We start from the raw sequence: 55,289 nt of genomic DNA, 5'->3' as shown, positions 1-55,289 counted from the left end.
GCCGCATCTTTACCGAGATCGCTTTTACCACCGTGTTCTAAATCAAATTGAAGGAAACTTTTAGATGGTGCTTCTGTTTCTCTATGCCATACTTCCATATATTCATTATGGATGTCTTCATCCCCCTCTTTTTCCCGATCGACTTTTATATCCTCACTTAATTTAGGCTTTCTTTTGAGGTCATGGAAAAGCGGTTCTTTTGCCGCTTTTTCATAGTCCAATTCTGGGAAGAAGAAGTATGTATTCAGCATATCCTTTTCAAGGAGCTCATCGAAGCCTTCTGTCAATTCCTTCACAATGATGGCGATATCAGATGTCGAGCGTGCGTCATATACACGTTCAAGACTTGACTCAATAAACGGAATCATTGGATCTATCCGCTCATGAAGGGGTGGAATTTCTTCAAGCGGAGATTCGGCTGTCAGCTTCACGTATATCGCACAAAAGAGTGCATCTGTTAAAATACTGCGCTCTTGGTTAATCGTTAATTGTGTTTTAAAGTGACGTCTGTAAAGCTCTCTTCTCCGTTTAAATACCTTTTTTGTTCCTGGGCGGTCACGTTTAATCCGCTCTTCAATGCGGATATCTTCAAACAGCATAAACAATTGTTTGCACACATCAGGAATGGATAATGTGTGGGCATAGGAAATGATGTCTTCAAATACTGTAAGATCGCTATACACTGTCCCTACTGCTCGCAGGAACACATCACTTTTTAGGCCTGCCATCATATCCTCTTGATGACGATCATCCCAAAAATGGCTGATGAAAATTTTCTTTTCAAACGGTTCATAGTACGATTGAACACCGTATTCAAGCTCCACATCATCACTTTTGGCAAGTGTTTTGGCTAAATCCGTTAATTCCATAAATAGAAATGAATCGATTCTGCTGTCATTAAATTTGATGAATTTCAAAAGTCAGAACCTCACTCGAATAATGTTTGAGCGATATTTCTTACCGCTGCTTTTTCCCGGTCATCTTCTAGCTTCTCTACAATTCCTCGTTCAATTGCACGAAGCGGCGGGATATATTGCGCAAGATCACATGTATCTAACAGTGCGCGAATGGATGCGGCTTCTTCACTGACCTGTCCATTGTGTGCTTGGACGATGAGATCTGATGAGAGCTGTACGAATTGATCGATTAACCGCTCATCCTTTAATACGGATTGAGTGTGCAGTACTTCTTTTAAAATGCCACCGCCAATGTAAGGAACTTCAATGACGACAAAACGGTTTTTCAGTGCTTCATTGAGCGGCACTGTCCCCACATATCCCTCATTGATTGCTGCAATCACGCCAAAACCTTCTTCTGCTCTAACGACTTCACCTGTAAATGGGTTTGTCATCATTTTTCTGTAATCAAGCACACCGTTTAAAATAGGCAGTGTTTCTGGTTTTGCCATGTTGATTTCATCAATATATAAAAGGTGTCCTTTTTTCATTGCTTTTGTAACGGGTCCTTCAATGAATTCTATAGAAGCAACTTGTCCTTCATTATGGATGGTTTTATAGCCAATAAGACTTTCTGCATCAAGGTCAACTGAGCAGTTTACACTGTGCATCGGCTGTTGAAAGAACGCAGATAAAGTTTCTGCTAGTTTGGTTTTACCTGAGCCCGTCGGTCCTTTTAACAGAACATTTTTTCCTAGGGCAAGTGCAATCATGGCATCTTGAATAATAGACGTATCTTGTGATTCATAGCCGCCTGTTCCGATAAGCGGACGAAATTCTTCTTCGAGAACTTTTCCTTTTGCTTCGATCTTTGCTTGAATTTCTTCTGGGAGTGCTGGTTGGTTAAACATATATGATTAATTCCTCTCTTCGATCATTTTCCTCACCAAGTATACTAAAAAAACCTTTATGCACTCAATACATAAAGGTTCGTCTTCTGTTATTTTACCATTTCTTTTGTGATGGCTCCGCAAGCAATGCGTTTCCCTGAGTTGCCAGAAGGGTTGCTTAAGTAATCATCTGCTTCTGCATGGATGATGAAACTTCGCCCGTTTTGATCGATTAATTGATTTGGGCCTCCCTTTAACGTCACATCTGGTACATTCACGACAACATCAATTTGTCCATCTGCCCCTACCTCTAAATTAGGCATATCTCCAGCATGATGCCCTTTTGGGTTGTCGAAGCCATGCTCTCTATGGGTCGGATTAAAATGTGCACCTGCTGTTTCAAAATCTGGCGTTTCACATATTCCTGTTTCATGAATATGAAAGCCGTGAGGACCTGGTGGCAGTCCTTTCGCTTTCACATGCAGATCCAGCCCATTTTCTGAGGACTCTCTTATTTCAATGCTCCCTATTTTTTGCCCGCTTTCGTTTATGAGTGACGTTGTGACTGGTGCTTGTTTAGGTGCGGCAACTTCTCTTGTTTCTTCTGTCGTTTCTTTTTTCGGCGGTGCATGACATGCTGATGCGGTAAAGATCAAACATATCATGATCATCCACACTGACTTTTTCATTTATGACTGCCCCCTTTTGATATCAGTATGGACAATCACAGCAACGGGCAAACAAAAAAAGCCGAAAATCGGCTTTTTTAGAAGAAACGTTTTGCGCCTAGGTAGGCTTTTTTCCAATAAGGATTGCTTAAGTTTGAAATTCCTACTCCGCTGTCACTTGCATGAAGGAAATCTCCTCCACCTAGGTATAGTCCCATATGAGAAGGACCTGCTTTGTACGTTGTGAAATAAACAAAATCTCCAACTTGTGGTGTGCTGACAGGCGTCATCATATTCCAGTATCCTGCTGTACTCAATCTAGATACTGATGAAACCTTATTAATGAGATAGTAAACAAAGCCGCTGCAATCAAATCCAGCTGGTGTATTGCCGCCCCATCTGTAAGGTATGCCTGTGAGCTTTTTACCTTCTTGAATCATTGTCGTGATTTTTGCATTCATTGGAACGTCATTTTTATTATTGTTGACCGGTGTTGTTGAACCGTTTGACGTAGAACCATTAGATCCAGTTGAACCGGAAGCTGTTCGGTTGATTTTTAATACTTGTCCAATTCTCAGCACATCACTTTTCAAGCTGTTTGCTGTGCGGATTGATTGAACCTGCACCTTAAACTGATTCGCAATTTTCCATAATGAATCACCTGATTTAACCGTATAAGATGTGGTTTTACTACTTGAAGACTGATTGCTGTTTGAAGGCGTGCTAGATTGAGCAGGTGCTTTCGGCTGACTTGGTTTTGACGTCACCGTTCCTTTTACCTTCAATACTTGATTTGGATAAATCATATCAGATTTTAGCGAGTTCAATGTTTTAATTTCACCAATCGACATGTTTAACGAATTGGCAATTTTCCAAAGTGAATCGCCTAATTTTACTTTATATGTACTAGATGCTGATGACGAACTATTAGAATTCGTTGATTTGTTACTTGAGCTGGAATTAGATGTTGAGTTTGAATTTGAGGACTGGCTGCCGCTCGTTTTCGTCGTTCCAGACACTTTCAGCTTTTGTCCAGGACGAATAAGGTCACTGTTTAAGCTGTTCAAACTTTTCAAACTTGCAACTGACATTTTGTGATTCTTCGCAATCAGCCATAATGAATCCCCAAGCTTGACTGTATAGCTAGATGTTGTTGAAGCACTTGATTTCGTTGCTTTTGAACTTGTTGATGAGCTGGATTTTGAACTTTTTGCACCAGGAATCTTTAAGCTTTGTCCTGCAAAAATCATCGTCGTTTTTAATTGATTAAGAGATTGAAGTTCCGAAATACTTGTGTTGTACTGTTCGGCAATCTTCCAAAGTGAGTCACCGCTTTTCACCTTGATCGTCTGTGCTTCTGCCGGTGCAGCAATAACAGCTGAGCCCGCGATCGCTGAAACTGTGAGGCCGGTTACTACTTTTTTCTTCATAGATAAATCTCCGCCTTTCATGATTTCGTTCCATAAGACTTATGTACTAGTTTTGAGTTTAGCATTTAATGGTTCTGCTTCTCTTGCACTATTTTATCTTTATTTCTATTATATTACTCGACATGAAGACGTTGGGCAATACTAAATAGGTTAGAGCAACAAACTCAAAATGCTAAAACAAAGCCATATCGTTTCTATCGGCTGTTTGCTGTATTTATAAACAATTTTTAAGGAATTTTTAAGTTGACGTTTAGAAATTTGTCAAAACAAGCACGTTGCTAGTTTCATAGTTCTATTCTACATGACAAATTTTTCTGTATCAAATGACTTTTTACTTAATTGCCTGTTTTTTCTCCTCAATAAAAAAAGCACCCTTCCCAATGAAGAATGCTGTGTTCATGTTTACTTTCTGATTTCTTGGTCTTTTACAGTTAACGGATAGAGGACGCCTTCTTTCGCAAACGACATTTTCCCTGTTTCTTCTGATACAACAAGAACAAGGGCATCAGTCATGCCAGAAAGTCCAATGGCTGCCCGGTGTCTTGTGCCTAGAGAAGGGCTGACTTTTTTTGAGGTGAGCGGCAGGACATTTGCAGCGGAAACAAGCGTGTTTTCTTTTACTAAAAGGGCGCCATCATGGAGTGGGTTTCCAGGATAGAAAATGCTTTCTATTAATGATGCGCTAATTTTCGCATGGAGGTTTGTCCCTTTTTGTATATAATCCTCCACCTCATCTCTCCTTTGAATCACAATCAGTGCGCCATGCTTTTGTTTTGATAAGTTCTCAATGGCTAAAGAAAATTGAGCAAAACCTGGTGTGAATTCTTCCATATATGCTTGTAAATAAAACGAGGAAGCCTCTGCATGCATTTCATTAAACTGATCATGCAATGATTCGAGTTCACAAAGAAGGCATTGTTCCGTCTGGTCAAGCGAATCGACGATTTTCCTTGCATCCATCATAATTTGCGTTAAATGAGATTTCATTTCTAACTTAAACATCGCTTCTTCATTTGTGCGATTGATCATCTCACCATGTCCCTCCTTCTTTCGCTTGTGTCATAAAATAACAAATTGTGCACATTCTATTTGTATGGAGGTGAATTCAATATGACCATTCAAAAAGTGATTCAATATGCTTGCAGCATTTTAGGTGTTGTCAGTCTTTCTTTTATTTATGCCCAAATGTTCAAAAAAACGAAGCCCTCAAAGAAAAATAATCCGACGGAGAATTGATTTTTTTACATAGCGTGATATAATTCCTCTCGTTATTTCTGTTCAGAGAGGAACTTATGATGAGAGAAACGAATAGTATTCGAGCAAAGTTGGCACAATTTTTAACCATATTGATTCCGATTTTAATTACACAAGCAGGTCTTTCGCTCATCACATTTTTAGACACGGTGATGTCTGGAAAAGTGAGTGCAGAAGACCTAGCAGGTGTAGCGATCGGTTCGAGCATTTGGACACCTGTTTATACTGGTCTCGCTGGCATTTTAATGGCTGTTACCCCTATTGTGGCTCAGCTGATGGGCGGCGGCCGCAGGGAAGATGTTCCTCGTGCGGTCTTCCAGGCCATTTATTTATCTTTTCTTTTAAGTATCGTGGTGATTGTCATTGGATCGATGTGTGTTCCTTTTATTTTAGGGCGACTTGGGCTTGAACCATCCGTAGAAACCATTGCCCGTCATTTTCTCAGCTTCCTTGCTATTGGAATCATCCCGCTTTTTGGTTATTCAGTCATGAGATCGTTCATTGATGCATTAGGAAAAACACGTGTAACGATGTTCATTACGTTAACCGCACTTCCTATTAATTTTGTTTTAAATTATCTCTTTATTTTTGGAAACTTTGGGTTTCCAAAGCTTGGCGGTGCAGGGGCAGGTCTTGCATCTGCGCTGACGTATTGGGCGATTTTCATCATGAGTATTTGTATTGTCATCAAAGCCGAACCGTTTGCATCCTTTCGGTTGTTTCAGACATTACCTCGTTTTAACGTCTCCCGAATGGGTCAAATACTGAAAATCGGTATCCCTATTGGGTTTGCGATCTTTTTTGAAACAAGTATTTTTGCAGCTGTCACGCTCTTAATGGGTCACTTTGATACCGTGACAATCGCCAGTCACCAAGCAGCGATGAACTTTGCTTCTATTTTATATATCCTGCCGCTTAGTATCTCAATGGCTTTAACGATTGTTGTAGGTTTTGAAGCCGGTGCCATGCGGTATAAAGACGCAAAAAGCTACAGCTATATTGGCATTGCAACAGCTGTTTTGTTCTCATTATGTACTGCAGCACTCATCTTGTTATTTAGACCTGAGATCGCTGGTTTATATACAACTGAATCAGCTGTTTTACAAATGACACAGCACTTTTTGATGTATGCGATCTTTTTCCAGCTGTCTGATGCGATCGCTGCACCCATTCAAGGGGCTCTGCGCGGCTATAAAGATGTGAATTACACACTGATTGCTGCGTTTGTCTCTTACTGGGTCATCGGCCTTCCAGCTGGCTACTTGATTGGCACGTATACCTCATTTGGAGCGTTTGGTTATTGGGTTGGGCTGATTACTGGGCTTGCCGCAGGTGCCATCGTCCTATTTGTTCGTCTCAGGTTGATTGAAAGACGTATGCATTCTGATACAACAGGAAAAGGCAGCTGACTTCAGTCAGCTGCCTTTCATTTAGTCATTCCATTGATACGTCCAGAAAATTTCTTCATCAAACCATTTTTGAACGACTGGTTCTTTGTTTTTCAGCTTTTGTTCAAGCTCTCTTAGCATGCCTTCTGTTTGTGTTCTATGCGCTCTTAGTGCATTTAATTTGATATCGGCTACATCCGTAATATCAATCACAATATCGGCATTTCCTAGCACTTCTTCTCGATTTTTCGTAATGGCCATGCAGTATGTGACAGGACGGTCTTCTTTTTTCTTGCGGTATAGAGCACGAATGACCGCTTCACCTGTCGCATCATGATCAGGGTGTACGCCATGACCTGGATAAAACGTGACAATAAGAGTTGGTTTCACTTCATCAATTATGCGTTCCATCACATCCGCTAAATACTCATCATCTTCAAATTCCAACGTTTTATCTCGAAGACCAAGCATTCGCAAGTCTGTGACATCCATTTCTTTACATGCATTGATTAATTCCTGTTTTCTTAATTCAGGAAGTGTCTCACGGTTAGCATAAGTTGGACTTCCCATATTTCTTCCCATTTCTCCAAGTGTCCCGCATGCATACGTCACTGGAATTCCACGTTTTCTGCTTTGCGCGATGAGCCCTGCGACCCCGAAGGATTCATCGTCGGGGTGAGGCAGCATCACAAGTACATGTTCGTTCATCACTGTTCCCCTCTCTCCTACACCTGAAATGGTGTTTCACTAATTTGTAATGAGATCGCTAGTTTTCCGTCTGGCAGGTGTCCTGCTAACAGCAGGCGACCTTGTTCATCAAACACGTAATCGGTTAAACCTTCTGCGTAAATCCAGCCATCTTCTGTTTTCATTCCGACACGGTATGGACCTTGTCCTTTTATTTTTGCCTGTGAATAGACAACTTTTGCGTTGCGGATATACGCCACGACCGTCATATTTTGCTCATTCACATGAGCTGAATAAGAACCAGTTGTCGTTTCAAGATGAACGAAGACTGGCCGATTTAAAAACGATTCAAGATGTGCTGTGACATCTTCCGTTTGAATTGGTTTCATGAGTGGTTCCTTCCTTCATTTTGAATTAGTTCTCGCAGCTTTTTCGTATGTAAGCTGATCAGCTGTAGTTGATGACCCTGTTCAATCGTGCTTTCTAAAATTCTTTCCACAGCGAGTACATACTTTTGATGTAATGACTTTCTTGCGCGAGGATGGGTGCGTGCATCAAGCAAATCATCTCGTATCGCCTCGTGTATTGAAGTCATATCCACTACATCAAGCTGCCGATTTTTCCATAAAGATTGATAAGCGTGTGCAAGCTCATCGACTGATGACATGTGATCACCTCTACAGTTTTGGTAACAACTTATTATGACATGATCCGCCTGCAAAAAAAAGCAAACTGCTTCGTCTCTTTAATGAGAATTCGCTGTTTTTTTCATTCGGAGTTGAGAGGTTGTAAATAGTAAAATCGCCACCCAAATACAGAGGAATGTCACGATTTTTGCTGCAGATAAGTGTTCGTGATACACAAACAGCCCCAAAAAGAGTGTAATGGTCGGTGCAATATACTGCAAAATACCAACTTGGTATAAAGGAATTCTTTTGGCCCCTTCAGAAAATAAAAGAAGCGGTACAGCTGTAAAGACACCTGCAAAAAATAATAGCCCAAGAGAGCCGAAGCTGCTCGGATTCATCGTGACAACAGGTTCTTTTAAGAAGAAGAATAAGTAAACAAGCGCAGCTGGTGCAAGAAGCAGTGTTTCAATGGTTAATCCAATGGCACTCGTAAAACTCATTCTTTTTTTAATCAGTCCATAAAACCCAAAACTAAAAGCCAATACGAAAGCCACGACAGGAAATGAGCCGTACTGAACAGTTGAGATGATGACACCAGCTGCAGCAATGAGAATGGCGGTGGTTTGCATTTTATTCAGTCGTTCTTTTAAGAAAATGATGCCTAGTAAAACTGATACAAGCGGATTAATATAATACCCTAAACTCGCTTCCAGCATCAGATCGTGATTTACAGCCCAAATGTATACATACCAGTTGACCGAAATTAAAATAGCCGATAAAAGTAATGAAAAAAGTGCTTTTCCATCTATCATCAGACCTTTCACAGTCTGCATCGCTGGACGGACTTGCTTTAAATATAAAAGAATACCGCACATAAAAATAAAGGACCATACGATTCTGTGCGCTAAAATTTCGCCTGACGAAATATGCTCCATCAGTTTCCAATATAATGGGAACAACCCCCATAATGTAAAAGATGCAGCCGTATATAAGACACCTTTTGATTGTTGTTCGTTCAATCTAACCATTCCTTTCTAAACCTATCGTATATTATAGCACGCACATCACATTATGGGCATATACTAATTCAGGGCATTTAGAAAGGATGATTTGCATGTTTGACTGGAACCGATTATTCCCTTTTCAAAAGCAATTTTCAAAAGAAGCGTTAAAAAATTCAGACCCTAAAGACGTTGAGCAATATGTCAATCAAGTCATGGAAAGTGTTTTCGGCTCCAATTATTCTGCTCAATTCCCCTTTCAGGATCCGCTGTCTCAGAAGCAGAAAGCAAGAGAGACAGACGATAAAAAAAAGAAAGAGCCGAATGTTGAAGTATTTGAGACGACAGATCACGTGTTTGTCAAAATAGAGCTCGATCGTCCGAACACTGAAAAAGTAAAAATCAAACATACAGCCAATCTGCTGTTTATTGATCATTTTCCTGAAGAGAATAAACAAAAGAAGGTTGTCCTGCCTGCTGCTGTGAAAAGAAAAGGAACGAAGGCTTCGTATCAAGATGGTATTTTAGAAATTATGTTTTTAAAGCATGATGATCCAGGCATCTCTGAAATTGATATTCCATTATAAAAAGCCTGCTTTGAAATGGAAGCAGGCTTACTCTTTTTTCTTAATAATATGGTGGATATCCGCCGCCATAAGGTGGTGGAACAGGCGGTGGTGGTGGCGGGTAATATGGACGAGGATAATTAAAAATCGCACTTCCTAGAAATCCGCCAAGCAGTCCGCCGACTAAAGGAGCGCCAAAACCAAAAAACAAAGGGACTCTAGATTCATATGGCGGAATGCCAGGGGCACCGCCTCGAAAATACGGAGTATGAGGGTACATGCTTTTCTCCTCCTTTGTCATGTGCCTAACATCAGCATATTCATTAGGAGACAAAACGTTTGGGCAAACCTAAAACTAGGCTTGCTCCTTTTTTACATGAGATCCAGCATACTCCCCTGCCCAGCGCGATACTTCTCCGAACACACCATGTAATGCACTTCCTTTTTCGGTTAGACAATAGATGACTTTGACTGGCGTTTCAGGAAGTACAGTGCGCTTTATGATTCCTTCTTGCTCAAGCTCTTTTAAGCGTTCTGCGAGCATTTTTTGACTGATGGATGGAATAATGTCCGTCAGGTCTTTAAACCGCTTCGGACCATCAAGCAATACATGAATGATGAGACCATTCCATCTTTTGCCAAGAAGCAAAAAAGCTTGCTGAATGTTTGGACATAATTGAAATTCCATATATTTCAGCCTTTCTTTTCATAATCGTTTGACAAACTAACGGTGTACAATTTAAAATATATCTCTAGTTACAATAAGTAAGTTTCTCACTTTTTTATTTATTGTACCATACTATTTGCAAAAACGGGAGGAAATATCCATATGGCGAGCGATCAAAAAACGATTGACATTTTAAAAGAAAGAGCTTCAGTAAAAGAGTATGATACAACTCATGAAATGACAAAAGAAGAGTTAACAGAGCTTCTTGATATCACAACAAAAGCACCATCTGCTTGGAACCTTCAGCATTGGCATTTCACTGTTTTCCATAGTGCTGAATCAAAAGCAAAACTTCTTCCAATTGCTTATAATCAAAAACAAGTCTCACAAGCATCAGCTGTGATTGCAGTGCTTGGTGACCTTGAAGCCAATCTAAATGGTGAAAAAATCTACAGTGAGCTAGCAGAACAAGGTTTCATCACAGAAGATATTAAAGAAACACTGATGACACAAATCAATGGTGCTTACCAAAGCGAGCAATATGCACGTGAAGCTGCGTATTCTAACGCTTCGTTAGCTGCTATGCAATTAATGATTGCGGCGAAAGCAATGGGATATGATACATGTGCAATGGGCGGTTTCAGCAAAGAAGCGTACGTGAAAGAATTCAATGTGAGCGGTCGATACGAACCAGTGATGTTGATTTCTGTCGGCAAAGCAGCAAAAGAAGCTCATAAAAGCAATCGTTTTGACATCGAAGAAGTATCTGATTTCCTATAAAAAACGGCACAGTCTCAGCTTCATGCTGGGGCTTTTTTATTTGCTCTAAATATTATCTTTCCATACTTATTTTCAAGTCTTCCTTTCTCTCTATTCACTATTTACCTCTTTTTAAAAATGAAAGCGTTATATTAGTATGATATTCATAAAAATGATTGTTTTTTCTGAAAATGGTCTTGTGATCTAATCTGACAACTGCTATTATTATGAAATTACAAAATATTAGAGGAGGAAAACATGAACAAAAAACTGATACTGACACTACTCATCGCGATTCCATTCATTGGGCAGCTTGCACTGCTCCCCTTTGTGAATCGTATTCATCCATTTGTCATCGGGCTGCCTTTTTTCCACTTCTGGCTCTTACTATGGATTGTACTCACACCCGTTTGCACATTTATCATTTACAGGATGCAACATTCAAATGGAGGAACTGACGAATGCAAGGAAACTTAACAGCTTTATTGATTACTGCAAGTATTATTTTCATCGTCGTGGTCATCGGTTTTGCCGCTGGTCGTGATAAATCATCAAGACAATCAGTAGAAGAATGGTCTGTTGGCGGGAGAAAATTTGGCGGGCTTCTCGTCTGGTTCCTTGTTGGCGCAGACTTATATACTGCTTATACCTTTTTAGGGCTCACAAGTACAGCTTATACAGCGGGAAGTGTTGCTTTTTTCGCTATCCCCTATTCAGTTCTTGCTTATTTTATTGCGTATTTCTTCTTACCAAAACTTTGGACGGTTGCAAAAAATCACAAGCTGACAACACTTGCTGATTATGCACGTGAGCGATTTGACAGTAAACTGTTATCCAGTTTGATTGCCATTGTCGGTGTACTCATGCTCATTCCATACATTTGTCTTCAGCTCAGCGGGATTCAAGATACGTTAACTGTCGCTGGAACGGGTTATATTAATGTGAATGCAGTTGTTATGATTTCATTTATTTTAGTTGCACTTTATACATTTTTCAGTGGTATTAAAGGTCCTACATATACAGCTATTATTAAAGATATTCTTGTTTGGGTGATCATGCTCTTTATGGTGGTTTCCCTCCCGATTATTCATTTTAACGGCTGGACGCCGATGATGAATACGTTAGCTAAGGAGGCCCCACAGCTTCTGACGATACCTGAAGGAGGCCCTAAAGGCATTTTGTGGTTTATTACCGCATCAGGTGTTTCTGCACTCGCATTATTTATGTGGGCTCATGCAGCAACTGGTGTTTTCACAGCCAAAAGCGCAGATGCCATCCGTAAAAACAGTATGTTTTTACCTCTTTACAACATTGTATTGATTTTGGTCATCTTCCTTGGCTTCATTGCCTTTTTAGTCTTACCGGAAGATACAAATCCAAGATTTGCTCTTCTTCATTTAATTCAGACGTCATATGGCGGCGTGATGCAGGGGCTTGCGTATTCAACGATTGCACTTGCTTCTCTCATTCCATGCTCGATCATGGCCATTGGGGCGTCGAATTTATTTGCCAATAATTTGTACCGTGATTTAATCCATCCAAATGTGTCACCTAAACGTTTAACGATCATTACACGTTCGATGGTATTTATCGTGATCGGGCTTGCTCTTTTATTCGGTATGTTGTTCCCGACTGCGCTTGTCACGCTTCAGCTGATCGGTGTTTCTGGAATGGTTCAAATTTTCCCAGCCATCGCCATCAGCTTATTCTGGAAAAAACAATCGAGAGAAGCAACGATCGCAGGGCTCATCGTAGGAATTATCGTTACCTTTACAGCGAATATGACACAAATGACATTCGGCCTTTATGAAGGCTTTCTCGGCTTACTAGCAAACGTTGTGGTCATCTTGATATTGAATCCATTCTTCCAGAAGAATGTCGCATCTAATTCTGTGACAAGTGATTTGTTTGAAAAGAATGGGAAAACAACGGAACCTGTGGCTAACAAAGCGTAACACAAGAAAAAAGCAGTCCCCTGATAAGGACTGCTTCAGCGTGTAGACAAACCCTCGCATTCTTTGTCAGTCCTGCGTGCTGGTGCTCACGAATGTCAAATTCGCTCCGCTCCAGTACTCGTCCTTCCTAGACTTCAAAGGTTTTCTATCACGCTGAGCTGAAAAGAAGACAAAGGGCTAAAATAAAGTTCATTTTAGCCCTTTGTCAACAATTTGAAGCAGTCCCCTGATGAGGACTGCTTTTTCTATTTCATTTCTTTTTTCAACACTTCAATGGCTTTTTTCATTTGCGTGTCATTTTTCTTGAGCTTATCTTGGATGTTTGTCATCAGTACCGTCGTTGTGTCCCCTGTCAGAATACCATCAGCCTTTAGATCGTGATCTGATTGGAAACTTTTTACGATCGACTGGAATGCTTGATCATATTCTCCATTGGCTTTTGCTTTGTAGCCAAGCGCTTGGAACATTTTTTGAGCCGCTTTGACTTCATCTCCATCATCATTCAGTTGATACGTCTTTTTCGGACTTAAGTATGGCAGCTTCGCATAACTCGGCAGAGATGCTTTCACCTGTGGCTCAATTCCTTTTTTGTGAATCCAAGACCCGTCTGGTGTCAGCCACTTGGCAATGGTTAATTTCACACTAGAGCCATCATTGTAGCTTTGCGCATTTTGAACAGTCCCTTTACCAAATGTCTTTTCTCCAACCAGTTGAATGCTAGAGGATTGGTGCAGAGCTGCCGCCATAATTTCAGCAGCACTCGCTGAACCGCCGTTTACAAGAACAACTGTCGGCTGATGAACTTTGCGTTCTTTTTCCGCTTTGTACACTTGTTTCTTTCCTTTTTCCTCAACCTGCATAATGACTTTTCCTTTATCGATAAAGTCATTGCTCATTTCAATTGCTTCTGTCATAATGCCGCCTGGATTATCTCTCAGATCAATGACAAAACCTTTTGCCCCTTTTTTCTCGAGGTCATCAATCGCTTTATCTAACTCTTTAGACGTGGTTTCAGCAAAAGAAGTGATTTGGATTTCACCTATTTTATCTTTTGTTAGTTTTGCATACACCGTTTCAAGTGGAATCGTATCTCTTGTGATCGTCACATCCACATTTCCAACACCTTGTCGGTTCAAATGCAGTTTGACATCCGTTCCTTTTTTCCCTCTGATAAGAGAAACGGCTTTATTTACTGACATGCCTTTTGTACTTTTACTATCCACTTTTAAAATACGATCATGAGGTTTCAAACCAGCTTTTTCAGCAGGAGAGCCTTTAATCGGTGCGACAATTAAAATTTGTCCATCCTTCTCTTCTACTTGTGCACCAATTCCTTCAAATGAAGATGAAATGGTGTTGTTAAACCCTTCGGCTTCCTCCTGATCCATATATGTAGAGTATGGATCATCAAGTGATGCAATCATTCCTTGAATCGCACCGTCTACTAGTTTTTGATCATCCGTTTTTTCGTAATACTCGTTTTTTACCTTCGTATATGCAGCCATGAGTTTACTAAACTTCTCATCTCCTGAAACGCTGACAGCACCTTGTTTTGTGATCACAAATGTAATCGCTGAGGAAAGCGCTGCTGTTACCAGAATGGCTATCACGAACTTGAATTGTTTTTTCAAAAAAACACCACCTTTATCTCCTTTCATTATTATCAAGGACGATTCTTCATCCGTCAACCAAAGGATCAAACTTCTATTTGAAAAGATAAGCCATTTCGCCTTGCAATGCATAATCTTTAGAGAGAAACATGATAAAGAAAGAAGGGATTCCATGAGTGACTATGTAGAAATGCTTGCCTATTTTGGTGTATCAGGTGCCCATCCTGGTGGAATTGAGCTAACAAAAACGATGATTGAGCATCTTCACTTGGCGTCTGACGATCGTATACTGGATGTCGGATGCGGCACAGGACAAACAGCCGCCTATCTAGGACATTTAGGTTATGAAGTAGAGGCGATTGATACACACCCTTTGATGATTGAAAAAGCCAATCTGCGATTCGAGCGGGAACAACTACCTTTCCGTGCACAGCAAGCATCGATCGAACACCTGCCATTTGCGGATGACTCGTTCTCTCTACTGATCAGTGAATCTGTTTTAAGTTTCACCCATTTACCTGCTGCGCTTGCTGAGGTCAAACGGGTGCTTGCTCCTGGAAAACAATTGATCGCAAATGAGGCTGTGTTAAAAGTGCCGCTTCCCTCAAAAGAACAGGCAACCATTCGGGAGTTTTATGGGTTTCACTCCCTCTTTTCATTTTCTGAATGGAAAAGGCAGTTAGCGTCCGCAGGATTCCGTGACATTCAGATTCTCTCATTCGATGAGCACATGGTGCAGGAAGAGCCGACCGAAATGGAATTATCAGATCAAATACCACCTTCTCTTTATGATACATTACAGACACACTATGACCTGATTCAAACACACCGAGAACACCTGAGTCACCTTGTATTTGAATGTACAGTATAAAATGAGCGAATCTCCTATATGTTTTGTCCAAACTCTATGAAGTCTTTCGCATAGGATAAGAGTGAAAAGAGTTTGTCATAAGGAGGAAAAACATGGAGCGCTACTATAAACTTTGTCAGCAGCATATGGGGAAAGTAGCTAGAATTACTGATCGAAATGGCAGAGTACATGTTGGACGTATTGAGCGGGTGTCAAACCGCAAAGTTTATATCCGACCAGTCGGCGGGTCCCGCAGGGGCTTAGGCTTTGGCTATTACGGAGGTTATTACGGAGGCTATTATGGCTGGGGTCCAGCTTATGGCATCGGTCTCGGTTTTATTACCGGCTTCGCATTAGCAGGTTTGCTCTTTTTTTAAAACGGCGTATAAAAGAAGGCCTCCCAGCTTCGGGAGGCCTTTTATTTGTTTATATTTTCTTCACTTTGTTCATATACTCTTCGAATGTTAAATCATGATCGTGCATCGCTTTTGCAGCTTCTTTCCCTACATAGCGCAAGTGCCACGGCTCATATTCATATTTCGTGATGTCTTCTTTCCCTTTTGGATAACGGATGATAAAGCCATATTTATAAGCGTTTTTGGCTACCCATTTACCATCAGGTGTTTCACCAAATTTTTCAGAGATTTCAAAGCCGGCACTTTTTGAGGAAATATCCATAGCTAAACCTGTTTGATGTTCACTTTCGCCTGGTAAGGCTACGGCTTCTTGGGCTTTTTCTTTCCCTTTTAGTTTCACTTCACTATCAAAAATGACTTTTTGACGATCATAGGAACGATAGCCCGATACTGCAGCAAGCTCAAAGTTTTCCTTTTTAGCACCTTTGAATAACTTCGCAAGTGCCTCCGCTGCTTCTTTTCGAATATATCGTTTTTCAATATCCTCTGAAAAAGAGAATTCCACTTTTGGTACAACGAGATCAGAAGGTTTATAGGTTCCTGGCAGTGCATATTCTTTGTTCACTAAAGCAAGCACATTTTCAGGGTTTTGAATGGTCTTCAGTCCGCTCACTACCTTGATGTCATTGAAATATTCACTCTTTAACGTCAGCTCTTGATTAGATGAATCTGCCGTATCGTTTGAGTTTTGCTGGGGTGATGAACTTGCTGCGTTCTTTTGTTCGTTTGTTTTGTTAGATTCAGTGGTACCGCTTTTCTGATCCAGCAACTGGCAGCCTGATAATGCGGCCGTCAAACCAAGAATCGATGCGATTGAGAGTATTTTATAGCTTTTCTTCATGACATACCTTCCTTTTGCTCTACTAAAAAAATAAAGATGCGCTACATCGTAGCACACCCTTTATACTATTATAAAACAGAATCTAGTGCAATTAAGATCATTTCGTCAAATGTCGTTTGACGCTCTTCAGCAGTTGTTTCTTCTCCTGTTAGCACATGATCACTCACTGTCAGGATCGACAACGCTTTTCTGCCAAATTTTGCAGCAAGCGTATAAAGAGCCGTTGTCTCCATTTCAATCGCTAGAATTCCATATTGGTCCATCAGCTCAAGTGGTTTTTCATTATAAAATTGGTCTGCTGTAAATACATTCCCAACACGCACAGCTACATTTTTCGCTTCTGCTGTGTCGTAGGCTTTTTTCAGTAAACCAAAATCAGCACATGGTGCGTAATCAATAGGTCCAAATGCCACACGGTTCATTTGAGAATCTGTTGATGATGTTTGAGCTAAGATGACGTCACGTACATTGACATCCTTTTTGATCGCTCCGCAAGAACCGACACGGATTAAGTTTTGAACATCATAGCTTTGGATCAGCTCATTCACATAGATCGAAATAGACGGTACGCCCATTCCAGTACCTTGTACAGAAATGCGTTTTCCTTTATATGTCCCAGTATAACCATACATGCCGCGCACTTCGTTATAGCACACTACATCTTCTAAATATGTATCTGCAATATATTTCGCACGAAGCGGATCGCCTGGAAGCAATACCGTTTCTGCAATTTGTCCTTTTTCTGCTCCAATATGTACACTCATTTTTTAGCCTCCACTTACGTTTAACATGTGTTTAGTCCCATTTATTATAAACGATTGAGATCAAAAAAGAAAATACCAGCTGAAAGTAAAGCTGGCATCGTCGTTTATATTTAACTCATCGTCATTAGGCGTTCACTGCGTTTCCATCCTGCCGGAAAGAGCTGGTAGTAGCACTTCCCTTTTTTCTGGTCATCGATCACAACGATATCCCCTGTTGTGATAAACCGTGCATTGTAATCATTAGGGACTGTATCTTGTACATTAAATGTCGAGAATGCTTTTTCCAGTACATCATGGTGTGTCCTGCCGCCAATCTTTGTCCGGTACACAGGCTGATGTCCGCTTGCAGCACCATATTCAGGTGTTTGGTAGATGGTTAAGTGATAAGCTGAAGGTTTCTTTTGAAAAAATCTCAACGTCAATTGCATTCAAATCCCTCCCCTTTTATATAAAATTGGCTGGGATCTATGAATTTCCTTCTTCTATTTTTGTCGAATGACGGACAATTTTTCGTCAATCTTTTTACATATGAGAAATAAAGCTAGTCCTATCGCAAAGCCTCCTGCTACATCAGTGACATAATGAACACCGATATACATCCTGCTGATGCCGATCATCAGCACACAACATCCTGTCACCATATAGACTGCTTTTTGTCTCTTTTTCAGCCACGGAATCATTTCAATGAATAGATAGGCGATAAATGGATAGATCGTTGCTGCATTCATAGAATGTCCGCTCGGAAAGCTGTAATAGGTCTCATTCACTAGATGATCAAAGGCTGGACGCTCTCTAGCAAACAGTCCTTTCAGTTCATGATTGACCGTTTTTTCTGCTATATATAGTAGAAAAAGCAGCATAATAGAGTGGTAGCGTTTATACATAAACAGCACCACGCTAAAGATGAGCATGATTGGGACAAGCAGCGCACTGATACCAAAGTCAGTCAAAGTCAGCATGACATCATTTAAAAAAGGAAGTCTGATGTTTTCAAACGATAAGATGATCTGGTTGTCCAACTCCTGGAACATGCCAGACACCATAAGCGCTGCGATGGCGCCAAACAAAAGGAAAAAAATGATGACATACACGCGAAACAATTCCCCTCCCTTTCTACTCAGAATCTCTTCAAAGTATAGTGCCTACCACGCCTCTTCTTCAACTATCATTGCTTTCCTCAGCATATATTCAAATGTAATATCGGCAAGCTCAAACGTTTCCAGCTCAGATGGTATGTACCCTCTTTTGACCAGCTCCGTGTAGAAGAATTCTGCAATTTCCTCTGTATCAATCACCAAATCTGCTTCTTTCATTGCTTTCCGCCTCCTTTTTTATGATGTATGAACGTCGCCTTATTTTTATTACAGTTTGTCATAATGGCTCATTCCATACATATAAATGCAGTAAACGAAAAGAAAAGGGGCATGAGGCAATGAAATGGTTAAGCATTTTAGATGGACATACTTTTGATCAGGTGATGGGCCGTATCTTGAGGGGATGGTTTTATGTGATTGCTTTTTTCTGTGTTCCTTACTTTTTATTCGTGTTAGGACAAGTCTTCTTTTAACCAAAATGCTCGTTTAAACTTTCCAAAATAAAGTCCATCATATCCTTATATTCTGGGTCTTTGAAAAATTCATAGAGAATTTTATAATCATTGTAAATATCAAGAAGCTCATCCACTATAGATACAGCGAGAAATTCTAGTGATGCTTCGCTTTCTTGTTTCTCTTCTAACTGTAATAGAGCGGTTTGCACCATATCTTCCTCTATTTCTTTTGAGGTTTCTCCAACATAATGCACAAAAAGAAGCTGATGAACAAACTGATCCATCTCATATTTCCTTAGAACAAGCGTCAAGTCTTCTTCTTCTGTTTCCAACCATTCTCCGTCTTTTAACCTTGTCAGTTCATAAATGACATCTTCCCAGCCATCTTCAAGGTAACGCCATATTTCAGTCCGATGACCAATGATTTTAAATAGCTCTTTCCCGTAATCCTTTACATATACAACATCGCCAATGAGGAACTCATATTCAATGTCCAGCTTTTCTGTATCCACTATCACCCCGTCGTACTCATCGTAAAGCTGGAGTGATGTTTCAAAATAAAGCACCTCATTATGATTGACCTCATATAAATAATGCTGGTCAATTTGATGGACTTTTGTTATCGTTCCAACTGTGCCGTACATGACAACGACGACAATATCCCCTACTTTATATTTTGGTGCTTTCGCCTTCATTCTGTCTCCCCCTTGCCCGACTTTTGGTCTTAACGTATCGTATGCCGGCGCAAGGAATTCTGCATGGGCAACCACACCATGCAAAACGCCATTTTATTTCTTCATGAAAAAACCGCTTCTTCCATACGGAACAAGCGGTTGTGTGTGTTATTTTTTTTTGACTTCTACTTCGTATTGCTCAAAAGCCTCGTCAAATGTCGTCATGGAGCTTAAATAGTCCCCATTTAACTCTAAATAGGCACATAGCTCATGATAATCAGTGGATGCTTTAGGAAAGCTGTGATCTTCATAAGCAGCATTTGCAAAATGACTGATTTCATCCTTCGGTTTTGGATGTCTATACTTCATTAAATAATGGTAAAACGACTTCACCTGTTTTTCCCTCCGCGACACTCTATTTTGTTGTTATATTATACAGGAATTTGATGACTTGTATAGGCGGAGGTACAACTTATGAAGAAAAATCAAAGTAATTACGCTTTAATAACCGCTCCATGCTCATTAATTCTGCATATGAGATTTTTTCTGGAAGTTTTGTTTGATCGACTAAAATTAATTGATCTTCTATCTCTTTTACTGTCTCATCCTTCTGATACGTCATCCCGCAATGCGTGCAAGAAATCGAAGGCGTTTCCAAAATCTCAATCGATTGTGTGCCCGTGATGAGTTCCCAATAGACTGTGGTCTGTCCTGCGTTCGCTTTCTTCTCCTCACACCAATCACATGTCAGCAACGTTATTTCTCCTCCTTTACGGTTTGTTCTTTTTTGAGCTGGGCTTGATATTTCTTCTCTTTTAATTCATCTCGTTTTTCACGTTTGTTTTTGAGCGTATCATGTTCAGGATTCGTTTCATAAGACTCTCTTCGTTTCATTCGGCTTAAATTTTCAGGCGTAAAGGATCTTGCTTCATCTTCAAATAGAGCAGTTATGCCAATGGCGGGTTCTTTCTTTTCTTCATAGATTTCATTAAAATACGCATCTGCTTGGCCTGCGACGTAATGTTCTGGCTCCGGATAAGAGGTGATCACACCTTCAAAGTTACGCAGGACCACTTTCTCAGGGCTTTGAGATAATAAATAATTTGGCTGTAAGGTGATCTTACCTCCGCCGCCTGGCGCATCTACAACAAAGCTTGGCACGGCATAACCACTCGTATGTCCTCTTAAGCCTTCAATGATTTCAAGGCCTTTTGAAACTGGTGTTCTAAAGTGGCCGATCCCCTCTGATAAATCACATTGATAAATATAATAAGGTCTGACGCGAATCATGACGAGATCATGCATCAGCTTCTTCATAATTGGAACACTGTCGTTAATTCCTGCTAGGATCACCGCCTGATTACCAACAGGGACGCCAGCATTGACAAGTCGCTCACACGCTTCTTTTGCTTCTTTTGTGATTTCAATGCTTGTATTAAAGTGAGTGTTCAGCCAAACAGGATGATATTTTTTTAAAATCTCACACAATTCATCTGTAATTCGCTGCGGAAACACGACCGGTGCACGTGTTCCAATTCGAATGATTTCAACGTGAGGAATGTCTCGTAAGTTTTTCAAAATGTATTCAAGCACTTGATCATTAATTAACAGCCCGTCACCGCCTGAAATTAACACATCCCGCACTTCAGGGGTTTCTCTAATATATCCAATGGCGGCATCTAATTGCTTTTTCGGCACGCCCATCCCGATCTGACCGGAAAAGCGCCTTCTCGTACAATAGCGGCAGTACATGGAGCACTGATTTGTGACAAGAAACAGCACACGATCTGGGTAGCGGTGCGTTAAACCCGGAACAGGTGAATCCTCATCTTCATGGAGCGGATCTTCGAGGTCATATTTTGTTTTATGAAGCTCTTCTGCAATCGGTACAGACTGCATACGGATTGGGCATCTTGGATCGTCTGGATTCATCAGTGAGGCATAGTAGGGTGTTATGTTGAGTGGAATGGTTTTCGTGGAAATCTTCACCCCTTCTTTTTCCTCTTCTGTTAAGTTCACGACTTTTTCTAAATCTTCAAGCGTTTTGACCGTATGCGTCAGCTGCCAAATCCAGTCGTTCCACTTTTCCTCGGGTACGTCCTTCCAAAGTTCAATGTCCTTCCAATGTCGCGCAGGTTGATACAGTTTTTGATTCATATCCATTCCCCCTATCAGCATTCACTTTATACTATGCAAGTTATGTGCCAACATGGGAAAATGCCCCTATTCTTTACAAAAGGAGCTTTTCCGTCACATTCACCTGTTTGAAGTGCCTACTTTTCGGCATCTGTATATTTTTTTAGTTTATACTGCAATGTTTGTCGAGGAATCTTTAAAGCGGCTGCTGTTTGCTTAATATTCCCTGCGTGCTGTCTTAAAGCTTCTTGAATCAGCGTTTGTTCAAATGACGTCACTTGACTTTTTAATGAGGACTCTGGTGGATGACTTTCTATCTGATGCGTCCGCAAATGGGCAGGGAGATATGCTGGGGTGATTTCTTCTGCTTCCTTTGGCATCATCAAGACGGCATGCTCGATCGTATGTTTTAATTCTCTGACATTCCCTGGCCACTGATGGGCCATAAATACTTGGACAGTTTCTTCTGAAAGGCGGTTGACGTTTTTTGAAAATTGCTGATGATACATTTGAATAAAGTGGCGGGATAACAGCTGGATATCATGCTTCCTGGTGCGAAGCGGCGGGATATGAAATGATGACACATGCAGTCTATAAAATAAGTCTTCTCTTAACATTTGTTTTTTAACGGCTTCAAATGGGTCGATATTGAGGGCAGTAATCACTCTGACATTTACTTGAACCGCCTTTGCATCACCTATCCGGCGGACAACACCATCCTCTAACACACGCAGTAATTTTGTTTGAAGCGTAAGCGGCATCGCTTGCAGCTCATCAAGAAAAAGCGTACCGCCATCTGCTAATTCAAACAGCCCCTTGCGATCTATTGCGCCCGTATAACTTCCTTTGACAGACCCGAATAAAAGACTTTCAAGCAGCGATTCTGGAAGAGCAGCGCAGTTTTGCGGGATAAAGACTTGATCTTTCCGATCAGATGCATGAACAATCGCTTGTACGAGTACCTCTTTTCCTGTCCCAGTTTCCCCGAAGACCATAACCGACGAAGGATATGCAGCAGCTTTTTTCGCTTTCTCCAGCATCTCTTTTAAGTGTGGATCATTTGTTAAAAATGAAGAAAAATCGAGCATTTGAGTGGTCTCCGCGGCACCATCCGTTCGTTTTTTTTGATCTAAACGATTCGAAAGCGCCGACAGCTTCGACACATCCTTCGCTACTTCTACCGCCCCAATTAACTTACTGCCTTCCATAATGGGCAGTGTGGTGTTGACGGTCTCAATTTTTTCTCCATTTTTGTTCAAATAGGTTTGCAACGAATGATAAATGGGTTTTCCTGTTCTAAGTACATGCATGAGTGTACTTGTCTTTTCAGTTAATGAAGGATACACATCCAGTATGTACTTGCCAATCACCTCTTCTTTCGCTAAACAGTCGAACTTCGCTGCATTATGATTATAAAAGATGGTGACCCCTTGATCGTCTACAACGTGAATCGCTTCATCGATGGCTTCTAAAATTAATTCAAACCAATCCGCTCTTTCGACAACCTTCCCCACTATTTCCCCCTCACTTTCTATGCCGAAAATTCGGCACTGTATTGCCCAATTTTCAGCGGCTTGATGATGTTCAACGTGTTCCTCTATCCTTTTCACGATTCGCTTTTTCCTGTCGATCTCCTGCTTTTTTCATCTATTCTAAAAAAAGCACCCCTCTTAGGAGGAGTGCTTTCGCCCTGACGTTTGATAAAGAGACAAGTCAAATTCCTGAAGAGACTCCATATACAGCGGCACAATTGGCTTTCCTTCTTGAAAAAATGCAAATTGAGAAGGCTGTAGTTTGATTGGCTGATGGTAAAATGCAAATATTTTCACTACCTCAGGGACAATGCGGCAAAAGGTATCATGCACAAATAAATAGACATCTTGTTTCCATTTGAACAGCCGTCTATTTGGCGGGCTGAATATTGGAGATACTTGAATGATGCTGCCTTCCTCAAACGTCTCCAGCTGCTCTTTTGTTACCGTGTATATCTCCTTTTGGTGAAACTGAAAATATTGCACATCACGTTTTGAAGCAAACCGTCTTTTTGTCTGATGTTCAATATAATAAAATGTTCTGCCGTTATCTGCGGTGACGACTGTATAATTTGGGACTGTCAGCGGCTCGTTCATTTCATATTTCATCGCACATAACGAGGGAACACGAATCGCACGCCTGTTTTTTTCATTCACCCAGCGCCTGTCAATACGATGAAGATATCCGTGAGCGATTTGATAATAAGCGCCTTCTCTTTCAATCACAGCTCCGTCAATTAAATCGTAGGGCATACTCGCAAACATATGATGGAATGATTGTGGCGTTTTATATGTGGTATCAAGTACTTCTTGTAATGGAAAGAACGCAGCAAAATGATTCAGTCTCATCCAAAACACAGAGTCAGCATGATGCCAATGTTTTGGTTCGTCAGCCCAGTATTGTCCATATTTTTCATGAATAAGCGAAAGCAGCCGGCTTCTATGCATAACAGAGCAATGGTCGACTTGAAAGGATGCATGCTCCAACACTTGATCTGCTTCTCGAACGAAGCTCGCCGTTTCCACCAAATGCTGATTCACATGCACGACACGTTGCGAGGAATAGACGATATCTATGTGAGGCTTCGATTGAAAAACCTCGACCATTTTCTCTAAACGATCTTTTCTGTAGACTGTATCATCAGTTACATAACAAACCAGCTCACCTGTTATACGTGTTAATGCTTCATTAATTAGCGTTGCATAACGTACAGTCTTCAGCCGGTTTGCAGGATGAATTTGATGAGAATACAATTGAATGCGCTTATCCACTAAATAAGGCTGCATCTTTTGGATCGTTTCTTGTTCAGAGCCATCATCCATGATCAAAAGCTCCCAATGCTGATACGTTTGTTCTACCACACTCTTTAACACACGTTCAATGAAATCAGGTTTGTTGTAGCTTGTTAATATCACTGATACTTTCATGACCATTATCCTTTTTTAAATAGATTAAAAAGCCCCCCAGCTGACAATGTTCACATAAGGAACACTTACTCTTAGCTGATTTGTCGCATTTTTAAAGACTGCTACTGAGTCAAACAATTGTACGACAACCACGTTTTGCAACACATCTCCATTGACTAAATGAACACGCGGCAGCGGAATACCGAGCTCAAGCCACGGGCGCAGCAATTCTTTAATCTCTGACGCACTCCCTTCCTCACTTTCCTCTAAAAGATGAAGAAGAAGTATAATCAACACAACTTCAAGTATTCCTTCTGTTTCTAGTAATTCTTCGTTCCAGCCATTTAATAGTTGTTCAAATTCCATTCAGATTCCCTCTTTCTTCTCGTTTGATCTTTACTAGAGTATGAGGATCACTTCATTTAGCATCAGCATTTGAAAACATTTTTCAAAAATGTGTGAAGTCATTAAATGAAAAAAAGAACAAGGAATGAGCATTCTGCTTATACCAAAAAAAGAGAACGGCATATACATAGTAGTGTGTTTGAATGGATGAAGAAAGGATGGGGAAAACATGAGCGAAAAGCGTGCCGAATTAAAAAAAGAGCTGTTAAAGCTGTTTTTCAAACCGCTTAGTCATGCGTTAACAGTTAATCTCGAAGAAGGAGGAGTTCAAGTGGAAGAAAAATTGAACGATTTATTTAGTGAGGTAGCAGCTGAAGCATCACCTTCAGATTCTGCTACAACACTCGACGTATCTCAACCAGCAAGATGGATTTTTGCAAGACTTGCACCTGGAACAGTCATTAGCATTGTCATGGACTCAGGTGACTTAATCGGACCCGTTCAATTCGTATCATTCGATGCTTCAACAGGTGTTGTTTTCGTCACACAAGAAAGCTCTGTGACACCTACGGGCTCTGCAACGACTCTATTAGATGTAGATAAAGTAGAAAGTGTTACGTTCACATCTTAATGTGAGAGGGCCATCATGAAGCTTCTTTATATCAGCTCTGGCTACGGTGGAATCTATCGGATGTTTGATCAATGGATAGAAGATAGCTTCATTGATTCCCCCTTTTCATGCATCAAGGTGGAAAGGGAAACTCTACCCGCTTATATGCACAAAATCCGGACATTTTCTCCGGATTTTGTTTTCATGATGATCGGTGATCATATTCCAACAGAACTGCTTCATCAATTCAAACAAGAAAAGATCCCCGTTGTACTGTGGATGACAGAAGACCCTTTTTATATAGATGTGTCAGCTGCATGCGTAAGTGATGCACAGCTGATCTTAACGATTGACGAAGGTGCTTTGTCATTTTACAAACAAATGGGGGCTGATCACACGCACTACTTTCCCATTCCAACCAATACACACGTATTTCAGAAAAAAGAATCACCACATGAGTCGTGCATTTATGACATTGCACTCATTGGCTACCCTTATCCAAACCGCATCAAAGCCATCAATACACTCTTACATCAAAACAAATGGCGCATTCTCGTAGCAGGAAAAGAGTGGCATCGCGTGTTGAATAAATCACGCAAACGATATCGTGATCTCTCACTGATGACCCACTGGCTGAGTCCCGAGCAGATGGCAGACATCTATCAAACATCAGCCATTGTTCTGAATCCGCACAGGCCCGCGCAATTTGCCTATAATCAAAACAAAGCCATTGTTCAAAATATGAGTCTCAACAACAGAGCATTTGATATCGCTGCAAGCGGAGGCTTTCAGTTGACAGATCTACAACCGTCACAGGCATTTTCAAGCTTCGCTTTTTACACACACGAAAACGATTTGATTAAGCAGGTCGAGCACTATGTAAAAAATCCTCAACAAAGACAATCGGTTGCAGAGAACAATTACGAGCAAGTCGTTCGCTGGAACACATTTGATACGCTGCCTTACAGACTTTATGAAATAGTCAAAAGCGCCCTATGACCGGGCGCTTTTTCTAATTGTCATCATCTTATGCCGTTCCTTCTGCATCTTGTCGAGCCAATAAAATCTTCTCTGCCTTTTTTCGATCCTCCTCACTTTTCACAACAAGCGATTGCGCATGATCCATCATATATGCACCAACAGAACCTTCTAAAAAGGAATGAATGCATTCTTTTGCATATGGAACATGAAACGCATAGACAGCTCCATTTAAACGCCCATACGTATAAGGGTGCTCCTGAGTTGGTACAAAAAAATAATGATTGTCCTTATACAGGCTGGCTTCATTGGTGTCATGAAGTGTCCAAGTTTCATTTGGATTTTCTAATGCCTCTGTAAAAGAAGCCGCACAATCATATCCCCCCTCTACTAGAAGCTGCAAGCAGTTCTCAATATCTGCCGTCTGCCTTAGTGGTGATGATGGATGCAAATACAAAACAATATCAAATGTCTTTCCCTCTCGTTCTAAATAAGCAAGCGCATGCTTCACAGCTACTAAAGAAGGTGTTTGTTCCGTCACATGTGTGCTTGGCAGTTCAATGACATTTGCTCCATAGTGGGACGAAATGATTTGAGTATTCACATCCTCTGAAGATACGATGACTTCATCTAATTCAATCATTTGTAATAATGGCTGAATGGTCCAATAGATTAGCGGCCGCTCCGCCAATACGCGAATGTGTTCAGCATGATGCCCCTGCTTGCTGCTAAAAGCTGGTATCATGGCTAAAATACGATTTCCCCTATACATGTATGATCTTCTCCCCTCGCGCAGCTCAGTATCAGTGAATATATTCTGAGAGCTGAACTGATCGCCGTACTGAAGTCTTCAGGTGCCTCGCTATTCTACTTAATCTTCTATCTCTACATATTCTATTAAGTCGTCAAGCAGATGGTTATAATTGGTTCACCTAATTTATGCATGAAGTGGTTCTTTTCCTCAAACGTCTTCCACTCTTTCACATATGATGCAAAGTAGAGAAATGAGAGTTGGGGGATTAGATATGTCCAAACAAATAGAAACGAGTTTGAAGACCTTTTTTCGTGACAAAATCATCTTGGTCACAGGCGGTACGGGTTCGATTGGCCGGCAGATTGTGAAAAAATTAACAGCCTGCTCTCCTAAAAAGGTCATTGTCTTCAGTAAAGATGACAGTAAACAATACATGATGAAAAATGAATATGCGGCAAATCCAGAGGTTGTATTTGCACTTGGAGATGTGAGGGATGCAAGCCGCGTCAGGCAGCTTGTCAAAGGAGTAGATATCATCTTCCATGCAGCTGCACTCAAACAAGTACCCACCTGCGAAGATAATCCGTTTGAAGCTGTCCAAACCAACATCATCGGCGGACAGCATGTCATCGAAGCAGCACTTGAACATGAAGTCAGTCATGTTGTCAACATTTCAACCGACAAAGCGGTTTCTCCGACAAATGCCATGGGAGCTACAAAATTAATTTCAGAAAAATTGTTTTTTCAAGCGAATGAAAGTATTTCAAATCAGAAAACGAGATTTTGCTCTGTCCGGTTTGGCAATGTGCTTGGATCAAGGGGTTCCGTCATCCCCATCATGCTTCAACAGTTGTTAAATGAACAACCTCTAACTGTAACTGATCCTAAAATGACACGCTTTTTTATGTCTATCGAAGAAGCTGTATCCCTCACGCTTGAAGCAGCTATCATGATGAAAGGCGGCGAAACATTCATTCTCAAGATGGAGTCATTACAGCTGGCTGATCTATTGAAAGCATTTCATGAATATGCCGGTCAGATCAACGTTCCTTCTCCTGATATTCTTGTTGTCGGAAAAAGACCTGGAGAAAAACTTCACGAGGAACTCACATTCCCTCACGAGGCAGATGCACTGTTTGAACATGAACAATTTTATGCCATTTTACCAAGACCACATCTTCACCCTCATTTTCAAAAAGTCCATTTGACCCATTACACATCAAACGAAGCACCGCTCATTACAAAAGAGAAACTGTTTCACATCATTGAACAATTACATCATACCCACCATAAAAAATAAAAAAATCGTCACACGGAAGCAGCTGACTTCCATGTGACGATTTTTAAATCAATTATTGAAAGATGTGTTTCAAATGACCATAGCCTTCTTTTTCAAGATCATCCTTCGGGATAAACTTTAAAGCGGCAGAATTAATACAATACCGAAGACCGTTTGGCCCTGGGCCGTCTGGGAATACATGACCAAGGTGAGAGTCGGCCGTCTTACTGCGAACTTCAGTCCGCACCATGCCATGGCTCGTATCTACTTTCTCTTCTACCTCTTGATCTTCAATCGGTTTTGTAAAACTTGGCCAGCCGCAATGGGCATCAAATTTATCTAAAGAAGAAAACAATGGTTTGCCTGAAATGATATCTACATAAATGCCCTCTTCCTTATGGTCCCAAAATTCATTTTGAAATGGCGGCTCAGTGCCATTATTTTGCGTCACTTCGTACTGCATACGGTTTAATTCTTTGATGCGCTGCTCTTTTTCGTTAGCCATTATTTATCACTCCAATGAGATTGAATAAAACCTGCTCTGCCCGAACCGACATGGTATCGTTCGTAGTGCATTTTGTTCTTTTTATAATAATGCTGATGATATTCCTCAGCAGGATAAAAAGGACTAGCCTCTAAAATTTCTGTCACGACTGGCTTTTGGAAAATTCCACTTTGGCTCAGCTGCTCTTTTGATGTTTCTGCAAGTTGCCTTTGTTTTTCATTGTGGACATAAATCCCTGTACGGTAGGACTCTCCTCTATCACCAAATTGTCCTCCATCATCTGTTGGGTCTATTTGCTGCCAATATAGTTCTAATAGCTTCTCATACGGAAAAACGTCTGGATCAAAGGTAATTTGAACGGCTTCTCTATGGCCTGTCGTATTTGTACATACTTCCTCATAGGTTGGATTCACTGTATGTCCGCCAGTATACCCTGATTCAACTTTGATAATGCCTGGCTGTTCATCAAAAGGTTTAACCATACACCAGAAACAGCCTCCAGCAAATGTGGCTAATTCTTGTTTTTCAGACATATTAGTGCCCCCTTCATTTAAAAAATGGTATCATCATATTATAACATGATAAAAAATAATGAAAATGATACGACTTGTATACCTAAAAACAAAAGAAAGCATTCTGTCGTATCTTAAAATATAATGGGGGTTTAATGATTGGAACAAAGAAAACAAATGATGTATGAAATGGATACTTTACTGAGAACCGTATTTAAGCAAATACGTTATGAAATTAACAGCCTGCTTGAAAACGAATTATCTCGGAATGAATTTCTCATTTTAAATCTGCTGCGTGAACAAGGCGCAAAAAAAGTAACGGAATTCGCCTCAATTCTCGGTGTATCAGCAAGCCATATTACAGCTGTAACCGACACACTTGTAGAAAAAGGCTGGATCACTCGTATCCGTTCAAAAGAGGATCGACGCATCATCAAAATCCACTTAACCGATAAGGGTAAGGAAATTACTGAGCATTTTGAGAAAAAGAAAACAGAATACTTCATGGAACGATTTGAATCATTTGATGATGAAGAACTGAAAACGATGATCAAATTATTTAAAAAGCTGGATAAAAGTCAAAAGGATTAAGCATAGATTTTAGCGTGGAGGACATGCTACGGATAAAAAGGTGGAATGAACCATGACAAGTCCATATCTTTGTCCGAACTGCAAAACCAACAGAACGCGTTTTAATCTCATCGAGCAGCATTCAGAACCTGTGAAACTTGATCCAGCAACTGGAGCGATTGTCGAAACATATGAAGGAGATCAGCTTTCTCCTTTTCACATGAACTATCAAGGACCGAAAATCAAAGTCCAGTGTGGCGTTTGCGGATTAATTGAGGATGAAAAAACGTTCATTAAGTTGGCTGAATATCATCAATATTCATCTCCTTCTTAATACGAGAGCCTGACACTTTTTGTCAGGCTTTTTTCTATGTTTCTTTTGCCTATACAGATCGTCCCTTTCTTGCATACGCTACAAAAAACACATTGCAGAGAAAGAAGGGATAAAGACGTGCAGCAGCTCTACGAGATGAATCAATTTCTATATCGTCCATTAGCTACCTTTCCCCCATACCATCCGAGACACACCATTTCCAAAGCTGTTATTCGATTATTTCACGCTGCACCGGATTTAAGTGAGCTTGCTGTATTTGTAAATCAGCAGCCAATCCAAAAAAAGCTGCCATACGGTCAGCTGTCTGCTTATATGGAATGGGATGAGGGTGTTTATGAGATAGAAGTATTCAAGCTGGCTACAAAAGAAAGAATTCTTTCTTCTCGTATGATGATTAATGGAAACGAGACTTACACGCTATGTATCACAGGAGCTCGTACCGGCTTTGCGCTGCTCACAGAAAAGCAAGACTCGCTGATTAAGCAAGAAGAGCTATCAGCACTCACGTTTATCCAGCTGTCACCAGACCTCCCTTTCATTGATATATATGAACGAGATCAAGGCATGTTATCAAAGGAGCTCGGATATGTGAACGGCACCCAAACCCACCACTTCTCTCCGAATAAGTATCACTTTGAATTAAAAGCTGCCGGTACTCAAAGTGTACTGCTAGATATTCCGAAAGTTCACCTGCAAACAAAGCGGGCCTATCTTATTTTACTTCATGGATTTGCAAACGGAGAGCCAGAGCTAATGGCAAAAGTCGTCTTGTCTCACCAAATGTAAAAAGAGCCTTTCCAAATGGAAAAGGCTCTCAGTGTGTAGACAAACCCTCTCATTCGGTGTCAGTCCTGCGTGCCGGTGCTCACGAATGTCACATTCACTCCGCGCCGGTACTCGTGCTTCCTAGAATGCAAAGGTTTTCAATCACGCTGAAAAGAAGACAAATAGCCTTTCCAAATGGAAAAGGCTATTTACGAGACATCTTCAGCTTTTTCTTGTTTTTGAAAATCAAAAGCAAGAATCATGGTACCTAAAAATAATGCACAATAGGCGATATTTAAGTAAAACTGGTCGATATTTTCTGCTTTTAAATGAGAGGCAGCTGTCATGCCAAAGTATGCAGCAAATAAGAGCGACAGTAAACTAAAATATTGATAGACTCGCTTCATCGTTTCACTCCTGACTTACACGTTCTATTGCTTTGGATGATAATATGAGAATTCAATTTCATCATTCTCAAGATCAATTTTGTTCGCTTTGACATACATATCATTCGTCAGCGGCATTTCTGAAAGGCGCACTTCCACCGTTTTTTGGTCTGGTTTCACATGAACGAAATCAGGCAGTTCATAGAATTGACCCATGTAACTTAAAACAAAACTGATTGGGATGCTTAATTGTCCAATTGAAAAGTCATCTACTTTCAGCAGAACATCCCCATTATCTTCAACAGATGGTGTAAATGATACATTTGCATTAATCGTTGAAGAAAAAGCTTTGATTGCACCTGTTACTTTCACATCTTGGTCAATCGCAACATGAAAGTCGGGCATATCGCTTGATCCTTGGTTTTTCAAATAATCATTGACAAAGCTGGTGAGTGATTCTTTTGAACTAGAAATGTTAAAAGCATACTCGCTGTTCACTTCTTTTTTCGAAGCGGATTGATCGCTCGGCAGCAGCATAAAAATACCGCATACAAGAACAATCAATAGATTAATTGACAGTAAAATAAAAAATAAACTCTTCCATTTTTTCATCTTTTCACCCTATTCCTTCGGCAGTCCTTCTTTTTTCACTTCTGAGAATAAACGATTTGCCATAAGAGAGTACCCCTTTTGGTTTGGGTGGAAATCATCATCTGCCAGTAATTTTTCATCTTGATCATCTTCAAATAAATCTGCTACATCGATCATATCAGCATTGCCGTCTTTTTTTAGTTCTTTTTCGGCAGCAGCATTCCAGTCTTTGACGACCTCATCAATGTCTCTCAGCTCAGACAAGCTGAACTTAAAAGGATTGTACATACTGACATACATGATCTTTGCATGGTCATTATGCTCTCTTAATTGAGCAAGAATGGTCTTAAAACGCTCTTCAAAAGGACCTTGCTCTTTTTGAAAAGGAGCAAATGTCAAGTTGAGCACATTTTGACGGACGACATGCATTAAGTCATTTCCGCCGATCGTAAAGAAAATATAATCAGCGTCTTTCAGTCCATCCTGCACTTTTTTTTCTTTTAATCTTTTTAATAAATCTACCGTTCTACTGCCTTTAATGGCATAGTTTTTTAATGTAACAGACTGTACACCGTCCACCGCTTCTATCTTGTCACGGGTGATGCCGGCATACCCTTTTTTATTTTGATCTCCGATTCCTTCTGTTAAGGAATCTCCAACCGCTGCGATCGTAATATGTTCTTTTACGTTTTGTGTGTCTTCTAGTTTATCCTTTATGCCAGCCTCTTGTGCGGAACATGCAGAAAGAACAAAAGCTAGAGACATCACAATCAAAATCAAACGAGCCTTCAAACGATGATGTCCCTCCTTTTTCTGATTAAAAAAGTGTATCATGTTTTCGCTCATTTGAACATCCTTATGCTAGCTTCGATTCAGTGTTTTGATGTCCTTGATGATTTCATCATATGGCGTATTTTGAACACCATCATAGTTTTTCATCACTTTTCCTTCTTGATCAACGAGGAAAAACAGAGATTGGTGTATCACTTGGTCTTCGTCTTCAGGTTTTTTCACAATCGTCTTAAAGCTTTTCATTGCAAATTTTTCAATCGCTGACTGCGAGTAACCAGTGAGAAAATCCCAATTTTTAAAGGATAATGGATATGCTTTTGCAAATTCCTTTAGCTTTTTCGGTGAATCCACCTCTGGATCGACGCTAAATGAAATAATGTGCGCATCCAATTTTTCTTCTTTTAACCGTTTTTGTAGCTCTGTCATATGTGCGGTCATCGGCGGGCAAATCGTTTCACAGCTTGTGAAAATAAAATCTGCCACCCAGACTTTCCCCTTTAAATCGTCGAGAGACACCTTTTGACCATCCTGGTTTTGATACTCAAACGGCTGGATTTGATAATTTAATGCATCCTTGATTTGTCCATTTGAACATGAGACTAAAAGAAGCACGCTTATAATCGTAAGCGCACCAAATAAGGCTCCCCTTTTTGTATACATGACCATTACATCCCCTTTTCAATCAATCGGTATAAAAAGTAAAGCCTATAGCGCCCTTACCAGTATGACAGGAAATAATCGGTGTTGTATAAGCGATGTCAACTAGTGCATCAGGTGTGTGATCAAGCAGTGCTGCTTTAAGCTTTTCTGCAAGTTCTAATGCGTCTGCATGTGCAATCCCAATGGCCTGAACGGTTTTCCCTTTCACCGCCTGTACATACTGTTTTGTCAAATAGCGGACAAGAGCGGAGTAACTTCTCACATTCGCTTCTGGTGTGTATATGCCGTCTGTTAAGCTGGCAATTGGTTTAATATGAAGAAGTGAACCGATCAGCGCCTTTCCTCTTCCAATTCGTCCACCTTTCACGAGATTTTCTAATGTATCGATTGTGACAAATAGCTTTGTTTTAAGACGAATTTTGTCCATTTCTTTGAGGATGTCATCACGGCTTGCCCCTTTTTTTGCAAGCTCTGCTGCTTTGGTGACTTGAAACCCTAAACCATAGGAAATAAAATTCGAATCAATGACAGTGATATTCCCGTCTACCATTTTAGAAGCGCTTTCAGCAGTTTGAACCGTACCACTCATCCCACCAGTTAAATGGATACTAATGACTTCGCTTCCATCTGCCGTCAGTTTTTCATATAATTCGACGAATTGACCGATCGCAGGTTGAGACGTTTTCGGCAGTTCCTCAGCGGCCTCCATTTTTTCAATAAATTCATCTGGCTGTATGTTCACTCGGTCAATATAATCAACCCCAGAAATGGAGATATTGAGCGGAATGACATGAATGGAAAGATCACTGATTTTTTCTTGCGGAAGGTCCACAGTTGAATCTGTTACAATTTTAATTTGTTTCACTATCGTCTCATCCTTGCTGTCTTAGTCTTTACATATGATATTACCTTATTTCGTGCATACTTGAAAACAACTGTCAGAACGTTTTTGAAATTGTCACATTTTCTTCTTTTCATGTAAAAAATCCTTGCCAAGATGAGTAGCCCCCATTTGAAAATGGCCGCTCACTCTCTTTGGCAAAGATTCCAATTTACGCATTGTGTTTTAGTGTAGGCTCTTGGTAGATCTGTTCATATGTGCTCCACTTGACGTTACGTTTCACATCCTCCCTGAAAGAGTACACATGCCTCTTTCCCTTAGATACATAGACTTTTTTCAAGAAAGCTTCAAGTCTAAAGGTGAGCATGAAACCATAGGATTCATCTCCCTTTAAAACAGGGACTTCTGTTACCTTGATCTGAGCTCCATCCATCCGTCTAAAACATATTGTTTTGAGCAGCACAAACGATCAATCCTCTTTTCCAATTATCTGTTAAGCCTAAATAAATAGGTGGAATAAATCTTGATCTTTATTCACTTCAACATAGTGGAAGCCTTTTTTATTCATTCGGTCAATCAGCGCTGCATAGTCATCTCTTTCTTTCAATTCGATCCCAACAAGCGCAGGTCCTTTGCTTCGGTTATTCTTTTTCGTATATTCAAAGCGTGAGATATCATCATTTGGCCCTAACACTTCATCCAAAAATTCCCTGAGAGCACCTGCTCTTTGCGGAAAATTAACGATGAAATAATGCTGGAGTCCTTCATAAATCATGGAGCGTTCCTTGATTTCTTGCATTCGGCCAATGTCATTATTGCCTCCGCTGACAATACAAACGACATTTTTCCCTTTAATCTCCTCACGATGTGCATCTAAAGCCGCGATCGGTAACGCACCCGCTGGCTCAGCTACAATGGCACATTGATTATACAGCTCTAAAATGGTTGTACATACTTTTCCTTCTGGTACAAGACTAATCTTATCGACAACAGACTGAAGCGATGTAAACGTCTTTTCGCCAATCCGCTGAACCGCTGCTCCATCTACAAACTTATCTATTGAATCAAGTGTGACAACCTCCCCTTTCTCGTGGGAAGCATGAAGTGAGGCGGCACCAAGCGGCTCGACTGCAATAATTTCTGTTTCTGGTGCGATATTTTTCATATACGTGCCAACGCCAGATAACAAACCTCCGCCCCCAACACTTGCAAATAAAAAGTGAGGCTCCACTTCGATATCATTTAATATTTCTACAGCAGTTGTTCCTTGTCCTGCCATGACATCTAAATCATCAAATGGATGAATAAATTCCCGCTTTTCCTTATCTCCGCATTTGACTGCTTCATGATACGAATCATCAAAGGTATCTCCGGTTAAGATAATGTCAACATATTCTTTTCCGAAAAGCTCCACTTGAGATACTTTTTGCCTTGGTGTGGTAGCAGGCATAAAAATTTTTCCGTGGATACCTAAATATTTGCAAGAATAGGCAACGCCTTGTGCGTGATTTCCTGCACTGGCACAAACAATGCCGTTTTCTAGTTTTTCTTTTGGCAACTGGCTCATTTTATTAAAAGCGCCTCTTAATTTAAAAGAACGAACAACCTGCAGGTCCTCTCTTTTTAAGTAGACATTACATTCATATCGTTCAGAAAGTCGCTCATTTTTTTGAAGTGGAGTATGAATCACTACATCCTTCAAATTTTGATGGGCTTTTAAGATGTCTTTCACTTGAATTAGCGTGTTTTCTTTGAGCAACGGTTTCATGTACAAGATCCTTTCTCTTTAACCTTATTTAATTTGTCATTATAACATGAATATTCAAAAAATAAACCAATAGATCATGGATCGGAGATAAATTTCATGAACTTTTTCGTTTTTCTATACATTTGTTCTAATTGGGTGTTATAATAAAACCAATTAGAACCAAAAGAAAGGAATCGCTCGATGACCACACATCCGTTTGCTAATATATATGGAGAACACCAAGATATAATACACGCCATTCATTTGGCAAAACAATTCACGAAAAACGATCAGCCTGTGTTGATCACAGGTGAAATTGGAACAGGCAAATCACGCTTTGCACAAGAAATGGCCCATTCATTTGCTGCGCAGGCTTCGATGAAACATATCTACTGCCCCATTGTAGATGAAGCGACTTTGCAGGAAGCATTTACTCATGCGGCAAATCATGTGCTTTATTTAGACGAAGTCAGCGCATTCAGTATTCCTATGCAGCATCAGGTCATTCGTTTTCTCGAAGATTCTCCTGCAACAAAAATCATTGCTTCTTCGTCTTTATCATTAGAGGCGATGAGCGTTTCATCCAGTTTTTTACCTGAGCTGTTTTATCGGCTCAATGTGCTTCATATCCCTCTCCCGCCCTTAGAAGATCGAAAAACAGATATTCCTATTTTAACCGCTGCTTTCTTTCAAGAACTGAACATGACGCCTGACATCGACTCAAGTGTGTGGGAAGTCTTACAGCAATATTCGTTTGAAGGGAATGTCCAGGAGCTCAAAAATATCGTTCATTATGCAGCAGCGATTCTCGAAGGGCAAACAGTTTTCTTGCATCACTTGCCACCTTTTGTATTATTACCTCAACAAACAGCTGGTAAAGGAAAAAAAGAAGAACACCAGCTCACGCTTATGGAGAAACAAGAATTTGTTTTCTTACTCGAAGCCATTAAGTCTCTAAATGAAAAAGGAGAAGCAGCCAGCAGACGTATCTTGTCTGAGTTAAGCAAACAAGGCGACATCCCGCTGACCCCTCAGCAAGTCAGGAGTCGATTAGATGATCTTGAGAAAAAAGCCTATGTGACAAAAGGGAAAGGCAGAGCTGGAACGAAGATTACACTTGAAGGTCTCTCATTTCTGAAGTCGCTTGATGGTTATATACCGGTTCAATAAAGGAGGACATCCATTGTTTACTGTAAAAGAAGAAATTGCCAACGCGATTACACATGGCATTGGCGTCATTTTATCCATTCCCGCCATTGTTTTTCTTGTTTTATTCGCTGTTCAATACGGCACTGTCACTGACATTATTAGCTTTTCGATATTTGGCGCGTCGATGCTACTGCTTTATTTAAGCTCTACTTTGCTTCATAGCATTCGGCACAAAAAAACAAAAGATGTATTTGAAATCCTTGACCACTCTGCGATTTATGTATTGATTGCTGGTACATATACGCCATTTTTGCTTGGCCCATTAAAAGGCGCACTTGGCTATACTCTTCTTGCAATCGTATGGGCACTTGCTGCAGGCGGTATCGTTTTTAAAATCTTTTTCGTCAAACGGTTTATCATTGTATCCACCCTTGTTTATTTATTAATGGGCTGGATGATTATCATCGCAATTAAACCTCTGTACATTCAATTAACAGGAGCTGGATTCAGCCTCTTACTATTAGGCGGTATTTTGTATTCAGTCGGAACGATCTTTTATATTTGGCGGAAAATTCCCTATCATCATGCGATTTGGCACAGCTTTGTTCTCGGTGGAAGTGCATCCATGTTCTTCTGCATTCTATTTTATTGCGTCAACATCCCAGCATGATTAAAAAACCAGCATCCACATTCGGATGCTGGTTTTTTCTATGCGCGCTTTTGTGCGTAATCACTCATCTTGACCGGTGCTTTTATATGGATATCGACATTAACTGGACGAAGTCTTTTGACGATCTTCCCTGTTAAAAGACGGTCTGTGCCGCTTGTTTCAACCGGAACAAGTGAGCAGTTACATTCTTCAGCAAGCGTTTCTGCCATGACACGATACTGTTCAGAAAGCAACAGACTCTGGCCAGATAGAACTCTTTCTCTTGCTTCTTCTAATAACGCCTCATCAGATTGATTCTGCTTGATCACCGCCATCTTCTTCAACCATTGTTTTAAGATGGGATAGCGAAACAGATGCGGTTTTGCCATAAAAGCAAATGGCTTCTCTAAGTGACCAATCAGCAATGTCGTCGTCACTGGATGATGTGCTTCTGTGACATAAATAACAGGGCCATCTGGCAGCCTTTTTTGCTGATGAATGGTCATGACCGATCCTGATTGATCAATACACCCTCTGGCAAACCTTTTTGCATGCTCATGGATGAGATGCATTCGTTTCGTATAGGAAATGCGTGGATCCGTTAATTCATGATCATACAAATGCCTTATACTTTTAAAAAAGGATACAACAACATAAATCGTTAAAAACCAATAACGAAACAACCGTACTCCTCCTACTCACTTATCCTTCTTTTCTGTCATAGACGACAAATTCATAATTGTAGGGGTTCTTTTCGTCACGATGGCCTTTTTCACGTGATACAACCGTCCAATGATCTTCATCGTAATAAGGGAAGAAACGGTCGCCTTCAAATGAATGATGAATGTGCGTGATATATAGACGATCTGCGTATGGCATCATTTCCTCATACAGCTTAGACCCGCCAATGATCAATAATTCTTCCTCGTTCTTCGCAATGGTTAAAATATCATCGATTGAATGGACTACCTCGCATCCTTCAGCTTGAAAAGAAGAACTTGTGGTCAACACGATATTCCGGCGGTTAGGCAGTGCTCGTCCAATTGATTCAAACGTTTTTCTACCCATGACAATGGCATGACCACTTGTGACTTTTTTAAAATACGCTAAATCAGCGGGTAAATGCCAAGGCATTTGATTATCTTTGCCAATGACTCTGTCTTTTCCTGTCGCCACTATCATGGAAATCATACACTGACTTCTCCTTTAATATGCGGATGTGGATCATAGTTCTCGAGCACAAAATCATCAAACGTAAAATCAAAAATACTTTTGACATCTCTAGTGATGCGAAGCTGCGGAAGTGTGCGCTCCTCACGCTCTAACTGCATTTTGACCTGCGGAAGATGATTTTGATAAATATGAGCATCTCCTAGCGTATGAATAAACTCTCCTGGCTCAAGGTTTGTCACTTTGGCAATCATCATCGTTAGAAGTGCATACGAAGCAATATTAAAAGGCACACCTAAAAAGATATCTGCCGAACGTTGATAGAGCTGGCACGATAATTTACCGTTTGATACGTAAAATTGAAACAAGCAATGACAAGGAGGCAGCGCCATCTGATCAATCTCTCCTGGATTCCACGCACTGACAATCAATCTTCTCGAATTAGGATGATTCTCAATATCATGGATCAGTCTGCTGATCTGATCTACTGTCTCTCCGTCTCCGCTCGCCCATGATCTCCACTGCGCACCATACACACGCCCTAGCTCTCCATTTTCATCTGCCCATTCATTCCAAATACGGACACCATTTTCTTGAAGATATTTGACATTTGTATCACCTTTTAAAAACCACAGTAACTCATGAATGATTGATTTCAGGTGTAATTTCTTTGTTGTTAATAAAGGAAACCCTTCCTGTAAATCAAATCTCATTTGGTAACCGAACGTGCTGATAGTGCCTGTTCCTGTTCTGTCACCTTTTTCATCCCCGTGCTGTAATACATGACGGCATAACTCTTTGTATTGTTTCATTTTTTTCATCCTTTATTTATGTTCTTGTTGTAGTTTACCTTATTTCTGCTTTTGTTGAAACCAATTGAAACCAAAAAAACATGTCTGCATGATGAGCAGACATGTTTTTCTTTTTATGCTTGATTCACTCGATCCTGCTCTTCGTCCTTAATATCTTGGTGAGAGTGAGCTATGCGGCTTGCTGCTGCTGCGGCAAGCGCAGCGACAAGGTCATCAAGGAAGGTGTGCACTTCACCAGGACGACCTTCATCTAATTCTCTAATAATACCAAATTTCTCTTTGTCTAGATAACCGAAGTTGGTCAAACCGATTGATCCATATACATTGACAATGGAAAGCGGAATAATCTCATCAATTCCATATAGCGGTTCATCTGTTTCAACTAAATGCTGCAAAGGTTCTGGCAAAAGCTTTTTTTCTGCCAGCTGATCAAGAGCAAGTCCTGTCAAAACTGCGTGGACAATTTCCCTTTTATTCAGCACTTTTTCAACATTTTCAATGCAGACACTAAGTGGAAGATTTGGGTTGTATTTCTCTTGGAGTTTCAGCACAATATGTGCAATATCTTCTATTTTCACTCCACGCTCGTTTAACATCTGTTTTGTAATGCGAACCATTTCGTTCATTGTATACTTTTTCAATTGGCATGACATCTCCTTCTAGTGGCTCATCCAGCTCGGCGGGGTGTTTTTATCCCAGTAAATATTACCGAGTTCATGATGCGTCTGGAATCCATCTTCTGCTGTATGGTAGTGAAAGTTAAACCAATATCCGCTGTGAGGCGGCTGATCTCTCCTGACATGAAAACGAAGCAAATCTTCTCCAGTCTTTCTATTATAAATGTGGAAGATTTTTTCCCCATTTCCGCTTGAAGGCTGATCAGTTAAAACAACATCTTGAAATTTTTCGTCATCTTTGAAATTTGTTAAAAAGTCGGTTAACACTTGTTCAATTTTGGGTTGAATCTCTTCTCTATACTCGTCCTCAATGACAGGTGTGATTTTACGACCAAATTTGAGAAAGGATTGGTTTTCTGCACTTGATAGAACCTCTTGCTTATATTGCTCAAAGGGGTCTACCCGCTCTTTGTTGTCTTCTTGCGATAATTCCCAGCTGCGCGTATCATCTGATGTATCATAAACTGCTGTATAAGGTGATTTATCAGATGAAGAAAGTTCAGATGGCTTGTCTGTCATCAAAGCCGATGGAGGAGAGATTAAACCAAAAGTCGCAATCGTAAAGAGTGCAACAAGCGTTTTTCTCATCCACATTTTCATGATATCTAATTCCTTCCATAAGTTATCATACTGCTATTCTAGCATATAATGAATTTTCAGTCATTCAATTTGGTCATTGAGTTGAGACTTTCTTTTTCATGATAAAACGTTTACAATGACAGTAACGACGACTAAAATTTGGGAGGAATGGATATGCTTGAAGGGTTTTTCATCACAGCTTCCTTGCTGACGTTATTTTATTTTGTCTATATGGAGATCACCGATTAAAAGCCCTGAAATAGGGCTTTTTTTATTGTTAAGAGTGATTAAAGTTTTGTTGATTTGTCTTCTTCTATTGAGATATATCCGTAATGGAATTGGGCGGTTTTACGTTTCATCACCTGAAATTGATAGGAATCAGTGGTAAATCGTGTGCTTTTCCAATGATCTTTTAAAACCACTCTTTTTCTAGCCACTCTCATTGCTTCTTTCACAGCGGTTTCATGGTCAAAATGATGCTCAGCTGCATGACGAAGCGGCATCATACTAGCAGACTCTTGTATGGTTTCTTCAAACATTGGATCAAAATAGACGATATCATAGGATCGATCAGGGAGCTTCTTTAACTGCTCAATACTATCCCCGCTGATGACAGATATCCGTTTCATCGCCTCGTCTGCCTCTCTCACACCCGTTTCCCATGTGCTGAGTCCTTCTCGAACAAGCAATGCCGTCATCGGATTTTTTTCAATGCCTGCCACTTCTCCATTGGCGCCTGTAGCGCAGCTTGCGGTAATCGCATCTGATCCTAAGCCAAGCGTACAATCTAAAAAGGAATCGCCCGGCTTTAATTGTGCTGCTTCTATTAATGGATCTTTTTCACCACGAAGGACCCGCTTCACCCTAAACATCGCTGAGCTTGGATGGAAAAAGAACTTTTCACCATTTGGCTGATACCATTCAAATCGTTCTTTCCCAACAACGAGTACATCCCCCCGCTTAATCGCAAGCTGTTTGACAGATTGTTTACGCCGCTCGATATACTCACCATGCAAGTCCTTTGCGAGGGCCTTTGCCGTTTCAATTGTTTGTTCATTTGCTCTAAAGCTTGTTGTAATGAGCATGTCGTTCCTCCATCATAATCAAGAAAAAATGCCCTGATTGGATCACAGGACATTTCAACACTTGTATTAGCAATGTTTTTCAAATGCAGATAAGACGTTCTTCATAATATCTTCCATTTCATGACCTTCAATTTCGTCACGCGGGATAAAATGAACGAGTTCATTTCCTTTTAAAAGTGCCATAGACGGAGAAGATGGCTCCTCACCTGTGAAGTATTCTCTCATTTTAGCCGTAGCTTCCCGGTCCTGACCAGCAAAGACCGTCACAATTCGATCTGGTGCTTTTTCTGCTTTCATGACAGCTTGAGTAGCAGCAGGGCGTGCTAAACCGGCAGCACATCCGCATACGGAATTGACGACAACAAATGTTGTTCCTTCTGCTTCCTGCATCGTTTTTTCTACTTCTTCTTCAGTCGTCAATTCTTGAAACCCTGCACTTGTCAGTTCTTGGCGCATTGGTACGACGAGCTGACGCATATATTCTTCATATGCCATTGACATATAAAAGCCCCCTCTATAATCCTTATGTTGTGAATAAAGGATACTATAGAGAGAGCCAATTTTCAAATGTTCAATTTCAGATTAAATTTTCATGATTCCGCCTGTATTGGCTGATGTCACAAGTTTTGAGTATCTGGCAAGGTAACCTGTTTTTACTTTTGGCTCAAAGCCTTTCCAGTTTGCTTTTCTTTTTTCCCATTCTTCTTCCGGGACATCTACGCTTAAAATGCGTTTTTCGATATCGACAACGACATGATCACCATTTTCAACAAAGGCAAGCGGGCCGCCTTCTGCTGCCTCTGGAGAGACGTGTCCAATAGACAATCCGCGAGAAGCACCGGAGAATCGGCCGTCTGTAATTAAAGCAACCTTTGGACCAAGTCCCATTCCGACAATTTGTGAAGTTGGTGCAAGCATTTCAGGCATGCCTGGACCGCCTTTAGGTCCTTCATAACGAATAATGACAACATGTCCTGCTTCTACTTTTCGATTAATGATTCCTTCAAGTGCTTCCTCTTGGGATTCAAATACGATCGCAGGTCCTTCATGGCGCGTGATGCCGTCTTGTACACCGCCTGTTTTAATGATCGCTCCATCTGGCGCAAGGTTTCCAAATAAAACGGCTAAGCCGCCCTTTTCAGTAAATGGCTTGTCAATTGGATAAATGACGTTATAATCTTTTACCTCATGCCCTGCAATGTTCTCGCCTAACGTTTTCGCTGTGACGGTCATGGTATCTAAATGAAGAGCCCCCTCTTTTTTGGACAATTCATTTAGTGCAGCGGTCACTCCGCCAGCTTCATGTAAATCTTCAATATATACATCTGAAGCTGGAGCGAGTTTCGATAAATGCGGCACTCGTTCTGCTACTTCATTAATACGCTCAAGTGAATATTCAACGCCCGCTTCGTTTGCAATCGCCAATGTATGAAGAACTGTATTGGTTGAACCACCAAGTGCCATATCTAAAGCAAATGCGTTATCGATCGCTTTTTCCGTGACAATATCACGTGGTTTAATGTCTTTTTTGATCAGCTCCATCAATTGTTTTGCTGACTTCTTCGCAAATTCTCTTCGTTCTGGTGAAGTCGCCAAAATGGTTCCATTTCCAGGAAGAGCAATCCCAAGCGCCTCTGCTAGACAGTTCATTGAATTTGCTGTAAACATACCAGAGCAAGATCCGCATGTTGGACAGCCAAACTGCTCTAATTCGTTTAATTCCTCTTCATTAATTTTCCCTGATTGGTATGCCCCTACGCCTTCAAAGACAGAAGAAAGAGAAATTTTCCTGCCATCACTTGTTCTCCCAGCTTCCATCGGTCCACCACTGACAAATACAGTTGGGATATTCACACGCATGGCAGCCATCATCATACCTGGCGTGATTTTATCACAGTTAGGAATACAAACCATGCCATCAAACCAGTGTGCAGACACCACGGTCTCTACTGAATCAGCAATGATTTCACGGCTTGGCAATGAATATCTCATCCCAATATGCCCCATCGCAATTCCATCATCTACCCCAATTGTATTGAATTCAAATGGAACACCGCCAGCTTCACGAATGGCTTCTTTCACAATTTTTCCGAATTCCTGAAGATGGACATGCCCTGGGACAATATCAATATAGGAATTACATACGGCAATAAACGGCTTGCCAAAATCCTCATCTTTTACCCCAGCTGCTCTTAATAAGCTTCGGTGAGGTGCTCTGTCAATTCCTTGTTTAATCATATTACTGCGAAGTTCTGCCATCTGTTTAAAAAGCCTCCTATACTACTAGTCTTGTTGACTGTATGATTTTGAGTTGATTTTATTTTACAAATTTTCTGTTTATTTAGCCACCTATAATAGATAGTGACTTATTTCTCTGCTGAAGCAAGTGCTCAGCAAGGATTGTGTCATAAAATCTGACCTCCAATATTCTATATTGGTACTACTATATAGAGTTTTTTCTCATATTTCAACAATATTCAAAATAATTTTTCTGAAAAAATTTTTCTGCCAATAAAAAAGCCCTTTTCAGAAAACAAGCTGCCTTTTATTGGCAGCTGTCTCATCGTCTTATGATTCTGATGCATTTTTTCTACTTTCTGTCATTTGCTTCCACACAGAGCCTTTTGCTTCTTCTCCGTGCTCAATTCGTTCGATGGCCATTTTCACTTGAAGACTGACTTCAAATTCAGGGTCCTGCTCCGCTTCTTTTAAAGCTTCGAGTGCTGTTTCGTCACCTTCTTCATAAAGGAACATGGCCGCACGCCAGCGGACAAGCTTACTTGGGTCCTTTAAGGCTGCGATCATCGCTTCAATCGCACTAGAATCACCAAGATCTGAAATACAATCTCCAGCAGTTCTTCTAACCGTCACTGTTTTATCTTCAAGCCCTTTATATAAAATAGGCAAAATGGCTGGATCTTCAATCATGCCAGCATTCACAACAGCTTGTCTGCGAATCGATGTTTTTGGATCCTCCATCGCTTTCATTAAAACAGGTATATCTTTTTTCTCTGGCTGCATTTGCTCTAAATGAGCAAAACGTTTCTTCCAATCTTCATCGCGCAGCATCTCTTCTGTCACATCATATGCTTTTCGGTTCACTTGTTTATCTACAGCCTCTTGACCTTCCTTCACTGCCTCTGTTAAACGGGATAAACGCTCGTCGTCATATGCAGCTTGCAGCTCTTCTGTGACTTCTTGACCGATATCAGCAAATTCTCCAAAACGTACGCCATGTTCTTTCCACACACGTTCAAATACAACATTATCTGAACTGCTTCTTAGCTTTAAAATCGCTGCCTGGAAACGTTCAGGCATTCCAAATCGTTCTTCTCTTTCACCGTCTGTCAGCTTGACCTGCATCGGAATCCCATTAAACATTTGAACATGCACTTTGACTTCTCCAAATGTGTCATCACCTGACTGCGATTCTCCCTGAAGACCTTCTGTTTCTTGTCCAAAGGCTTCTCTGACTTGCTGTAAAATACCTTGCCAATCAAATTTCGCATTACGCTCAACCGCTAAGAAATCGGCTACATGGTAAACACCTTTTACACCTTCAATGGTTAAAATTCGCTTGATCATCTCTGGCGCTTCGTCTTTTTGATCTTTTTTGTAGTTATTGCTTTTACCGCCTGCAAGCGCTTCTGTCAAAATGACTTTCATTGTATTCGGGCTTGGCGTTGGTTCTATGGCAGTTATTTTCATCTATACATCCTCCTTACACACATAAAGACCCTACTCATCTGTAAGGCCGCATTCTTCTTTCCATGTCTTGATAAATAGACACATAAACTCATGCCGCTCATGAGCCAGCTGCTTTCCAGCACGTGTGTTCATCAAGTCTTTTAATTGAAGCAGCTTTTCTTGCATATGCACAAGTACTGTGCCTTGGTGAGCACCCTCTGTATAGTGAGGCTCCCCTTTTGCACCTGCATATGTAAACACCCTTGCAATCCCAGTTGCACCTATCGCATCTAGCCGATCTGCATCTTGAACAATGGCCCCTTCTAATGTCACTGGCTGATGCTGCATATGCCGGTGACGAAAAGACATCGTTGTAATAATATCCATGATATAGCGAATATCTCGCGTGTCCACTTCCCACAAAAGGAGCTGCTGCTTGAGATCATGCGGTGAAAGCTTCCATTCACTAGACAGCTTGTCATCAATGACATCATGGACAATCGCTGCCATTTCAATGACAAAAAGCGACCCGCCCTCCTGTTGTGCAATATGGACGGCAAGCTGGCGCACACGATTGATATGAGCTTCATCGTGTCCAGTCGGTTCATTCTTTAGCTGTTTTGAAACAAAGGAGGCAGCTGCCTCCAATTGTTCTTGCTGCTTGTTCGAATACATGCTTATTTCTCCAAAAGAGCGATAATGGAGCTTTCTAATTCTTTTGGTGGTGTTTTAGGAGAAAATCGTTCAGTCACTTCTCCGTTTTGGTCAACGATAAATTTTGTAAAATTCCATTTCACCGTTTTTGTACCAAGCACACCTTTCGCATGACTCGTTAAGTATTTGAAAAGCGGATGCGCATTGTCACCATTGACATCTACTTTTGCAAACATCGGGAAGGTCACACCATAGTTTAACGAACAGAATTCTTGAATTGCTTCTTCCCCTTCTGGCTCTTGATTCATAAATTGATTGCACGGAAATCCTAAAATTTCAAGGCCCTTTTCATGATATTGATCGTATAACTCTTGTAATTGTTTAAATTGAGGGGTCAGTCCACATTTGCTCGCTGTGTTCACGATGATCAGTACTTTCCCTTTGTAATCTGCCATTGATTTTTCCTGACCGTTAATGGTCTTGACCTGAATATCATAAATTGACATCTCATAGCCTCCTAGGATTCACTTTTTCCTATCGTAACATGCTTCTTTTAGAAAATCGCTTTTTATGCTTTCTGCTAAAAGAGTCCAGTCACACTGCCGTCTTCTAATAAATCCATCTCAAGTGCCGCAGGTTTTTTAGGGAGACCTGGCATGGTCAGAATGCTTCCTGTTAGTGCAACGATAAAACCTGCTCCTACAGATGGTTTTAACTCTCGAATCGTAACGGTGAAGCCTTTTGGTCTGCCGATTAAAGCCGGATCATCCGATAGTGAATATTGCGTTTTTGCCATACAAACCGGCAAATGGGCCCAGCCATTTTTCTCAATTGCAGCTAGCTGCTTTCTTGCTTTTGATGTAAGGTTGACGCCGTCTGCACCATAAACCACTTTGGCGACTTTTGACAACTTTTCTTCAATGGAATCTTGCTCCTCATATAAATAAGAAAAGCTGTTTTCATTCTTTTCAATGAGTGTCGTGAGCTCTTCGGCAAGTGCTACGCCGCCAGCTCCCCCTTCTTCCCATACATTGACCGCTTTGACTGGATGTCCATTCGTTTCGCACCAGTTTTCTATTGCTTGAATTTCTTCTTTTGTATCGGTAATAAAACGGTTCACTGCAACGATATATGGTAGACCGAAGGCTTGCACTGTTTCAATATGCTTCTCTAAATTATGTATACCTTCTAATACAGCCTGTGCATTTGCTTCCTTGAGCTCTGTTTTCTGCATTCCGCCATGCATTTTTAGCGCCCTGACAGTTGCGACAATGACAACAGCGCCTGGTTTAAAATCACCGGCTCTTGTTTTGATGTGAAGAAATTTTTCCGCGCCGAGGTCTGCACCAAATCCCGCTTCTGTTACGACGTAATCTGCTAGTTTTGCCGCCATTTTTGTGGCAATTAAACTATTGCATCCATGTGCAATATTGGCAAAAGGACCACCATGAACAAGGGCTGGAGTTCCTTCAATCGTTTGAACAAGGTTTGGTTTCAGCGCATCTTTTAAAAGCAAGGTCAATACGCCTTCATATCCTAGATTTCCAACTGTGACCGGTTCACCTTCTTGATTGTAGGCAACAACAATAGAAGAAAGACGTTTTTTTAGATCGTTTAAGTCGTCTGCTAAACAGAGGATGGCCATCATTTCGGATGCAACCGTAATATCAAATCCATCTTCTCTAGGGTACCCATTTAATTGACCGCCAAGTCCTACGACCACTTGTCTTAGAGCACGATCGTTTAAATCTAACACTCGTTTCCATACAATTCGGCGTGCGTCGATCCCAAGCTCATTTCCGTGATGGATATGATTATCAATAAAAGCAGCTAAAGCGTTATGTGCAGATGTAATCGCATGAAAATCCCCTGTGAAATGAAGATTGATTTCTTCCATAGGCAACACCTGTGAATATCCGCCGCCAGCTGCACCGCCTTTAATACCCATTGTGGGACCTAGTGAAGGTTCACGCATGGCAATAATCGCTTTTTTCCCAATTTTCTCGAAGGCTTGACCGAGGCCAACTGTTACGGTGGACTTCCCCTCACCTGCTGGCGTTGGGTTGATCGAAGTCACAAGAATCACATTTCCTTCTTTTTGTTCCTTTAAACGGTCAAAAATAGTCAAAGATATTTTCGCTTTTGTGAAACCATAGCATTCTAATTCTTCGTCATGTATTTGTAATTTTGCTGCGATGTCTTGAATCGGTCTCAGCTTTGCCTTTTGGGCAATGTCAATATCTGATAAATGCTTTGTGATCATGATTAATGGCCTCCTTTTTTGACAGAAACAGCTTTCTTTTTTGCTCTATTTTTCATTGTAACATAATTGAAACATTGAAATATCGCCAGAAAGTTCCTATAATGAAGTGAAATTAGCTTTGGTTCAGGGGGTGGCGAGTTGCCTATTAACATACCAGTTCATCTGCCGGCAAAACAAATACTAGAGAGCGAAAACATTTTCGTCATGGATGAGACAAGGGCATTCAAACAAGATATCCGTCCTTTGAATATCGTGATCTTAAACTTAATGCCAAAAAAAATACAAACTGAAACGCAGCTGTTGAGAATGCTCGGAAATTCTCCTTTGCAAGTGTATTTTACATTTTTGATTCCAAGTACACATACACCGAAGAATACATCGAGAGAGCATCTAGATGAATTTTATACGACCTTTGACTCGATTCGCCATAAAAAATTTGATGGCATGATCATTACAGGTGCACCAATTGAGCATTTAGCTTTCGAAGAAGTTTCCTATTGGAAAGAACTGCAGGACATTTTGGACTGGAGTAAAACGAATGTGACGTCTACTCTCCATATATGCTGGGGGGCACAGGCTGGTCTTTATCATCATTATGGCATTGAAAAAATCAAGCTTCCAGAGAAAAAATTCGGTGTTTTTGAGCATCTTGTCAAAGAGAAAAAAGAAAGATTAGTAAGAGGTTTCGATGAAGTATACTATGTCCCACATTCTAGGCATACAGATATTAATACAGAACAATTAAAAAACACGCCGAATCTAAAAGTATTGAGCACGTCTGAGGAAGCTGGTGTTTGTTTAATTGTTTCAGATGATGATAAACAAGTATTTTTAACTGGACATCCTGAATACGATACAGATACATTGAAGCAGGAATATGAAAGAGATTTGTTGAAACATGATACAGTCAAAAAACCCGTCCACTATTTCATAGAAGATGGAGACACATTAGTTCCAGTGAACCGCTGGAAAGCCCATGCTACTTTGCTGTTTATGAATTGGCTTAATTACTATGTTTATCAAGAAACACCATATGTGTGGGAATAAAATAGACTGTAGTCTGATGATAAATGCTTAAAATGTGTTAAAATACAAATGGCTCTGTCTTCCATTATCAATTTAGTCTGTTTGTTTTTTAAAATTAGTTTAATTCTTTCGTAACGAATGATATGCTCTCGCTGTTTATATGTTATCTTTATGTATATGTAGACCTATGAGATTTATAGTTTTCGTACGAAGTTTTGTTGTTGTTGATTACATTTGAGGTGAATATTCTTGAATACCAATAAAAAAATATTAATCTTGACCGCAAATTATGGAAATGGACATATGCAGGTTGCAAAAACACTGTATGATGAATGCAAATCCCAAGGGTTTGAACATGTGATAGTTTCTAATTTGTATCAAGAATCAAATCCCATTGTGTCTGAAGTGACTCAATATTTATATTTAAAGAGCTTCTCCATTGGGAAACAATTTTATCGCTTGTTTTATTACGGTGTAGATAAAATTTACAATAAACGCAAATTTAACATTTATTTAAAGATGGGAAATAAGCGTCTTGATGAATTAATTCAATTACACAATCCGGATATCATCATCATTACATTCCCGATGATTGTTGTACCTGAATACCGAAACAAAACAGGTAAAGTCATTCCAACATTTAATGTGATGACAGACTTTTGTCTTCATAAAATTTGGGTACATGAAAACATTGACCGATACTATGTTGCAACCGAGTATGTGAAACAAAAGCTAGTAGAAATCGGCACACATCCAAGCGATGTCAAGGTAACAGGCATTCCGATTAGACCACAATTTGAAGTAGACGTGCCTAAATCGATCATCTATAAAAAATATGGATTATCATCAGACAAAAAAGTCCTTCTCATTATGGCGGGTGCCCATGGTGTACTAAAAAATGTGAAGGAACTGTGTGAAGCACTACTTCTTGACAGTGAAGTACAAATTGTTGTTGTGTGCGGTAAGAATGCAGCGCTGAAGCAATCGCTTAGCGAACTTGAACAAGCACACCCAAATCAATTGAAGGCGCTTGGATATGTGGAACAAATTGATGAATTGTTCAGAGTAACGGACTGTATGATTACAAAACCGGGCGGAATTACATTAACAGAAGCAACAGCAATTGGTGTCCCAGTTATTCTTTACAAACCTGTTCCAGGACAAGAAAAAGAAAATGCTCTTTTCTTTGAAGATTACGGCGCTGCCATTGTCATCAACAGACACGAAGACATTTTAGAATCTGTCACCAACTTGCTGCAAGACGAAGAAAAATTAGAATCCATGAAACAAAACATCAAAAAATTACACTTAAAACAGTCTTCTCAAACCATTTTAGAAGATATCGTCGAACAATCAGATCTGATCATGAGCAACAAATCGTATGCTCAAGCATTATCATAAAAAGGTGTCCGTCATTGACGGACACCTTTTTTCTTTTAACCTTGATTTCCATTCGTTGTATATACTTCTTCAAACGGCTGAACAACAACAAAGCCACTTCCGCTAAACTTCATTTGAATGGACTCTCCGCTTCCCCTGCCAATAAACGTTTTGAACGATACATCTGTCACAAATTCAGTCTGCAAATCTCCTGACCATGCGACCGTCGCATTCGGATCTGTATAAACAGAATCACCTGGCTGAACAATCAGCGTCAGCGGTTCGTAATGACTTGTGATTGCCACAAGACCTGGTCCTTCAAGTTTGACATTAAATAATCCACCTGCAAGCATGCCAGATACCTTTTTCATTAATTTAATATCCCACCGAACTGACGGTTCAAATGCCAGCAGGTCGTTTCCATTAACGAAAATAGACTCCCCTTGAGCCAATCGAAGAATCGAGATTTTTTTCCCTTGGTCTGCTACATATAATTTCCCATCACCTGTGGCCTTCATCAAAGAGGTTCCTTCTCCTGATAACATTTTTTTGAACATCTTTGACACACCGTGTTCAAATACACCTTCACGTTCAAACTTTATTTTCCCGCGATACGAAACCATGGAGCCTGTCTTTGCCCAAATGGTATCTGTTAAATTAATTTCTAACAATCTTGATGTTTCAAGTTCGAAGACCCCTTCCCCTTTGTCTTCTTGCTGCGTATTCTGAACAAACTCCTCAATTGTGTAACGATTCATGACGCACCTCTTTCTGTATTTTTACTATATACGGACAAGTTATACATTAGGTTTCATGAGATTAGGACGTTTTATAGATAAATGTCATTCACTAAAAAAACAAAAAAATCAAACATTCTGCTCAAAATTTGGCTTGCCTGCTTGACGCTTTACTTTTGATGGTGTATAGTGGAACCATCATTTAACAACTGCTTAAGTCGTTAGGTGATGAAAAATTTTTTTTAGTATGCCAAAAGGTGTGCTACAGTACTAGGAGGAAAAAGCAATATGCAAAACGGTAAAGTAAAATGGTTCAATAATGAAAAAGGTTTCGGCTTCATTGAAGTTGAAGGCGGAGACGACGTATTCGTTCACTTCACAGCTATCGAAGGTGACGGTTACAAATCTCTAGAAGAAGGACAAGAAGTTTCTTTTGAAATCGTTGAAGGTAATCGTGGACCTCAAGCTGCAAACGTAACAAAAATCTAATCAACTCAATCAATGATGAAACGACAAAATAAAGAGAGGCGTATGCCTCTCTTATTTGATTTTCAGCTGAATTTCAATCGCTAAAATATTTTGCTTTAATCTTTGTTCAATTTCAGAGATATCTTTTTCGAGAAAAGGTCTTCCCTTCTTTGCTACATCTACCAGTTGCTCTAGATCACTGTACACCTCTTGAAATGTCCGATGTAATACCGTTTCAAAATCCTTATTATCCATGCCGGCCTTCCCCTTTTCCTCTATTATCCGTCACTTAGTCAAAAAGTAACTCAACCAAAACTTTCTATAGTTATATCGGCTCATTTTTCAGAATATGTTCTTTTTTTACACATTCTATTCGTTTTTTTTCGTGAGCGTATGATACATCTAGAGGAAAACCGGAGTGTACGCTTATTTTTTGAGTAATTCATTCCCGTATTGTTTGATCTTCTCTCCTACCGTGCATTGCTGTATACAAAAGGAGTGCGCGTATTTTTTGCCAAATTCTTTGCGAAAGTGCTTCTTAATCAAGCAATCTGAACAATACGTGTCTTGAAGATCTGTTAATTCTTTTACTGCTGTTTTTTTATCCACTTTATTCAGCTCCGTCTGCTTCTAATTTCAACTTACTTTCGATGGGGACGTCTGCAAGTATCTGTCTGGCAAGCTGATCTGCTTCTGCATTTTGTTTACGATCGATGACTTCATATGTTGGCGTGAGCTTCAGCTCTTTGATCGCAGCCTCAATTCGGTCGAGCCATTTGTTATGTATATCATCATAACAAGGCCATTCCCCTTTGAGCTGATTCATCACAACAAGAGAATCTCCTCTAATCGTAACAGAGTTTCTGCTGGCTCCCAGTTCTTTTAAAGCTTTTACCGCTTCAAATAAAGCCGCATACTCTGCCTCATTGTTCGTGGTGCTCTGAAAAGGCTGATTCTTCCTTAATCGGTATGCATCCTGTCCGAGCTGATAATACACGACAATTCCAAGCCCAGCATCACCTGTTTCTTTGCGAAAACTCGCATCAAAATAGACCTGAAGCTGATCGGGTTCAAGCCTAAGTTCTTCGTTTAGCTTTTCAAGTTCTTTCGTCGACCACATCGCACCCTTTTCATCTTCAAATGATAGAAGTGACTGCGGTTCTTTTTTGTCTATATGTTTTGCTAAAAGCAAGGCCTCTTTGAGCTCCATCCAATCTTCTTGGAAAAAAGCAATGGACCCAATCGTTTTCACTTTCATTGTATAGTGCGCTCTTAGTTTCATTGATCACATCGCCTTCCCATACTTTTAAGGTAAACGTTCGTTATGCTATAATCAAAAAGTTACATTTTACATTTAGAAAGGAAGTTCATGTCACTTGTTTAATGAAGGTATTTGGATCTTATTTGCGATCATTAATTTTATCATTGTTCTTCTATTTTATAAAGGATTTGGCAAGATGGGGCTTTTCGTCTGGATTGGTTTTGCAACAGTTGCTGCCAATTTACAAGTGGTCAAAACCGTTGAATTATTTGGCTTAACAGCAACACTTGGCAACATTTTATATGGCAGTGTGTTCTTTGCAACGGACGTCCTCAATGAAAAATATGGACAAACCGAAGCGAAAAAAGCTGTCTGGATTGGCTTTGCCACCCTTTTAACATTAACTGTTGTCATGCAGGAGGCTTTGCTTTTCCATCCCGCTCCATCTGACATTTCCCAATCATCATTAGAAACGATATTTGGCTTTATGCCAAGGGTCGCTCTTGGTAGTCTTGCTGCTTATATCATCAGTCAAATGTTAGATGTTTATGTATATTCGTTTATTCGCCGGATATTTCCTTCAGATGGTGCGCTCTGGCTGCGAAATGCGGGGAGTACAATGATTAGCCAGCTACTTGATACACTCGTTTTCACAACCATTGCCTTTCTTGGGACCTACCCATTCCATATATGGATCGAAATTTTCATCACGACTTATGTGATTAAATTTATCGTCGCTGCCATTGGCACACCTTATGCCTATGCGGCGAAAAAAATGGTTCCGATTGATGAAAGGGGGAAATAAATTGCCAGCTGAAATATATATTGACGGTGCTAGTGCCGGAAACCCAGGTCCATCTGGCATCGGCATATTCTTGAAATATGACGGAAAAGCTGAGTCTTTCTCCATTCCTCTTGGCATCATGAGCAATCATGAAGCAGAGTTTTCCGCGCTCATTGAAGGCATGAAAATTTGCGTAGAAAAAGGATTACGGACCGTTTCATTCCGCACTGATTCACAAGTAGTGGATCGTGCAGCCAATGCAGGATTTGCTAAAAATCCATCTTTTCGTCATTTTATCGAAGAAATGCTGCAGCTTCAAAGCGAATTTGATTTATTTTTCATTAAGTGGATTCCGAGCAAGGAAAATCAAGTGGCTGATCAGCTCGCTAGAAAAGCGATTCACCTTTCAAAAGGATGAATCGCTTTTCTTTTGGTTATGCTAATGTGTGAGGTGATACGAATTGGATAAAGAGAACAGAGGCCGTGTCACAAACGGAACGACTCCTCAAGGTGATGCGCAAACAAAGGATAAACAGCCAATATCGCAATTAGAAAATAAGGCGAAAAAAAGCAACACAAAGGGCTAAAATGAACTTGATTTTAGTCCTTTCTTTTTTTCTAACCTTAACTGATTCCTAATTGACTTAAGCGGTTAACCATTGGTTCGATC

74 protein-coding genes (2 of these 74 only partly in view) are annotated in these 55,289 nt (G+C 40.4%); 23 read left to right on the top strand and 51 right to left on the bottom strand.

What is annotated here, in order from left to right; translation table 11 throughout:
• The 5 genes from FBF75_RS14490 to cdaS form a co-directional block, all read right to left on the bottom strand.
• On the bottom strand, positions 1-917 hold the start of the coding sequence (locus tag FBF75_RS14490; RefSeq protein ID WP_058214056.1) for a vWA domain-containing protein. The gene continues 1,000 nt to the left of window position 1, outside the view; only the first 917 of its 1,917 coding nucleotides appear in the window; its start codon is at positions 915-917; the stop codon falls past the left edge of the window.
• Between the two features lie 11 nt (positions 918-928).
• The gene (locus tag FBF75_RS14485; protein WP_136944860.1) at positions 929-1,807 is read right to left on the bottom strand and encodes an ATP-binding protein; all 879 of its coding nucleotides are present in this window, start codon (positions 1,805-1,807) and stop codon (positions 929-931) included.
• 89 nt (positions 1,808-1,896) lie between these two features.
• Entirely contained in the window at positions 1,897-2,475 is a 579-nt protein-coding gene (locus tag FBF75_RS14480; RefSeq protein WP_007500730.1) for a superoxide dismutase family protein, read from the bottom strand.
• Between the two features lie 77 nt (positions 2,476-2,552).
• Entirely contained in the window at positions 2,553-3,884 is a 1,332-nt protein-coding gene (locus FBF75_RS14475; RefSeq protein WP_136944859.1) for a C40 family peptidase, read from the bottom strand.
• Between the two features lie 402 nt (positions 3,885-4,286).
• Positions 4,287-4,913, bottom strand: a complete 627-nt coding sequence (gene cdaS / locus FBF75_RS14470) for a sporulation-specific diadenylate cyclase CdaS (protein WP_024718575.1) — start codon at positions 4,911-4,913, stop codon at positions 4,287-4,289.
• Between the two features lie 81 nt (positions 4,914-4,994).
• Between cdaS and FBF75_RS19945 the strand changes: the two genes are divergently transcribed.
• Both FBF75_RS19945 and FBF75_RS14465 read left to right on the top strand, forming a co-directional pair.
• Complete coding sequence (locus FBF75_RS19945; RefSeq protein ID WP_003215647.1) at positions 4,995-5,120, top strand: hypothetical protein; 126 nt, start codon at positions 4,995-4,997, stop codon at positions 5,118-5,120.
• 59 nt (positions 5,121-5,179) lie between these two features.
• Positions 5,180-6,547 (top strand): MATE family efflux transporter, encoded by a 1,368-nt coding sequence (locus FBF75_RS14465; protein WP_035703268.1) that lies wholly within the window; start codon positions 5,180-5,182, stop codon positions 6,545-6,547.
• A 21-nt stretch (positions 6,548-6,568) separates the two neighbouring features.
• Here FBF75_RS14465 and bshB2 read toward each other — a convergent pair whose 3' ends face one another.
• The 4 genes from bshB2 to rarD all read right to left on the bottom strand — a co-directional run bounded on the left by bshB2 (position 6,569) and on the right by rarD (position 8,870).
• Positions 6,569-7,234, bottom strand: a complete 666-nt coding sequence (gene bshB2 / locus FBF75_RS14460; protein WP_007500738.1) for a bacillithiol biosynthesis deacetylase BshB2 — start codon at positions 7,232-7,234, stop codon at positions 6,569-6,571.
• A gap of 17 nt (positions 7,235-7,251) precedes the next feature.
• On the bottom strand, positions 7,252-7,602 hold the full coding sequence (locus FBF75_RS14455; RefSeq protein WP_008346474.1) for a YojF family protein: 351 nt from the start codon (positions 7,600-7,602) through the stop codon (positions 7,252-7,254).
• Positions 7,599-7,880 carry a hypothetical protein gene (locus FBF75_RS14450; RefSeq protein WP_099496564.1) on the bottom strand — a complete coding sequence of 94 codons (282 nt, stop codon included), beginning with the start codon at positions 7,878-7,880 and terminating at the stop codon, positions 7,599-7,601. The genes FBF75_RS14455 and FBF75_RS14450 overlap by 4 nt, the downstream gene beginning before the upstream one ends.
• Positions 7,881-7,958: 78 nt before the next feature.
• Positions 7,959-8,870: an EamA family transporter RarD gene (gene rarD / locus FBF75_RS14445; protein ID WP_039165518.1), complete on the bottom strand. Its 912-nt coding sequence runs from the start codon at positions 8,868-8,870 to the stop codon at positions 7,959-7,961.
• An 86-nt stretch (positions 8,871-8,956) separates the two neighbouring features.
• On the opposite strand from rarD, the gene FBF75_RS14440 reads away from it, so the two are divergent.
• The gene (locus FBF75_RS14440; RefSeq protein WP_046526872.1) at positions 8,957-9,430 is read left to right on the top strand and encodes an Hsp20/alpha crystallin family protein; all 474 of its coding nucleotides are present in this window, start codon (positions 8,957-8,959) and stop codon (positions 9,428-9,430) included.
• A gap of 40 nt (positions 9,431-9,470) precedes the next feature.
• Here the strand turns inward: FBF75_RS14440 and FBF75_RS14435 are convergent, their stop codons facing one another.
• Complete coding sequence (locus FBF75_RS14435) at positions 9,471-9,689, bottom strand: hypothetical protein (RefSeq protein ID WP_003215921.1); 219 nt, start codon at positions 9,687-9,689, stop codon at positions 9,471-9,473.
• Positions 9,690-9,764: 75 nt separating this feature from the next.
• Complete coding sequence (locus FBF75_RS14430; protein ID WP_008346466.1) at positions 9,765-10,097, bottom strand: winged helix-turn-helix transcriptional regulator; 333 nt, start codon at positions 10,095-10,097, stop codon at positions 9,765-9,767.
• Positions 10,098-10,238: 141 nt separating this feature from the next.
• Between FBF75_RS14430 and FBF75_RS14425 the strand changes: the two genes are divergently transcribed.
• The 3 genes from FBF75_RS14425 (at position 10,239) to FBF75_RS14415 (ending at position 12,790) form a co-directional block, all read left to right on the top strand.
• Positions 10,239-10,856, top strand: a complete 618-nt coding sequence (locus tag FBF75_RS14425; RefSeq protein ID WP_035703274.1) for a nitroreductase family protein — start codon at positions 10,239-10,241, stop codon at positions 10,854-10,856.
• A 237-nt stretch (positions 10,857-11,093) separates the two neighbouring features.
• Entirely contained in the window at positions 11,094-11,312 is a 219-nt protein-coding gene (locus FBF75_RS14420) for a DUF3311 domain-containing protein (RefSeq protein ID WP_008346461.1), read from the top strand.
• Positions 11,297-12,790, top strand: a complete 1,494-nt coding sequence (locus FBF75_RS14415) for a sodium:solute symporter family protein (protein ID WP_048003186.1) — start codon at positions 11,297-11,299, stop codon at positions 12,788-12,790. Before FBF75_RS14420 ends, FBF75_RS14415 begins: the two co-directional genes overlap by 16 nt.
• 245 nt (positions 12,791-13,035) lie before the next feature.
• On the opposite strand, the gene FBF75_RS14405 is transcribed toward FBF75_RS14415, so the two are convergent.
• Positions 13,036-14,421 (bottom strand): S41 family peptidase, encoded by a 1,386-nt coding sequence (locus FBF75_RS14405; protein WP_008346456.1) that lies wholly within the window; start codon positions 14,419-14,421, stop codon positions 13,036-13,038.
• A 151-nt stretch (positions 14,422-14,572) separates the two neighbouring features.
• On the opposite strand from FBF75_RS14405, the gene FBF75_RS14400 reads away from it, so the two are divergent.
• Positions 14,573-15,271 carry a class I SAM-dependent methyltransferase gene (locus FBF75_RS14400; RefSeq protein WP_060832400.1) on the top strand — a complete coding sequence of 233 codons (699 nt, stop codon included), beginning with the start codon at positions 14,573-14,575 and terminating at the stop codon, positions 15,269-15,271.
• Between the two features lie 92 nt (positions 15,272-15,363).
• Positions 15,364-15,627 carry a hypothetical protein gene (locus FBF75_RS14395; RefSeq protein WP_017359682.1) on the top strand — a complete coding sequence of 88 codons (264 nt, stop codon included), beginning with the start codon at positions 15,364-15,366 and terminating at the stop codon, positions 15,625-15,627.
• Between the two features lie 49 nt (positions 15,628-15,676).
• Here the strand turns inward: FBF75_RS14395 and FBF75_RS14390 are convergent, their stop codons facing one another.
• From FBF75_RS14390 to FBF75_RS14370, 5 genes are all read right to left on the bottom strand, one after another.
• Positions 15,677-16,507, bottom strand: a complete 831-nt coding sequence (locus FBF75_RS14390; RefSeq protein WP_017367458.1) for a M15 family metallopeptidase — start codon at positions 16,505-16,507, stop codon at positions 15,677-15,679.
• 68 nt (positions 16,508-16,575) lie between these two features.
• Complete coding sequence (gene deoD / locus FBF75_RS14385; RefSeq protein ID WP_007500754.1) at positions 16,576-17,271, bottom strand: purine-nucleoside phosphorylase; 696 nt, start codon at positions 17,269-17,271, stop codon at positions 16,576-16,578.
• A gap of 110 nt (positions 17,272-17,381) precedes the next feature.
• A complete protein-coding gene (locus tag FBF75_RS14380) occupies positions 17,382-17,699 on the bottom strand; it encodes a YodL domain-containing protein (protein ID WP_050827305.1) in 318 nt (105 codons plus the stop codon).
• Positions 17,700-17,753: 54 nt separating this feature from the next.
• The gene (locus tag FBF75_RS14375) at positions 17,754-18,362 is read right to left on the bottom strand and encodes a phosphatase PAP2 family protein (protein WP_061420887.1); all 609 of its coding nucleotides are present in this window, start codon (positions 18,360-18,362) and stop codon (positions 17,754-17,756) included.
• 51 nt (positions 18,363-18,413) lie between these two features.
• On the bottom strand, positions 18,414-18,584 hold the full coding sequence (locus tag FBF75_RS14370) for a YozD family protein (protein ID WP_017359685.1): 171 nt from the start codon (positions 18,582-18,584) through the stop codon (positions 18,414-18,416).
• A 119-nt stretch (positions 18,585-18,703) separates the two neighbouring features.
• Here FBF75_RS14370 and FBF75_RS19940 point away from each other — a divergent pair, with 119 nt between their 5' ends.
• Positions 18,704-18,838 (top strand): hypothetical protein, encoded by a 135-nt coding sequence (locus tag FBF75_RS19940; protein ID WP_017359686.1) that lies wholly within the window; start codon positions 18,704-18,706, stop codon positions 18,836-18,838.
• Here the strand turns inward: FBF75_RS19940 and FBF75_RS14365 are convergent.
• The 7 genes from FBF75_RS14365 to cgeC form a co-directional block, all read right to left on the bottom strand.
• Positions 18,835-19,515 carry a hypothetical protein gene (locus tag FBF75_RS14365; RefSeq protein ID WP_008346441.1) on the bottom strand — a complete coding sequence of 227 codons (681 nt, stop codon included), beginning with the start codon at positions 19,513-19,515 and terminating at the stop codon, positions 18,835-18,837. The genes FBF75_RS19940 and FBF75_RS14365 overlap by 4 nt on opposite strands.
• A 147-nt stretch (positions 19,516-19,662) precedes the next feature.
• The gene (locus tag FBF75_RS14360; RefSeq protein WP_003215834.1) at positions 19,663-19,887 is read right to left on the bottom strand and encodes a YozE family protein; all 225 of its coding nucleotides are present in this window, start codon (positions 19,885-19,887) and stop codon (positions 19,663-19,665) included.
• A gap of 79 nt (positions 19,888-19,966) precedes the next feature.
• Positions 19,967-20,248 carry a YokU family protein gene (locus FBF75_RS14355; RefSeq protein ID WP_025207505.1) on the bottom strand — a complete coding sequence of 94 codons (282 nt, stop codon included), beginning with the start codon at positions 20,246-20,248 and terminating at the stop codon, positions 19,967-19,969.
• 2 nt (positions 20,249-20,250) lie between these two features.
• Positions 20,251-21,651, bottom strand: a complete 1,401-nt coding sequence (gene kamA, locus FBF75_RS14350) for a lysine 2,3-aminomutase (protein ID WP_008346434.1) — start codon at positions 21,649-21,651, stop codon at positions 20,251-20,253.
• 116 nt (positions 21,652-21,767) lie between these two features.
• Positions 21,768-23,144: a sigma-54 interaction domain-containing protein gene (locus tag FBF75_RS14345; protein ID WP_099496567.1), complete on the bottom strand. Its 1,377-nt coding sequence runs from the start codon at positions 23,142-23,144 to the stop codon at positions 21,768-21,770.
• A 156-nt stretch (positions 23,145-23,300) separates the two neighbouring features.
• Entirely contained in the window at positions 23,301-24,596 is a 1,296-nt protein-coding gene (locus FBF75_RS14340; RefSeq protein WP_099496568.1) for a glycosyltransferase family 2 protein, read from the bottom strand.
• A gap of 18 nt (positions 24,597-24,614) precedes the next feature.
• Positions 24,615-24,935, bottom strand: a complete 321-nt coding sequence (cgeC, locus tag FBF75_RS14335) for a spore maturation protein CgeC (protein ID WP_007500768.1) — start codon at positions 24,933-24,935, stop codon at positions 24,615-24,617.
• A 208-nt stretch (positions 24,936-25,143) separates the two neighbouring features.
• Here cgeC and FBF75_RS14330 point away from each other — a divergent pair, with 208 nt between their 5' ends.
• Both FBF75_RS14330 and FBF75_RS14325 read left to right on the top strand, forming a co-directional pair.
• The gene (locus FBF75_RS14330) at positions 25,144-25,545 is read left to right on the top strand and encodes a hypothetical protein (RefSeq protein WP_007500770.1); all 402 of its coding nucleotides are present in this window, start codon (positions 25,144-25,146) and stop codon (positions 25,543-25,545) included.
• Positions 25,546-25,728: 183 nt separating this feature from the next.
• Positions 25,729-26,523 carry a CgeB family protein gene (locus tag FBF75_RS14325; protein WP_240692366.1) on the top strand — a complete coding sequence of 265 codons (795 nt, stop codon included), beginning with the start codon at positions 25,729-25,731 and terminating at the stop codon, positions 26,521-26,523.
• 28 nt (positions 26,524-26,551) lie between these two features.
• Here the strand turns inward: FBF75_RS14325 and FBF75_RS14320 are convergent, their stop codons facing one another.
• Positions 26,552-27,274 carry an acylneuraminate cytidylyltransferase family protein gene (locus FBF75_RS14320; RefSeq protein ID WP_048002264.1) on the bottom strand — a complete coding sequence of 241 codons (723 nt, stop codon included), beginning with the start codon at positions 27,272-27,274 and terminating at the stop codon, positions 26,552-26,554.
• A gap of 253 nt (positions 27,275-27,527) precedes the next feature.
• Here FBF75_RS14320 and FBF75_RS14315 point away from each other — a divergent pair, with 253 nt between their 5' ends.
• Positions 27,528-28,556: an SDR family NAD(P)-dependent oxidoreductase gene (locus tag FBF75_RS14315; RefSeq protein ID WP_035703287.1), complete on the top strand. Its 1,029-nt coding sequence runs from the start codon at positions 27,528-27,530 to the stop codon at positions 28,554-28,556.
• 52 nt (positions 28,557-28,608) lie between these two features.
• On the opposite strand, the gene msrB is transcribed toward FBF75_RS14315, so the two are convergent.
• Both msrB and msrA read right to left on the bottom strand, forming a co-directional pair.
• Positions 28,609-29,040 carry a peptide-methionine (R)-S-oxide reductase MsrB gene (gene msrB / locus FBF75_RS14310; RefSeq protein ID WP_007500777.1) on the bottom strand — a complete coding sequence of 144 codons (432 nt, stop codon included), beginning with the start codon at positions 29,038-29,040 and terminating at the stop codon, positions 28,609-28,611.
• Entirely contained in the window at positions 29,040-29,573 is a 534-nt protein-coding gene (gene msrA / locus FBF75_RS14305; protein ID WP_136944857.1) for a peptide-methionine (S)-S-oxide reductase MsrA, read from the bottom strand. The genes msrB and msrA overlap by 1 nt, the downstream gene beginning before the upstream one ends.
• Before the next feature lie 138 nt (positions 29,574-29,711).
• Between msrA and FBF75_RS14300 the strand changes: the two genes are divergently transcribed.
• From FBF75_RS14300 to FBF75_RS14290, 3 genes are all read left to right on the top strand, one after another.
• Positions 29,712-30,143 carry a MarR family transcriptional regulator gene (locus FBF75_RS14300; protein WP_007500780.1) on the top strand — a complete coding sequence of 144 codons (432 nt, stop codon included), beginning with the start codon at positions 29,712-29,714 and terminating at the stop codon, positions 30,141-30,143.
• 52 nt (positions 30,144-30,195) lie between these two features.
• The gene (locus FBF75_RS14295; protein WP_008346413.1) at positions 30,196-30,456 is read left to right on the top strand and encodes a hypothetical protein; all 261 of its coding nucleotides are present in this window, start codon (positions 30,196-30,198) and stop codon (positions 30,454-30,456) included.
• Between the two features lie 117 nt (positions 30,457-30,573).
• Positions 30,574-31,242: a DUF4397 domain-containing protein gene (locus FBF75_RS14290; RefSeq protein ID WP_136944856.1), complete on the top strand. Its 669-nt coding sequence runs from the start codon at positions 30,574-30,576 to the stop codon at positions 31,240-31,242.
• 188 nt (positions 31,243-31,430) lie between these two features.
• Here FBF75_RS14290 and ypmT read toward each other — a convergent pair whose 3' ends face one another.
• The 7 genes from ypmT to ilvA all read right to left on the bottom strand — a co-directional run bounded on the left by ypmT (position 31,431) and on the right by ilvA (position 36,259).
• Positions 31,431-31,628, bottom strand: coding sequence for a protein YpmT (ypmT, locus tag FBF75_RS14280; protein WP_008346409.1), 198 nt, complete (start codon positions 31,626-31,628; stop codon positions 31,431-31,433).
• A 24-nt stretch (positions 31,629-31,652) separates the two neighbouring features.
• Complete coding sequence (locus tag FBF75_RS14275) at positions 31,653-32,219, bottom strand: YpmS family protein (protein ID WP_024718556.1); 567 nt, start codon at positions 32,217-32,219, stop codon at positions 31,653-31,655.
• A gap of 9 nt (positions 32,220-32,228) precedes the next feature.
• Complete coding sequence (locus FBF75_RS14270) at positions 32,229-32,990, bottom strand: SGNH/GDSL hydrolase family protein (protein WP_025207511.1); 762 nt, start codon at positions 32,988-32,990, stop codon at positions 32,229-32,231.
• A gap of 69 nt (positions 32,991-33,059) precedes the next feature.
• Positions 33,060-33,650, bottom strand: coding sequence for a cytochrome c oxidase assembly protein (locus FBF75_RS14265; protein WP_007500791.1), 591 nt, complete (start codon positions 33,648-33,650; stop codon positions 33,060-33,062).
• A gap of 22 nt (positions 33,651-33,672) precedes the next feature.
• The gene (locus tag FBF75_RS14260) at positions 33,673-34,515 is read right to left on the bottom strand and encodes a DegV family protein (RefSeq protein ID WP_008346402.1); all 843 of its coding nucleotides are present in this window, start codon (positions 34,513-34,515) and stop codon (positions 33,673-33,675) included.
• A 187-nt stretch (positions 34,516-34,702) separates the two neighbouring features.
• Positions 34,703-34,954, bottom strand: coding sequence for a YpmP family protein (locus FBF75_RS14255; RefSeq protein WP_008346400.1), 252 nt, complete (start codon positions 34,952-34,954; stop codon positions 34,703-34,705).
• Positions 34,955-34,990: 36 nt separating this feature from the next.
• Positions 34,991-36,259, bottom strand: a complete 1,269-nt coding sequence (gene ilvA / locus FBF75_RS14250) for a threonine ammonia-lyase IlvA (RefSeq protein WP_008346398.1) — start codon at positions 36,257-36,259, stop codon at positions 34,991-34,993.
• A gap of 180 nt (positions 36,260-36,439) precedes the next feature.
• Here ilvA and FBF75_RS14245 point away from each other — a divergent pair, with 180 nt between their 5' ends.
• Both FBF75_RS14245 and trhA read left to right on the top strand, forming a co-directional pair.
• Complete coding sequence (locus FBF75_RS14245; protein WP_099496569.1) at positions 36,440-37,408, top strand: sigma 54-interacting transcriptional regulator; 969 nt, start codon at positions 36,440-36,442, stop codon at positions 37,406-37,408.
• Positions 37,409-37,421: 13 nt separating this feature from the next.
• Entirely contained in the window at positions 37,422-38,057 is a 636-nt protein-coding gene (gene trhA / locus FBF75_RS14240; RefSeq protein WP_008346394.1) for a PAQR family membrane homeostasis protein TrhA, read from the top strand.
• A gap of 38 nt (positions 38,058-38,095) precedes the next feature.
• Here trhA and FBF75_RS14235 read toward each other — a convergent pair whose 3' ends face one another.
• The 12 genes from FBF75_RS14235 to FBF75_RS14180 all read right to left on the bottom strand — a co-directional run bounded on the left by FBF75_RS14235 (position 38,096) and on the right by FBF75_RS14180 (position 48,963).
• Positions 38,096-38,719, bottom strand: a complete 624-nt coding sequence (locus FBF75_RS14235) for a lysophospholipid acyltransferase family protein (protein ID WP_017359699.1) — start codon at positions 38,717-38,719, stop codon at positions 38,096-38,098.
• 19 nt (positions 38,720-38,738) lie between these two features.
• Positions 38,739-39,227 carry a type 3 dihydrofolate reductase gene (gene folA / locus FBF75_RS14230; protein WP_019743261.1) on the bottom strand — a complete coding sequence of 163 codons (489 nt, stop codon included), beginning with the start codon at positions 39,225-39,227 and terminating at the stop codon, positions 38,739-38,741.
• Complete coding sequence (locus FBF75_RS14225) at positions 39,224-40,018, bottom strand: thymidylate synthase (RefSeq protein ID WP_008346390.1); 795 nt, start codon at positions 40,016-40,018, stop codon at positions 39,224-39,226. The genes folA and FBF75_RS14225 overlap by 4 nt, the downstream gene beginning before the upstream one ends.
• Positions 40,019-40,131: 113 nt before the next feature.
• Positions 40,132-40,659, bottom strand: coding sequence for a phosphatidylglycerophosphatase A family protein (locus FBF75_RS14220; protein ID WP_008346387.1), 528 nt, complete (start codon positions 40,657-40,659; stop codon positions 40,132-40,134).
• 18 nt (positions 40,660-40,677) lie between these two features.
• Positions 40,678-41,295, bottom strand: coding sequence for a YpjP family protein (locus tag FBF75_RS14215; protein ID WP_024718552.1), 618 nt, complete (start codon positions 41,293-41,295; stop codon positions 40,678-40,680).
• 266 nt (positions 41,296-41,561) lie between these two features.
• Positions 41,562-42,359, bottom strand: a complete 798-nt coding sequence (locus FBF75_RS14210; protein WP_099496570.1) for a class I SAM-dependent methyltransferase — start codon at positions 42,357-42,359, stop codon at positions 41,562-41,564.
• Between the two features lie 66 nt (positions 42,360-42,425).
• Positions 42,426-42,860, bottom strand: a complete 435-nt coding sequence (locus tag FBF75_RS14205) for a BrxA/BrxB family bacilliredoxin (RefSeq protein ID WP_017359703.1) — start codon at positions 42,858-42,860, stop codon at positions 42,426-42,428.
• A gap of 81 nt (positions 42,861-42,941) precedes the next feature.
• Positions 42,942-44,618 carry a dihydroxy-acid dehydratase gene (gene ilvD, locus FBF75_RS14200; protein WP_007500822.1) on the bottom strand — a complete coding sequence of 559 codons (1,677 nt, stop codon included), beginning with the start codon at positions 44,616-44,618 and terminating at the stop codon, positions 42,942-42,944.
• A gap of 309 nt (positions 44,619-44,927) precedes the next feature.
• Entirely contained in the window at positions 44,928-46,067 is a 1,140-nt protein-coding gene (locus FBF75_RS14195) for a conserved virulence factor C family protein (protein ID WP_017359705.1), read from the bottom strand.
• Positions 46,068-46,097: 30 nt separating this feature from the next.
• A complete protein-coding gene (locus FBF75_RS14190) occupies positions 46,098-46,721 on the bottom strand; it encodes an HD domain-containing protein (RefSeq protein ID WP_017359706.1) in 624 nt (207 codons plus the stop codon).
• A gap of 2 nt (positions 46,722-46,723) precedes the next feature.
• Positions 46,724-47,206, bottom strand: a complete 483-nt coding sequence (locus FBF75_RS14185; RefSeq protein ID WP_007500827.1) for a glutathione peroxidase — start codon at positions 47,204-47,206, stop codon at positions 46,724-46,726.
• A 74-nt stretch (positions 47,207-47,280) separates the two neighbouring features.
• Entirely contained in the window at positions 47,281-48,963 is a 1,683-nt protein-coding gene (locus tag FBF75_RS14180) for a formate--tetrahydrofolate ligase (RefSeq protein WP_099496572.1), read from the bottom strand.
• Positions 48,964-49,101: 138 nt separating this feature from the next.
• On the opposite strand from FBF75_RS14180, the gene metA reads away from it, so the two are divergent.
• A complete protein-coding gene (gene metA, locus FBF75_RS14175) occupies positions 49,102-50,010 on the top strand; it encodes a homoserine O-acetyltransferase MetA (RefSeq protein ID WP_008346374.1) in 909 nt (302 codons plus the stop codon).
• Positions 50,011-50,238: 228 nt separating this feature from the next.
• The gene (locus FBF75_RS14170) at positions 50,239-51,390 is read left to right on the top strand and encodes a diglucosyl diacylglycerol synthase (RefSeq protein WP_017359708.1); all 1,152 of its coding nucleotides are present in this window, start codon (positions 50,239-50,241) and stop codon (positions 51,388-51,390) included.
• A 35-nt stretch (positions 51,391-51,425) separates the two neighbouring features.
• On the opposite strand, the gene FBF75_RS14165 is transcribed toward FBF75_RS14170, so the two are convergent.
• Positions 51,426-52,127 carry an AIM24 family protein gene (locus tag FBF75_RS14165; protein ID WP_017359709.1) on the bottom strand — a complete coding sequence of 234 codons (702 nt, stop codon included), beginning with the start codon at positions 52,125-52,127 and terminating at the stop codon, positions 51,426-51,428.
• Positions 52,128-52,394: 267 nt separating this feature from the next.
• On the opposite strand from FBF75_RS14165, the gene cspD reads away from it, so the two are divergent.
• Positions 52,395-52,595, top strand: a complete 201-nt coding sequence (gene cspD, locus FBF75_RS14160) for a cold-shock protein CspD (RefSeq protein ID WP_003215784.1) — start codon at positions 52,395-52,397, stop codon at positions 52,593-52,595.
• A 51-nt stretch (positions 52,596-52,646) separates the two neighbouring features.
• On the opposite strand, the gene FBF75_RS14155 is transcribed toward cspD, so the two are convergent.
• The 3 genes from FBF75_RS14155 to FBF75_RS14145 form a co-directional block, all read right to left on the bottom strand.
• Positions 52,647-52,829 (bottom strand): hypothetical protein, encoded by a 183-nt coding sequence (locus tag FBF75_RS14155; RefSeq protein ID WP_008346368.1) that lies wholly within the window; start codon positions 52,827-52,829, stop codon positions 52,647-52,649.
• A gap of 171 nt (positions 52,830-53,000) precedes the next feature.
• Positions 53,001-53,183, bottom strand: coding sequence for a zinc-finger domain-containing protein (locus tag FBF75_RS14150; RefSeq protein ID WP_008346366.1), 183 nt, complete (start codon positions 53,181-53,183; stop codon positions 53,001-53,003).
• 1 nt (position 53,184) lies between these two features.
• Positions 53,185-53,856, bottom strand: coding sequence for a ribonuclease H family protein (locus tag FBF75_RS14145; RefSeq protein ID WP_050827315.1), 672 nt, complete (start codon positions 53,854-53,856; stop codon positions 53,185-53,187).
• A 94-nt stretch (positions 53,857-53,950) separates the two neighbouring features.
• Here FBF75_RS14145 and FBF75_RS14140 point away from each other — a divergent pair, with 94 nt between their 5' ends.
• Genes FBF75_RS14140 through FBF75_RS14130 form a run of 3 tightly spaced genes read left to right on the top strand, consistent with a single transcriptional unit; the run spans position 53,951 to position 55,206 of the window.
• Positions 53,951-54,640: a queuosine precursor transporter gene (locus FBF75_RS14140; RefSeq protein WP_007500834.1), complete on the top strand. Its 690-nt coding sequence runs from the start codon at positions 53,951-53,953 to the stop codon at positions 54,638-54,640.
• A 1-nt stretch (position 54,641) separates the two neighbouring features.
• Positions 54,642-55,037, top strand: coding sequence for a reverse transcriptase-like protein (locus FBF75_RS14135; RefSeq protein ID WP_017359712.1), 396 nt, complete (start codon positions 54,642-54,644; stop codon positions 55,035-55,037).
• Between the two features lie 43 nt (positions 55,038-55,080).
• Positions 55,081-55,206, top strand: a complete 126-nt coding sequence (locus tag FBF75_RS14130; protein ID WP_008346357.1) for a hypothetical protein — start codon at positions 55,081-55,083, stop codon at positions 55,204-55,206.
• A 37-nt stretch (positions 55,207-55,243) separates the two neighbouring features.
• Here FBF75_RS14130 and FBF75_RS14125 read toward each other — a convergent pair whose 3' ends face one another.
• Positions 55,244-55,289, bottom strand: the final stretch of a protein-coding gene (locus FBF75_RS14125; RefSeq protein WP_116307035.1) for a 5'-3' exonuclease. 842 nt of this gene lie beyond the right edge of the window; only the last 46 of its 888 coding nucleotides appear in the window; its start codon lies beyond the right edge, outside the window; it ends in the stop codon at positions 55,244-55,246.

The sequence above is a fragment of the Bacillus sp. S2(2019) genome (assembly GCF_005144805.1).
Taxonomy (GTDB): domain Bacteria; phylum Bacillota; class Bacilli; order Bacillales; family Bacillaceae; genus Bacillus; species Bacillus altitudinis.
This window is presented reverse-complemented; position numbering and strand designations above follow the sequence as displayed.

Coding starts and splice junctions, on each gene's coding strand:
- FBF75_RS14485 (WP_136944860.1), bottom strand. CDS start 1,807: ATGTTTAACCAACCAGCACTCCCAGAAGAAATTCAAGCAAAGATCGAA.
- FBF75_RS14480 (WP_007500730.1), bottom strand. CDS start 2,475: ATGAAAAAGTCAGTGTGGATGATCATGATATGTTTGATCTTTACCGCA.
- FBF75_RS14475 (WP_136944859.1), bottom strand. CDS start 3,884: ATGAAGAAAAAAGTAGTAACCGGCCTCACAGTTTCAGCGATCGCGGGC.
- cdaS (WP_024718575.1), bottom strand. CDS start 4,913: ATGATCAATCGCACAAATGAAGAAGCGATGTTTAAGTTAGAAATGAAA.
- FBF75_RS19945 (WP_003215647.1), top strand. CDS start 4,995: ATGACCATTCAAAAAGTGATTCAATATGCTTGCAGCATTTTAGGTGTT.
- FBF75_RS14465 (WP_035703268.1), top strand. CDS start 5,180: ATGAGAGAAACGAATAGTATTCGAGCAAAGTTGGCACAATTTTTAACC.
- bshB2 (WP_007500738.1), bottom strand. CDS start 7,234: ATGAACGAACATGTACTTGTGATGCTGCCTCACCCCGACGATGAATCC.
- FBF75_RS14455 (WP_008346474.1), bottom strand. CDS start 7,602: ATGAAACCAATTCAAACGGAAGATGTCACAGCACATCTTGAATCGTTT.
- FBF75_RS14450 (WP_099496564.1), bottom strand. CDS start 7,880: ATGTCATCAGTCGATGAGCTTGCACACGCTTATCAATCTTTATGGAAA.
- rarD (WP_039165518.1), bottom strand. CDS start 8,870: ATGGTTAGATTGAACGAACAACAATCAAAAGGTGTCTTATATACGGCT.
- FBF75_RS14440 (WP_046526872.1), top strand. CDS start 8,957: ATGTTTGACTGGAACCGATTATTCCCTTTTCAAAAGCAATTTTCAAAA.
- FBF75_RS14435 (WP_003215921.1), bottom strand. CDS start 9,689: ATGTACCCTCATACTCCGTATTTTCGAGGCGGTGCCCCTGGCATTCCG.
- FBF75_RS14430 (WP_008346466.1), bottom strand. CDS start 10,097: ATGGAATTTCAATTATGTCCAAACATTCAGCAAGCTTTTTTGCTTCTT.
- FBF75_RS14425 (WP_035703274.1), top strand. CDS start 10,239: ATGGCGAGCGATCAAAAAACGATTGACATTTTAAAAGAAAGAGCTTCA.
- FBF75_RS14420 (WP_008346461.1), top strand. CDS start 11,094: ATGAACAAAAAACTGATACTGACACTACTCATCGCGATTCCATTCATT.
- FBF75_RS14415 (WP_048003186.1), top strand. CDS start 11,297: ATGCAAGGAAACTTAACAGCTTTATTGATTACTGCAAGTATTATTTTC.
- FBF75_RS14400 (WP_060832400.1), top strand. CDS start 14,573: ATGAGTGACTATGTAGAAATGCTTGCCTATTTTGGTGTATCAGGTGCC.
- FBF75_RS14395 (WP_017359682.1), top strand. CDS start 15,364: ATGGAGCGCTACTATAAACTTTGTCAGCAGCATATGGGGAAAGTAGCT.
- FBF75_RS14390 (WP_017367458.1), bottom strand. CDS start 16,507: ATGAAGAAAAGCTATAAAATACTCTCAATCGCATCGATTCTTGGTTTG.
- deoD (WP_007500754.1), bottom strand. CDS start 17,271: ATGAGTGTACATATTGGAGCAGAAAAAGGACAAATTGCAGAAACGGTA.
- FBF75_RS14380 (WP_050827305.1), bottom strand. CDS start 17,699: ATGCAATTGACGTTGAGATTTTTTCAAAAGAAACCTTCAGCTTATCAC.
- FBF75_RS14370 (WP_017359685.1), bottom strand. CDS start 18,584: ATGAAAGAAGCAGATTTGGTGATTGATACAGAGGAAATTGCAGAATTC.
- FBF75_RS19940 (WP_017359686.1), top strand. CDS start 18,704: ATGAAATGGTTAAGCATTTTAGATGGACATACTTTTGATCAGGTGATG.
- FBF75_RS14365 (WP_008346441.1), bottom strand. CDS start 19,515: ATGAAGGCGAAAGCACCAAAATATAAAGTAGGGGATATTGTCGTCGTT.
- kamA (WP_008346434.1), bottom strand. CDS start 21,651: ATGAATCAAAAACTGTATCAACCTGCGCGACATTGGAAGGACATTGAA.
- FBF75_RS14340 (WP_099496568.1), bottom strand. CDS start 24,596: ATGGTCATGAAAGTATCAGTGATATTAACAAGCTACAACAAACCTGAT.
- cgeC (WP_007500768.1), bottom strand. CDS start 24,935: ATGGAATTTGAACAACTATTAAATGGCTGGAACGAAGAATTACTAGAA.
- FBF75_RS14330 (WP_007500770.1), top strand. CDS start 25,144: ATGAGCGAAAAGCGTGCCGAATTAAAAAAAGAGCTGTTAAAGCTGTTT.
- FBF75_RS14325 (WP_240692366.1), top strand. CDS start 25,729: ATGATGATCGGTGATCATATTCCAACAGAACTGCTTCATCAATTCAAA.
- FBF75_RS14320 (WP_048002264.1), bottom strand. CDS start 27,274: ATGTATAGGGGAAATCGTATTTTAGCCATGATACCAGCTTTTAGCAGC.
- FBF75_RS14315 (WP_035703287.1), top strand. CDS start 27,528: ATGTCCAAACAAATAGAAACGAGTTTGAAGACCTTTTTTCGTGACAAA.
- msrB (WP_007500777.1), bottom strand. CDS start 29,040: ATGGCTAACGAAAAAGAGCAGCGCATCAAAGAATTAAACCGTATGCAG.
- msrA (WP_136944857.1), bottom strand. CDS start 29,573: ATGTCTGAAAAACAAGAATTAGCCACATTTGCTGGAGGCTGTTTCTGG.
- FBF75_RS14295 (WP_008346413.1), top strand. CDS start 30,196: ATGACAAGTCCATATCTTTGTCCGAACTGCAAAACCAACAGAACGCGT.
- ypmT (WP_008346409.1), bottom strand. CDS start 31,628: ATGAAGCGAGTCTATCAATATTTTAGTTTACTGTCGCTCTTATTTGCT.
- FBF75_RS14275 (WP_024718556.1), bottom strand. CDS start 32,219: ATGAAAAAATGGAAGAGTTTATTTTTTATTTTACTGTCAATTAATCTA.
- FBF75_RS14265 (WP_007500791.1), bottom strand. CDS start 33,650: ATGTATACAAAAAGGGGAGCCTTATTTGGTGCGCTTACGATTATAAGC.
- ilvA (WP_008346398.1), bottom strand. CDS start 36,259: ATGAAACCGTTGCTCAAAGAAAACACGCTAATTCAAGTGAAAGACATC.
- FBF75_RS14245 (WP_099496569.1), top strand. CDS start 36,440: ATGACCACACATCCGTTTGCTAATATATATGGAGAACACCAAGATATA.
- folA (WP_019743261.1), bottom strand. CDS start 39,227: ATGATTTCCATGATAGTGGCGACAGGAAAAGACAGAGTCATTGGCAAA.
- FBF75_RS14225 (WP_008346390.1), bottom strand. CDS start 40,018: ATGAAACAATACAAAGAGTTATGCCGTCATGTATTACAGCACGGGGAT.
- FBF75_RS14215 (WP_024718552.1), bottom strand. CDS start 41,295: ATGAAAATGTGGATGAGAAAAACGCTTGTTGCACTCTTTACGATTGCG.
- FBF75_RS14210 (WP_099496570.1), bottom strand. CDS start 42,359: ATGCTCATTACAACAAGCTTTAGAGCAAATGAACAAACAATTGAAACG.
- FBF75_RS14205 (WP_017359703.1), bottom strand. CDS start 42,860: ATGTCAATGGCATATGAAGAATATATGCGTCAGCTCGTCGTACCAATG.
- ilvD (WP_007500822.1), bottom strand. CDS start 44,618: ATGGCAGAACTTCGCAGTAATATGATTAAACAAGGAATTGACAGAGCA.
- FBF75_RS14195 (WP_017359705.1), bottom strand. CDS start 46,067: ATGAAAATAACTGCCATAGAACCAACGCCAAGCCCGAATACAATGAAA.
- FBF75_RS14190 (WP_017359706.1), bottom strand. CDS start 46,721: ATGTATTCGAACAAGCAGCAAGAACAATTGGAGGCAGCTGCCTCCTTT.
- FBF75_RS14185 (WP_007500827.1), bottom strand. CDS start 47,206: ATGTCAATTTATGATATTCAGGTCAAGACCATTAACGGTCAGGAAAAA.
- FBF75_RS14180 (WP_099496572.1), bottom strand. CDS start 48,963: ATGATCACAAAGCATTTATCAGATATTGACATTGCCCAAAAGGCAAAG.
- FBF75_RS14165 (WP_017359709.1), bottom strand. CDS start 52,127: ATGAATCGTTACACAATTGAGGAGTTTGTTCAGAATACGCAGCAAGAA.
- cspD (WP_003215784.1), top strand. CDS start 52,395: ATGCAAAACGGTAAAGTAAAATGGTTCAATAATGAAAAAGGTTTCGGC.
- FBF75_RS14155 (WP_008346368.1), bottom strand. CDS start 52,829: ATGGATAATAAGGATTTTGAAACGGTATTACATCGGACATTTCAAGAG.
- FBF75_RS14145 (WP_050827315.1), bottom strand. CDS start 53,856: ATGAAACTAAGAGCGCACTATACAATGAAAGTGAAAACGATTGGGTCC.